This window comes from Aeromonas sp. s12 (genome assembly GCF_040907925.1).
GTDB classification, from domain to species: Bacteria; Pseudomonadota; Gammaproteobacteria; order Enterobacterales; family Aeromonadaceae; genus Aeromonas; species Aeromonas veronii.
On sequence record NZ_JBFOCT010000014.1, the window covers coordinates 170991 to 226761 of the forward strand.

General features: G+C 59.8%; 62 protein-coding genes and 2 tRNA genes (2 of these 64 only partly in view). 29 read left to right on the forward strand and 35 right to left on the reverse strand.

Going from position 1 to position 55771, the window contains the following annotated elements; all coding sequences use genetic code 11:
• The 25 genes from AB5Y67_RS07455 to AB5Y67_RS07575 all read right to left on the reverse strand — a co-directional run.
• Positions 1–33, reverse strand: a tRNA-Thr gene (locus AB5Y67_RS07455); it reaches 43 nt to the left of the window's first position.
• A 77-nt stretch (positions 34–110) separates the two neighbouring features.
• Positions 111–2237 (reverse strand): portal protein, encoded by a 2127-nt coding sequence (locus AB5Y67_RS07460; protein WP_368207614.1) that lies wholly within the window; start codon positions 2235–2237, stop codon positions 111–113.
• Positions 2237–3934, reverse strand: a complete 1698-nt coding sequence (locus AB5Y67_RS07465; protein ID WP_368207615.1) for a terminase — start codon at positions 3932–3934, stop codon at positions 2237–2239. Before AB5Y67_RS07465 ends, AB5Y67_RS07460 begins: the two co-directional genes overlap by 1 nt.
• Before the next feature lie 42 nt (positions 3935–3976).
• Positions 3977–4690, reverse strand: a complete 714-nt coding sequence (locus tag AB5Y67_RS07470; RefSeq protein ID WP_368207616.1) for a hypothetical protein — start codon at positions 4688–4690, stop codon at positions 3977–3979.
• A 32-nt stretch (positions 4691–4722) separates the two neighbouring features.
• Positions 4723–5622 (reverse strand): terminase, encoded by a 900-nt coding sequence (locus AB5Y67_RS07475; protein WP_368207617.1) that lies wholly within the window; start codon positions 5620–5622, stop codon positions 4723–4725.
• Positions 5623–5802, reverse strand: coding sequence for a hypothetical protein (locus tag AB5Y67_RS07480; protein ID WP_368207618.1), 180 nt, complete (start codon positions 5800–5802; stop codon positions 5623–5625).
• Between the two features lie 53 nt (positions 5803–5855).
• Positions 5856–6086: a hypothetical protein gene (locus AB5Y67_RS07485; RefSeq protein WP_368207619.1), complete on the reverse strand. Its 231-nt coding sequence runs from the start codon at positions 6084–6086 to the stop codon at positions 5856–5858.
• A 1-nt stretch (position 6087) separates the two neighbouring features.
• The gene (locus AB5Y67_RS07490; RefSeq protein ID WP_069556117.1) at positions 6088–6312 is read right to left on the reverse strand and encodes a hypothetical protein; all 225 of its coding nucleotides are present in this window, start codon (positions 6310–6312) and stop codon (positions 6088–6090) included.
• Positions 6313–6319: 7 nt separating this feature from the next.
• The gene (locus AB5Y67_RS07495; protein WP_368207620.1) at positions 6320–6868 is read right to left on the reverse strand and encodes a glycoside hydrolase family 108 protein; all 549 of its coding nucleotides are present in this window, start codon (positions 6866–6868) and stop codon (positions 6320–6322) included.
• On the reverse strand, positions 6865–7074 hold the full coding sequence (locus AB5Y67_RS07500) for a hypothetical protein (RefSeq protein WP_368207621.1): 210 nt from the start codon (positions 7072–7074) through the stop codon (positions 6865–6867). The genes AB5Y67_RS07495 and AB5Y67_RS07500 overlap by 4 nt, the downstream gene beginning before the upstream one ends.
• A gap of 135 nt (positions 7075–7209) precedes the next feature.
• Entirely contained in the window at positions 7210–7908 is a 699-nt protein-coding gene (locus tag AB5Y67_RS07505; protein WP_368207622.1) for a TIGR02642 family protein, read from the reverse strand.
• Complete coding sequence (locus AB5Y67_RS07510; protein ID WP_368207623.1) at positions 7905–8330, reverse strand: hypothetical protein; 426 nt, start codon at positions 8328–8330, stop codon at positions 7905–7907. The genes AB5Y67_RS07505 and AB5Y67_RS07510 overlap by 4 nt, the downstream gene beginning before the upstream one ends.
• A gap of 2 nt (positions 8331–8332) precedes the next feature.
• On the reverse strand, positions 8333–8461 hold the full coding sequence (locus AB5Y67_RS07515; protein WP_368207624.1) for a hypothetical protein: 129 nt from the start codon (positions 8459–8461) through the stop codon (positions 8333–8335).
• Entirely contained in the window at positions 8458–8775 is a 318-nt protein-coding gene (locus tag AB5Y67_RS07520; RefSeq protein ID WP_368207625.1) for a Ref family recombination enhancement nuclease, read from the reverse strand. Before AB5Y67_RS07520 ends, AB5Y67_RS07515 begins: the two co-directional genes overlap by 4 nt.
• A complete protein-coding gene (locus AB5Y67_RS07525; protein ID WP_368207626.1) occupies positions 8768–9490 on the reverse strand; it encodes a metallophosphoesterase in 723 nt (240 codons plus the stop codon). Before AB5Y67_RS07525 ends, AB5Y67_RS07520 begins: the two co-directional genes overlap by 8 nt.
• The gene (locus AB5Y67_RS07530) at positions 9487–9930 is read right to left on the reverse strand and encodes a recombination protein NinB (RefSeq protein WP_368207627.1); all 444 of its coding nucleotides are present in this window, start codon (positions 9928–9930) and stop codon (positions 9487–9489) included. The genes AB5Y67_RS07525 and AB5Y67_RS07530 overlap by 4 nt, the downstream gene beginning before the upstream one ends.
• 2 nt (positions 9931–9932) lie before the next feature.
• Positions 9933–10112, reverse strand: a complete 180-nt coding sequence (locus tag AB5Y67_RS07535) for a hypothetical protein (RefSeq protein ID WP_368207628.1) — start codon at positions 10110–10112, stop codon at positions 9933–9935.
• Positions 10109–10405 carry a hypothetical protein gene (locus AB5Y67_RS07540; protein ID WP_368207629.1) on the reverse strand — a complete coding sequence of 99 codons (297 nt, stop codon included), beginning with the start codon at positions 10403–10405 and terminating at the stop codon, positions 10109–10111. Before AB5Y67_RS07540 ends, AB5Y67_RS07535 begins: the two co-directional genes overlap by 4 nt.
• A gap of 75 nt (positions 10406–10480) precedes the next feature.
• Positions 10481–10783, reverse strand: a complete 303-nt coding sequence (locus AB5Y67_RS07545) for a hypothetical protein (RefSeq protein WP_139407323.1) — start codon at positions 10781–10783, stop codon at positions 10481–10483.
• A 2-nt stretch (positions 10784–10785) separates the two neighbouring features.
• Entirely contained in the window at positions 10786–11274 is a 489-nt protein-coding gene (locus tag AB5Y67_RS07550) for a hypothetical protein (protein WP_368207630.1), read from the reverse strand.
• Positions 11252–12412: a hypothetical protein gene (locus tag AB5Y67_RS07555; RefSeq protein ID WP_368207631.1), complete on the reverse strand. Its 1161-nt coding sequence runs from the start codon at positions 12410–12412 to the stop codon at positions 11252–11254. The genes AB5Y67_RS07550 and AB5Y67_RS07555 overlap by 23 nt, the downstream gene beginning before the upstream one ends.
• Before the next feature lie 10 nt (positions 12413–12422).
• Positions 12423–14132, reverse strand: coding sequence for a phosphoadenosine phosphosulfate reductase family protein (locus tag AB5Y67_RS07560; protein WP_368207632.1), 1710 nt, complete (start codon positions 14130–14132; stop codon positions 12423–12425).
• Positions 14133–14332: 200 nt separating this feature from the next.
• The gene (locus tag AB5Y67_RS07565) at positions 14333–14551 is read right to left on the reverse strand and encodes a hypothetical protein (protein WP_139407316.1); all 219 of its coding nucleotides are present in this window, start codon (positions 14549–14551) and stop codon (positions 14333–14335) included.
• A 5-nt stretch (positions 14552–14556) separates the two neighbouring features.
• On the reverse strand, positions 14557–14955 hold the full coding sequence (locus AB5Y67_RS07570; protein ID WP_368207633.1) for a hypothetical protein: 399 nt from the start codon (positions 14953–14955) through the stop codon (positions 14557–14559).
• 41 nt (positions 14956–14996) lie between these two features.
• Entirely contained in the window at positions 14997–15224 is a 228-nt protein-coding gene (locus AB5Y67_RS07575; RefSeq protein ID WP_368207634.1) for a hypothetical protein, read from the reverse strand.
• Between the two features lie 133 nt (positions 15225–15357).
• Here AB5Y67_RS07575 and AB5Y67_RS07580 point away from each other — a divergent pair, with 133 nt between their 5' ends.
• From AB5Y67_RS07580 to AB5Y67_RS07695, 24 genes are all read left to right on the forward strand, one after another.
• Positions 15358–15969 carry a helix-turn-helix domain-containing protein gene (locus AB5Y67_RS07580; RefSeq protein WP_368207635.1) on the forward strand — a complete coding sequence of 204 codons (612 nt, stop codon included), beginning with the start codon at positions 15358–15360 and terminating at the stop codon, positions 15967–15969.
• A gap of 308 nt (positions 15970–16277) precedes the next feature.
• A tRNA-Pro gene (locus AB5Y67_RS07585) sits at positions 16278–16352 on the forward strand.
• Between the two features lie 226 nt (positions 16353–16578).
• Positions 16579–16824 (forward strand): hypothetical protein, encoded by a 246-nt coding sequence (locus AB5Y67_RS07590; RefSeq protein WP_041979967.1) that lies wholly within the window; start codon positions 16579–16581, stop codon positions 16822–16824.
• Between the two features lie 310 nt (positions 16825–17134).
• Positions 17135–17326 (forward strand): PA3496 family putative envelope integrity protein, encoded by a 192-nt coding sequence (locus AB5Y67_RS07595; RefSeq protein ID WP_368207636.1) that lies wholly within the window; start codon positions 17135–17137, stop codon positions 17324–17326.
• A 2-nt stretch (positions 17327–17328) separates the two neighbouring features.
• Complete coding sequence (locus AB5Y67_RS07600; RefSeq protein WP_368207637.1) at positions 17329–17694, forward strand: hypothetical protein; 366 nt, start codon at positions 17329–17331, stop codon at positions 17692–17694.
• Complete coding sequence (locus tag AB5Y67_RS07605) at positions 17691–18023, forward strand: hypothetical protein (RefSeq protein ID WP_368207638.1); 333 nt, start codon at positions 17691–17693, stop codon at positions 18021–18023. The genes AB5Y67_RS07600 and AB5Y67_RS07605 overlap by 4 nt, the downstream gene beginning before the upstream one ends.
• The gene (locus AB5Y67_RS07610) at positions 18020–18862 is read left to right on the forward strand and encodes a PD-(D/E)XK nuclease-like domain-containing protein (RefSeq protein WP_368207640.1); all 843 of its coding nucleotides are present in this window, start codon (positions 18020–18022) and stop codon (positions 18860–18862) included. Before AB5Y67_RS07605 ends, AB5Y67_RS07610 begins: the two co-directional genes overlap by 4 nt.
• Entirely contained in the window at positions 18859–19959 is a 1101-nt protein-coding gene (locus AB5Y67_RS07615; protein WP_368207641.1) for a hypothetical protein, read from the forward strand. The genes AB5Y67_RS07610 and AB5Y67_RS07615 overlap by 4 nt, the downstream gene beginning before the upstream one ends.
• A 72-nt stretch (positions 19960–20031) precedes the next feature.
• On the forward strand, positions 20032–20787 hold the full coding sequence (locus tag AB5Y67_RS07620) for a hypothetical protein (protein ID WP_368207642.1): 756 nt from the start codon (positions 20032–20034) through the stop codon (positions 20785–20787).
• Between the two features lie 54 nt (positions 20788–20841).
• Positions 20842–22065: a hypothetical protein gene (locus AB5Y67_RS07625; RefSeq protein ID WP_368207643.1), complete on the forward strand. Its 1224-nt coding sequence runs from the start codon at positions 20842–20844 to the stop codon at positions 22063–22065.
• Entirely contained in the window at positions 22062–22394 is a 333-nt protein-coding gene (locus AB5Y67_RS07630) for a hypothetical protein (RefSeq protein ID WP_368207644.1), read from the forward strand. The genes AB5Y67_RS07625 and AB5Y67_RS07630 overlap by 4 nt, the downstream gene beginning before the upstream one ends.
• Positions 22378–22980 (forward strand): DNA N-6-adenine-methyltransferase, encoded by a 603-nt coding sequence (locus AB5Y67_RS07635; protein WP_368207645.1) that lies wholly within the window; start codon positions 22378–22380, stop codon positions 22978–22980. The genes AB5Y67_RS07630 and AB5Y67_RS07635 overlap by 17 nt, the downstream gene beginning before the upstream one ends.
• A gap of 58 nt (positions 22981–23038) precedes the next feature.
• On the forward strand, positions 23039–23215 hold the full coding sequence (locus AB5Y67_RS07640) for a hypothetical protein (protein WP_201998260.1): 177 nt from the start codon (positions 23039–23041) through the stop codon (positions 23213–23215).
• Positions 23216–23237: 22 nt separating this feature from the next.
• Positions 23238–24149 (forward strand): recombination-associated protein RdgC, encoded by a 912-nt coding sequence (gene rdgC, locus AB5Y67_RS07645; RefSeq protein ID WP_368207646.1) that lies wholly within the window; start codon positions 23238–23240, stop codon positions 24147–24149.
• The gene (locus AB5Y67_RS07650; protein WP_368207647.1) at positions 24146–24661 is read left to right on the forward strand and encodes a hypothetical protein; all 516 of its coding nucleotides are present in this window, start codon (positions 24146–24148) and stop codon (positions 24659–24661) included. Before rdgC ends, AB5Y67_RS07650 begins: the two co-directional genes overlap by 4 nt.
• Positions 24658–24939, forward strand: a complete 282-nt coding sequence (locus AB5Y67_RS07655; protein WP_270817610.1) for a hypothetical protein — start codon at positions 24658–24660, stop codon at positions 24937–24939. The genes AB5Y67_RS07650 and AB5Y67_RS07655 overlap by 4 nt, the downstream gene beginning before the upstream one ends.
• Positions 24936–25547 (forward strand): hypothetical protein, encoded by a 612-nt coding sequence (locus tag AB5Y67_RS07660; protein ID WP_368207648.1) that lies wholly within the window; start codon positions 24936–24938, stop codon positions 25545–25547. The genes AB5Y67_RS07655 and AB5Y67_RS07660 overlap by 4 nt, the downstream gene beginning before the upstream one ends.
• Positions 25544–26272: a hypothetical protein gene (locus AB5Y67_RS07665; protein ID WP_368207649.1), complete on the forward strand. Its 729-nt coding sequence runs from the start codon at positions 25544–25546 to the stop codon at positions 26270–26272. The genes AB5Y67_RS07660 and AB5Y67_RS07665 overlap by 4 nt, the downstream gene beginning before the upstream one ends.
• Positions 26273–26447: 175 nt before the next feature.
• Positions 26448–26654, forward strand: coding sequence for a hypothetical protein (locus AB5Y67_RS07670; RefSeq protein ID WP_042880869.1), 207 nt, complete (start codon positions 26448–26450; stop codon positions 26652–26654).
• Positions 26655–26658: 4 nt separating this feature from the next.
• A complete protein-coding gene (locus AB5Y67_RS07675) occupies positions 26659–27255 on the forward strand; it encodes a hypothetical protein (RefSeq protein WP_368207650.1) in 597 nt (198 codons plus the stop codon).
• A 100-nt stretch (positions 27256–27355) separates the two neighbouring features.
• Positions 27356–28282, forward strand: a complete 927-nt coding sequence (locus AB5Y67_RS07680; protein ID WP_368207651.1) for a hypothetical protein — start codon at positions 27356–27358, stop codon at positions 28280–28282.
• 68 nt (positions 28283–28350) lie between these two features.
• Positions 28351–28758 (forward strand): hypothetical protein, encoded by a 408-nt coding sequence (locus AB5Y67_RS07685; protein WP_368207652.1) that lies wholly within the window; start codon positions 28351–28353, stop codon positions 28756–28758.
• Positions 28759–28927: 169 nt separating this feature from the next.
• Positions 28928–30175 (forward strand): DUF3596 domain-containing protein, encoded by a 1248-nt coding sequence (locus AB5Y67_RS07690; RefSeq protein WP_368207653.1) that lies wholly within the window; start codon positions 28928–28930, stop codon positions 30173–30175.
• Between the two features lie 51 nt (positions 30176–30226).
• Positions 30227–31165: a hypothetical protein gene (locus AB5Y67_RS07695; protein WP_368207668.1), complete on the forward strand. Its 939-nt coding sequence runs from the start codon at positions 30227–30229 to the stop codon at positions 31163–31165.
• 426 nt (positions 31166–31591) lie between these two features.
• Here AB5Y67_RS07695 and pbpC read toward each other — a convergent pair whose 3' ends face one another.
• The 4 genes from pbpC to AB5Y67_RS07715 form a co-directional block, all read right to left on the reverse strand.
• Positions 31592–34015 carry a penicillin-binding protein 1C gene (pbpC, locus tag AB5Y67_RS07700; protein WP_199427201.1) on the reverse strand — a complete coding sequence of 808 codons (2424 nt, stop codon included), beginning with the start codon at positions 34013–34015 and terminating at the stop codon, positions 31592–31594.
• 10 nt (positions 34016–34025) lie between these two features.
• A complete protein-coding gene (locus tag AB5Y67_RS07705; protein ID WP_234915129.1) occupies positions 34026–38909 on the reverse strand; it encodes an alpha-2-macroglobulin in 4884 nt (1627 codons plus the stop codon).
• Between the two features lie 165 nt (positions 38910–39074).
• Positions 39075–39734, reverse strand: a complete 660-nt coding sequence (locus AB5Y67_RS07710; RefSeq protein WP_199427203.1) for a DedA family protein — start codon at positions 39732–39734, stop codon at positions 39075–39077.
• Between the two features lie 215 nt (positions 39735–39949).
• On the reverse strand, positions 39950–41638 hold the full coding sequence (locus AB5Y67_RS07715; protein ID WP_005344666.1) for an FAD-dependent oxidoreductase: 1689 nt from the start codon (positions 41636–41638) through the stop codon (positions 39950–39952).
• Between the two features lie 135 nt (positions 41639–41773).
• On the opposite strand from AB5Y67_RS07715, the gene AB5Y67_RS07720 reads away from it, so the two are divergent.
• From AB5Y67_RS07720 to AB5Y67_RS07730, 3 genes are all read left to right on the forward strand, one after another.
• Complete coding sequence (locus AB5Y67_RS07720) at positions 41774–44710, forward strand: EAL domain-containing protein (RefSeq protein ID WP_199427204.1); 2937 nt, start codon at positions 41774–41776, stop codon at positions 44708–44710.
• Positions 44711–44775: 65 nt separating this feature from the next.
• Positions 44776–45573, forward strand: coding sequence for a pyruvate formate lyase 1-activating protein (gene pflA / locus AB5Y67_RS07725; protein ID WP_199427205.1), 798 nt, complete (start codon positions 44776–44778; stop codon positions 45571–45573).
• An 88-nt stretch (positions 45574–45661) separates the two neighbouring features.
• Positions 45662–46303: an energy-coupling factor ABC transporter permease gene (locus AB5Y67_RS07730; protein ID WP_106843232.1), complete on the forward strand. Its 642-nt coding sequence runs from the start codon at positions 45662–45664 to the stop codon at positions 46301–46303.
• Positions 46304–46387: 84 nt separating this feature from the next.
• Here AB5Y67_RS07730 and AB5Y67_RS07735 read toward each other — a convergent pair whose 3' ends face one another.
• Together AB5Y67_RS07735 and ycfP are read right to left on the reverse strand one after the other, a co-directional pair.
• Positions 46388–47680: an NAD(P)/FAD-dependent oxidoreductase gene (locus tag AB5Y67_RS07735; protein ID WP_019445491.1), complete on the reverse strand. Its 1293-nt coding sequence runs from the start codon at positions 47678–47680 to the stop codon at positions 46388–46390.
• Between the two features lie 74 nt (positions 47681–47754).
• Positions 47755–48294 carry an alpha/beta hydrolase YcfP gene (gene ycfP, locus AB5Y67_RS07740; protein ID WP_005334000.1) on the reverse strand — a complete coding sequence of 180 codons (540 nt, stop codon included), beginning with the start codon at positions 48292–48294 and terminating at the stop codon, positions 47755–47757.
• A 505-nt stretch (positions 48295–48799) separates the two neighbouring features.
• Between ycfP and AB5Y67_RS07745 the strand changes: the two genes are divergently transcribed.
• Positions 48800–50206 carry a nucleobase:cation symporter-2 family protein gene (locus AB5Y67_RS07745; RefSeq protein WP_368207655.1) on the forward strand — a complete coding sequence of 469 codons (1407 nt, stop codon included), beginning with the start codon at positions 48800–48802 and terminating at the stop codon, positions 50204–50206.
• A gap of 63 nt (positions 50207–50269) precedes the next feature.
• Here AB5Y67_RS07745 and AB5Y67_RS07750 read toward each other — a convergent pair whose 3' ends face one another.
• Together AB5Y67_RS07750 and AB5Y67_RS07755 are read right to left on the reverse strand one after the other, a co-directional pair.
• A complete protein-coding gene (locus AB5Y67_RS07750; RefSeq protein ID WP_199427206.1) occupies positions 50270–52066 on the reverse strand; it encodes a M3 family oligoendopeptidase in 1797 nt (598 codons plus the stop codon).
• A gap of 123 nt (positions 52067–52189) precedes the next feature.
• Positions 52190–53110, reverse strand: coding sequence for a DUF808 domain-containing protein (locus AB5Y67_RS07755; protein WP_199427207.1), 921 nt, complete (start codon positions 53108–53110; stop codon positions 52190–52192).
• Positions 53111–53360: 250 nt separating this feature from the next.
• On the opposite strand from AB5Y67_RS07755, the gene AB5Y67_RS07760 reads away from it, so the two are divergent.
• Positions 53361–53963, forward strand: a complete 603-nt coding sequence (locus tag AB5Y67_RS07760) for a DUF924 family protein (RefSeq protein ID WP_199427208.1) — start codon at positions 53361–53363, stop codon at positions 53961–53963.
• A 67-nt stretch (positions 53964–54030) separates the two neighbouring features.
• Here AB5Y67_RS07760 and AB5Y67_RS07765 read toward each other — a convergent pair whose 3' ends face one another.
• Entirely contained in the window at positions 54031–55650 is a 1620-nt protein-coding gene (locus AB5Y67_RS07765) for a methyl-accepting chemotaxis protein (RefSeq protein WP_199427209.1), read from the reverse strand.
• A 104-nt stretch (positions 55651–55754) separates the two neighbouring features.
• Positions 55755–55771 carry the final stretch of a dicarboxylate/amino acid:cation symporter gene (locus tag AB5Y67_RS07770; protein ID WP_005334018.1) on the reverse strand. It continues 1243 nt past the right edge of the window, so 17 of the gene's 1260 nt are visible here — the last part of the coding sequence; its start codon lies off the right edge, out of view; its stop codon occupies positions 55755–55757.

The following is a 55771-nucleotide window of genomic DNA, read 5'->3' on the forward strand; positions in this document are numbered from 1 at the left end:
AGGCAGCCGCTCTACCTACTGAGCTAAACCAGCCAAAACAAAAGGCCCAATCTCGAAAGACTGGGCCATGATGGAGAAATCCTAACGCTGGGCGATTAGGAAAGCAACTATCAGAGCGCGATCGCGTCTATCTGCTGCTGAATGGTGTCCAACAGCTGGGCCTGCAGGGCTGCCTGCTCGGCCTGCATCGCCTGCTGCTGGGCGGCCAACTGCTCCATCTCCTGCAGGGTCTTGCCGGTCTGGGCCTGCTTGAGGGCGTCCTCGAAGCGGATAGAGTCGGTCAGCTTGGTGATGCGCTGGGCCTCCGCCTGCCACTTGGCGGCCTTGCCCTCCAGCTCTGCCAGCTTGGCCTGCATCTCCTGCATGGCCATCTGCTGCTGCATCTGGGCCAGCTGTGCCTGCTGCTCTGCGGCGGCGCGCTCCTCGTCGCTCATCTCCTCCGGATCCTTCTGGATGTTGAGGGCATTGCGGATCCGCTCCACAAACTCCGCCTTGCGCGGCACATCCATCAGCTCAACCAGCAAATCGAAGCAGGCAGCGGCGGCCTCTGGCGGCAGCTGGGACATGGCTTGCGTCATCCGCTCGGCCAGTTGTTGCTTGTACGCGGCGGTCTGCTGGATGGGTGCCAGGGCAATATGGGCTCGCAGCCGAGTCACATCGTTGGTCAGCTTGCCCCCTTCCTGCTCCACGTTGATCACCACAGCCTTGCGGCGGCGCGGGTCGTCGCGGTTGACGGTCACCTTGTAGTTGCGCTTGCTGGCCATATCCTCAAGCAGATAAGCCAGTGCCAGCTGCCCAACCTGCTGGCAGCCCATCCGGTAGTTGTCGTTGATCTCAGACAGGGTGGTCGCGCCCTGCTCCACCAGGTTGCTGATGGCCACGCCAGATTGTCCGGTCGAGCCCTGCCCCAAGAAGGCGGCATAAACCCCCATGGTATCCTGAATGAGCTTCACCGAGTCCTGCATCACCTGGAACTGCTGGGCCGCCACGTTGAAATCCTGCTCCACCTTGAAGGCGTCGCTCACGCTGGTCTTGTTGGCGCGGTCAGGGTTGAGTTCGATATAGCCATCCGGGCGCTCTACCTGCTCCAGCACCTGATCCCGGCTCATGTTGGTGGCGTCCTTATCCGTGATGACGCGCTTGGCCTGCAGCAAGAAGGTGAGCTTGATGCGGCGCAGGTTCACCTCATCCTGTGCCGGCATGGCGCGGGCAATCAGGCCATAGGGCTCGCCGGTGCGGTCTTTGCGGTACCCCCAGAACGGCACCAGCGGATACATGTTGTGCGGGGCGGTGCAGGGGCGATCGACCAGATGATGGGGGCCGACGAACCAGGATTCGCGGATCACGGCTACCGGACAGCGCTCCAGCCTGGCGCGACCGCTGGCAATGGCGGCGCGGTGCAGCTGGTTGCTCTTGTCAAACTCCAGCGCCCGGCCAGAGTCGAGCATCAACACCTGACGCATGGTGTAGGTGCGGTAGTAGACCACCTGGAGCAGAACGCGATCCCGCTCCCGACTGCACCATTCCACTTCCTTGCCGCTGAACTGGCTCCATTCGTCATAGGCGCTGACAATGTTGGGATCCAGCCCCTCTATGGCGGTCAGGCTGACCATACCGGCCCAATCGTTGACGCCCCACTCCAGTGCCTGAGCCTTGCTCGGGAACATGGTCTTGGCCTCATCCAGATCAACCCAGCGGCGGCGCATCAGCCAACGACAGTCGCTCAAATCGGGCTCACGGCTGTGCCAATCCCAATACACCTCGTCACGGTGGACGCTGCTGAACTTGTAGCGCGGGCCGAACGGGTCACCACGGCGACTGACCTCCACCCAACCCAATCCGGTCTTGATTTGGCCGCCATATGCCTCGCCCCGGGCGCGATCTAGCCCACCAAGGCGGCACATGTCGGAATATTCGGCGTTGACGGCCTCGGCCAGCTGCTCGAGCTCGTCGTCGTGGTCATCAGCGACAACCATCAGATCGGTGCGGCTCTTGGCCTCCATCCCCAACACGCCGTCAATAGTCGGGGCGATCAGGTTATGGATGGTGATGGGCTGGCCCCGCTCCTTGAGCACCTTGACCACCTCGGGCGGCAGCTGGTCGCCGTCGTAGTAGGCACAGGAGCGATTGGCAAGGCTTCGCCAGTCTGGCTGGCCATTGATATCGCTCATCAGCGCGAGCAGCTTCTGCGTATCGAGGCCGCCCTTCTCGGGGGCTTTGGGTTGTGAGTTGATCATCAGTTGGCCATCCAATGCTTGGGTTTACGGGTGGATTCGGGTTTGACGATGCGGGCAGGCATGCGGGCGCGCATCTCTTGGGCAATCATGTAGCTCATCAGTTGGTCGTCGTAGCAGCCTTCCTGAGCGTTCATGCTGCCGCTCTTGTCGTAGACGTAGGTGGTTGCTTCGGAAATGGTGCCTATCCAGCGGATCCCGGCCTGACCGGCACGCAGCAGGGCCTTGAGACCATCCACCACGATCGGCTTGGATTGGCGTGTGGTCAGCCAGCCGAGGCGCTGGGTCTCATCATCCCGATCCCGGTCGATATACTCCTGGGTGTAGATGCGGCGGGTAGGGTAGAGCTCGCGCAGCTTGAGCAGGACGGCGTGACCGTGGTTGTTACGCTCCGGGCCGATATAGGCGGGGCCATGCTCTGCGGTGCCGTAGAACTTGCCGACATGGGCCAGCAGTTGGGCAAAGAGACCTGGATCCAGATGACCGAACCAGTGGGCCACCTGACGCCCGTCACTCTTGGCGATCACATCAAAGCTGGAGCGGTCGCCGTGCTCGAGACCTTCCGCCACATCGGCGCCAATGGCGTAATCCTCATCGGGATCGGGCAACTCCCACACCAACAGCATGTTTTCGAGGGAGCGCTGGCCCTGCTCGTCCAGTTTGTCCGGCTTGCGGGCCTTCTCGCGCTTGCCGGTAACGGGATCCATGTCATAGACGATGAGAGGCGGCATGCAGTCGCCCTCTGCCTCCATTGTTGCGATGGGGTCGAATACCCTACGGCCAGAGGTCAGGAACGCTTCCAGCGGCGTGCTGGGGAACTCCTGCTTCATCTCTGCGCCCAAGGTGGACTCTTTCAGCACGTACCACTGACGCTGCTCGTCGCTGATGGTGCAGTTCATCGCCTTCTCAACCGCGGCGAAGTAGTCAAGCTGAGCCTTGCTTGCCACCACGCCAGACGCCGGAACGTCGGCGCGATACTTGGGATCTTGCCACCAGGCGAAGAAGTGGAACTTCCAATCCAGCTTGCTGAGCTCACCGGATGCCCGGGCCAGTTCGAGAGACTTCATGCTCATGGCGTGGAAGTCGCCGCCCACACCTTCGGCGGTGGACTCAATAAAAGCCACGGCGCCAGGGTGAATGGCCTGCAGGGTACCGGTACGCACCTCCTTGGCCTTCTCCGGGTACTTGGCGCAGATCTTGCCGTGCTCTGACACATGCAGGCGCTGGACGGTACCAGAGCGGAAAGAGGTGGCCACTTGAATGCTGGAGCCATGCCGGAACAGGATATGACCGCCATTGGCCCCGCCGCGCCGAGTAACCACCTTGAACTGGGCCTTGAGCCAGCCGGGCAGGTTATCGAACGGGACTTCAATCTTGGTGCGGTAGATTTCCCCTGCTGCCGTCAGATCCTGGGCGATGATCCCGCACTTGATGTTCTTGTTGAACAGCGCCTCATCCAGCAGATAGATATCAATAGCCGTGGAGAACCCGAGTTGACGCGCCTTGAGGATGATGTTCAGCCACCACATGGTCTTGAACAGCAGCTCCTGCGCCGGACGCAGCCGAAAGCGCACCAGCTGGCCCTGCTCGTTCTCGATCATGTAGAGGTTGTTCATCCGCCACCACTTATCGCTGAGCTTTTCGCGGATGCAGGCAATCTGCTCCTGCTCAGTCATGGTGGAGATGTCGAGTTCGGTCATTGGTGGGTCTCAGGCAAATAAAAAACCCGCCGAAGCGGGTTGTTATGAAGGTAGTATTAACTGAACTAGTTGAGCATCAGTTTCCAACCATTTAAGCATCAATTCTCTCTTGTGTTTATCATTTGGATACATCACATGGAGCACAGGCATCCTGTAGCAACCTTCTGGCTCAAGCTCCAATTTGAATCGGTCTTGTAGCTCAACTATTCGTCTTAAAGTGAAGCTAAGGTAACACAAGCTATCAAACGCAGCCTTCATGTTATCATCAAAATGCAACCCATTTCGCCCAATCTTGAGGTTTTCATTAATTCTATCAATGTTTGCCTGAAGATTTAGATTTATCACATTTACTGCATTCTCAACATTTATTAGTGCTTTTTTCTGCTGCTGACTCAGTTGTAGTTGTTGATTAAGTCTCGAAATAGAAAGTGACTCATTTCCATGTACAACCGGACCTACAGCATCGCTAAAGCTAAAAGATCGCTTCGTTGCACAATTAACAATAGACACTCCCAGCGCCTCATAGCGCTTAGCGATGAACTCCATGTCATCATAAAACCCTCTAAGCAAAGAGTTTCTGCTTTCAGCCTCAATTCTCTTGGGGAGAAAAACTGATACTGCAAGAGCAATCAAGAATCCACTAACCAGCGGGTGTGAAATAAAACTATTAAATTCATTACTATACAAGGCCAGGAAAAATAATAAAAAAGCAACAGCAACAACCCCTGCCCACAGGCTTTTGTCTTCAATTTTCATATGTACGCTAATTCCAGTTGTCTTTTTATAGATTATCCACACTTGCTCATCAGCCCGCCAGTCCCCATGTCGTGCAACTCCGAGAGCATCTCACTCACTGGGGTGGTATCGCTGCCGCCATCCTTCTCCAGCCGATCGGCTTCGGCCGTCAGCTTGCGGGTGGCCGCCTTGATGCGCTTGGTGTCAGCCTCAATCTTGGGGCCGGTTACCTCATCGATGCGAATGGCGCTCAGGGTGCGCTCTATGGACTCAATCCGCTGAATGTTGCGGTCAAGGGCCTGCTCAGCTTTCAGGATCTTGTCATAGAGCCCAATCCGGTCGGTCATCTCGGTGGCATCTAGCAGATCCTGATGCAGGTTCTTCAAGGTCTTGGTGACAGAGATAACGCGAGCCCGGGTGAATATCAGCTCGTCCCGCAGCCTCAACTCCTCGGCCTGGTCGAACAACTCAGGCGAATCGAGGAACTGGGCGTAACCGCCGTGGGTCAGCGCGGGCCGATCGCCCGGCTTCCACTTTGCGACAGGGCTCGGGTTGCCGGGGTTGCCGACGGACTCACGATTGCCCACGCCAAAGCGGCCATCTGGCTGGCGCCCCGATTTTCTTTTCGGGTTTTGGCCTGAGTCGTCAGGGGTTTGTGTGGATGAGGAGGACTTTTCCCCTCTTCCCTCTCCCCTCTTGGTCTTGCCTTCATTCCCCTTGGGTTGCGCACTTTGCGCAGATTGCGCAGTTTTGCGCACTTCGGATTGCGCAGATTGCGCAGCTACGCGAGATTTTTCAGGTTGTGCAGGGGATTGCCCCCGAGATTTCAAATAGCGACGCGCCGAGTTGTAGTTCAGGCCGCGGCTGTCACACCAGTCTTTTGCACTGATGCCGGTCGCTTCGTGCTCCTGCAGGAATTCTGCATTGAGCTGTGCCCAGTCGGTCTTTGCCATTTAGAGAGATAGCTCGCCTTCGACAACGGTGTCGCCGGGTACGGGCTGATGGGTTGCCGGTACCACTACGGAAACGCCGGTATTGAGAACAACCAGGGCATGACTGCCGTCATGCTCCTTCACATGAGTGATAACCCCGGTCACGGTAACGCCATTAACCACCGCATCGCTCCAGTGCATCGAGATAGTCCAGTAGGTCGGCCGTTGATTCCCCAGAAAGACAAACCCCGCCGTTATTGGCGGGGCTCCATGTCAGCCTGGGAGTGGGTGGCGGGCAGTTTGCCGGCTGGCTTGGTGTTGTCTGGCAGCTGGCCAGAAGCAGCACCGAAGCGAGCAGCAAAGCGCCCTTGTGGGTCACTATGGTTTTGGTCATAGCTTTCCTGCACCTCCCTTGCCCGTTCCTGCTTAAGCCAACGGCCCAGAAGGGCCGTTAGAATGTCGAGCAGTTGGAGCAAGCTGTTCATGTTATTGCTTCCGGGCTTTATCAGCCGGCAGGTTCAGGGCCAGCTTATCCAGCACCTTGATGAGACCGACCAGGAAGGCGTCTACCTTCCCGATAATCTCATCATCCCGGGTGGATGGGGTGACGGCCGCAATCTTGGCCAGCCCCTGCACCACGAGGGACGCGCCCCCTACCACGGCCATCAGGATGACAATCCAGTTGATGACCACCTCAACGATGTGCTCCATATCTACCTCACAGGTTACAAACCCGGCTCAGCCAGCCGTAGGCATTGGCCTCCTGCGACTCCTGACGCTCAGCCAGTGTGATGCAGTGGGCAATTCGAAGGGAGTTCACAGCTTCGGCCAGCAGGCGCTTGCCACCGGCACCGCGCGCTTTTACGTAACTCTCCAGTGCAGAAAGAGAACGAGGCCCTATGGCCCCGTCTGCTTTCACGTCCTGATAGAGCTTTTGCCGGTCGTTCAACACATTAAGCAGACGCTGGAGGTCTTTTGCCGCCCGCCCGGGACCGGAGTTGACCCCATAGTCAAACAGGTAGGTGGCCAGATCGGTATCAATCACCTCAATGGATGAGAGGCGCATCTGGTTCCAGTAAGAGGTGTAGACCTTTACCGCCTCAGCCTTTGGGTAGTCGCGCATATGGCCGGTATAGCCGAACTGGCGAGCAGTAGCTTGAGTCACCCCCCAGCGAGTCGGGCCGCCGCGGTCCTCTGCGCGATCAGTGAACTTGTCACCCCCCTCACGCTGGATTACCTCGTCAATAACCTGTGGGCGAATACTCAAGATGCACCCCCTTTGCGCTGCTTGATGATGTTCGACCAGATAAACCACCCCATCTGGACAGCGATCCACACCAAGGTGGCAGCCAGAACCCAGTCATTCAGTGAGTAACCGGCCAGGGTCATTCCAGATACGACGACGGGCGGAGCTGATTTGGCCACCCCAGTCACCCCAGCAGCCGCTGTGGCTAGCTCTTCCTCTTTACCCATGCTTCCTCCAGAAACGACAAAGCCCGCACGATGGCGGGCCGGAAAATGAAAAGGCCAGAGTCCCGGGGGAATCTGGCCATCTTTGATAGATACTAACGCTGGGACGGTGGGGATTCAAGCAATCAGAGGGTAAGACTACGCCGCCCTCATCTGGCGCACCTGACGGTCCATAATCTTGGATAGGTCGGACGCCTGGTGGATCACCTCATCAACCAGCTGCTCTACGCGCTGGCGCATCTCCTGCCCGAATCGGCGCGCCACCATATCGGCATGGGGCACCACTCGCCCGGTGCCGTGGCACTTAGGGCACTCGTCACCCTTGCGGGGGCGGATACCGGTCCCCTTGCAGTGCGGGCAGCGGCCGGATTGCAGCATCTCAGCGACACAGTGGTCGTGGGCGAGAGACAAGATCCCGTTGCGCTCAGCCAGCAGGCGCTGATATTCGTGGTCATTTCCGGCACGGTGGGCGCGTTTTGCCTTCTCCATCACCACTGCGGCGCGGCGGCGCTCCTTGTCGTAATGGGGGTGGGATGACACCAGGTTATCCAGCTGCTCAGGCAGCGGGCGGCGCAACAGGATAGCCAGCGCCATGCCACCGGCCTCGGCATTACCTGTCGCCCCCTGAAAGTGCGCTGCCAGCTCAGAGATGGCGGCGGCATCGAGCTGGTGATCGGCCATCAGGAACTGGAGCCCCTGCGGGTTGTTTTTGGCGGCCACCTGCAGGGCACCGATAAAGTCGTCACGCCCCAGGGCGTTGAAGTTGCTGGAGGTTGGCTCATGTAGCGCCCCCTTTGGTGAGAACAGGCGCAGTGCCATTTCCAGTGAATTGCTCATGGGTTGGTCCTCGTTTGGTCTTGGTCCTGATTGAAAGCGGTGAGCAGCCAGGCGCGCAGCTGGCCGGATTTGACGTGTTCCGGGGTAACTTCCAGCACGGTCCACCCCAGCAAGCGAGCCTCATTCATCTTGGCGCGGTCCTCCACGAACCCCTTGCCGCGGGTGTGACGGCCACCGGAGTGGATGCCGCCGTGGATCTCGACGGCGATCATGCGGGTGGGCCAGGCGTAGTCCAGTCGCCACTTGCGCTTTGGGTGGAACACCAGCTCGGTGGCTGGGTCAGGGAAGCCGGCCAGCTGGGCCAGCACCTTGCCGTGCAGCTCATCCACCTGCTTGGATTTCTTGACTTGGTTCGCTACCGCCTTGGCTTTCGGGTGTTTATCCAGCAGGCGGGCTGCGTCGATGGCAGAGAGGTGGATCACAGCTATGCGCTCCATTTCGCTAACGCTGCGATGATCACCAGATCAGTTATCACCGGCAAAACCAGGCTCCAGTATGACCATTCGGCGCCAAACTGAAATTTCATCATCCAGTAAACGATCGCAGTAATCATGCCGCCCTCCCGATGGTGTTCTTGCGCAGCTCGGCCACTTCCCGGACTACCTGTTCCAGCAGCTCATCCTCGCTGCCGTGCCCCTGTTGCCAGGTGCGCGGTGCAGCGTGGAATCCGGTGGGGTAGCAAGCGCGGTGGTGTCGTGGGCACAGTGGCAGCACTCTGGTGTGCTCGGCGCGCTGGGCCATACCAGACCCAGAGCGCACATGATGGATTTCCGCTGGCGTGGCGCCATACCCGGCATTGCGGCAGGCGATACAGCCGAGCGAGCTCACATCGTTCAGCCAATCCCTGTCAGCCTTGGTCTTACTCATCGCGCGCCCCTTTCATCGTGTGAGTCTGCAGCGATTGCAGGTTCAGCAAGGTGAATGCCCCGCCTTTTTGCGGGCACCAGCCGGCCGTATCGATATGGATCACGTTACCAAGCGCTACCGGGTTGCTCATGGGGGTGTGACCAACAACCAGGGCATGCACATCAGACACACCGCTCTCATCACCAAGCTCCACACGCCGACGCGACCACATGCAGGCGTTCTTAATGGAGCGCAGCAATCCAGGGTTTCCCTCTGCGCCACCCTCAAGCTTTTCAATCAGGTAGCTCCAGGACGGGAATGGGCAATCAGCATGGATCAAGCCAATCAACCCACTCGGCGTATCCACCTCGATGGCGATAGGCAGCTCGCGGAACTGGGCTGCGTACTCGCCGCGCTCCACATCGAGCAGGGACATGAACCAAGCCCCACCGTTCTGCAACCAGTTTCCTGTGTCACAGGTGTCGTGACGGCACACATAGTCGTCGTGGTTGCCGCGCACCGGGTGGAACCATGGCTTGGCCAGCCACTCCAGCACCAATTCGCATTCAGGGCCACGATCAACCAAGTCTCCAACGGAGAACAGGCGATCACAGGCGGGGTCAAAGCCAACCTTATCGAGAGCCTGCTGCAGCAGGGTGAAGTGGCCGTGAATATCGCCTACCGCGAAGTCTCGCCCAGCGGTATTCGCTGAAAATTTCTTAACCAGTGAGCTCATGCTGCCGCCCTCCCGTATGCCGCCACCCAGTCGAAGCCGCGGCGGGATTCATCTCCGAACTTCACGCCCTGCTGGGCGCCGAAGGATTGGGCCAACTCGATGAGATCGCGCATCTCGCGCACGGTCATCTTGGAGGTGGACTTGCCCAGCACCACGAACCCGTTGCCGTCTATGTTCGGAACTACGTCCTGCTGGTACAGGGCGGCGGAGAGGACGTGTTTCCAGTCCTCCTTGGAGAGCTTGCGGCCATGCCAGTTCACTTGCTCGGCGATGTCGGTCATGACAGCCCAAAACAGGGCGTTCTGGGCCAGGCTGCGGGTCATCTCCTTGATTTCGAGGACCAGCGGCTTGTTCTGGTCAATCGGCAGGCTTGCTACCAGCTGGCAGGCGCGGGCGCGGATTTCAGGGCTGCGCAGGAAGTGCTTTGGATATTGGCTCATCCTCACCCCCGCTTGGCTTTGTTGCGGCGCTTGGCGGCGGCACGCTGGCGTTTGGCGGCCCTGTCATTGCGCGGGTTGGGGATGCAGAATGGGCTTGCTGTGGTGAAATCCTGCAAACGCATCCACGGTGCTTGAGCTGACGTGGCGGCGATCACACATGCGATGGCGAGTGAAATTCTCATGCTGCCACCGCCTTAGCCGCAACGGCTTCCGCGGTGGGGAACGGCGAGAGGCGGTAATGCCAAACCTGCTTGCCGTTGATGTTCTGGTTGTCGGAGTGTTTTACCCAGCCATGGCAGCACACTTCGCGCAGGCGGGCGCTGATGGCGGCTTGGGTATCGGCTTGGCCGTAGCGGCTCCAGCACTCGCGCTCGATGTCGCGCAGAGTGCGGGCCTTGCCGTCGCTCATGATGGCGATGACGCGGCCCAGTTGGGTCGCAACGGATAGATCTCGGGTATTCGATTTTGCGGTCATGGTCGGGTCCTTTTGGTCAACGGCCGGGTGGTCTAGGTCCGGCCTGAAACATGTTACGGCGCGATATACCGATTGTCACGGGTTGGCAAGCGCCTCCTTTCCAGAGTTATCCACAGCTCCATTTGCAACACCACCTCTCAACACCAGCACTGGCGCGCCTCTCAGCCGTTTGACCTCCTCCGCCACTTGCTCAGGCGTCGTATCGAGTACCAGCCAATGCCCTGCCCCGCGCTGGCAATCGGTGTGCCCCAGCACGGCGATTTCGTCTGCCACCTCGAGCAGCACACGCTCACCGCTCTCACCTCGAACAGCTGGGTATAGCACCACCCGGCAAAACTTCGCGGCCTTGACCGCGGCGATCACGTCTTGGTTGAACATCCCTAAATCCTCCCTGTGATGGTAAAGCCGCGCTGGCGGCGTTCGGTGAGTATCCTGTCCAGCTCAACCTGCACCGCCTCGCTCGTCACGTCGCCGTCACGCTGCAACACGATCACGGTCGCCTCCATCTCGCATGCCCTGATGGAGATCTCCAGCCGTGTAGCCCGGGCTGGCGCATCCGTGGCTGGCTGCCGGCGCAGTATCTCTGCCCGCACTTCTGCCGGGCGCGGAGCGAACTGGCGATCCACATCGGCCGCCATGTCCTGCACCACCTCCCGGATCTGGGCTGGGGTGAACCCGCGTAGCACGCCACCCCAGGCCAGCGCCACGCCGCGGGCATTGGCATCCAGCTGGTTGGCACTGGCAGGCCAGCTCCCGGCCATCAGCGGCAGCAGCTCCTCAGCGATGAATGCGGCCATGCGAGCGCTCATGGCGGGACCATCCTGGTTGGCTGGCAGTGCGGTCACGTTAGAGGGGAGTGTCGTCGTCATAGCTGACAGCTCCCGATTCGATGAGACTGCGCGCCTGTTGCTGGGCGGCGGCAATGTTGGACAATGGGCGCTTGCTGGTCGGCGGCGCAGCGTTGCGCTTGGCCTGCAGCTTGTCCCACTGCTTGCGCAGGGTCTTGGGGCACAGCACGTTGGCAGACCAGAACTGGTCTAGGTTGGCCCATTTGAACAGCGAGCAGATATCGTGATGGGTGTACCCAAGCTGGGTTCGCATCAGGCGGATATCGTTCGCCCACTGCGCCCAGTTGGGGTCCTTGGCCGTGGGGTTCACTACCAGCACCCTGCTGTGGATGTATTCAGCGCAGGTCAGGTCATCCTGAGTACCCCAGAATTTCCCGCTCGGGGTCTGGATGGCAGCCTCTGGCCGAATCTTCTCGACAGCAGCAGAAACCGATTCAACAGCGCCGGCGTCGGGGAGCGCGTCAGCGTTCTTCGACGAAGAGATCTTTGTATTTTCTTTTAATGTATTTATTTCTTGTTCTGTTGTCGTACCGGTCGAAACACCGATCGGTACACCGGGTGGCGTATCATCAATACCGCTCAAGCCCATATCTGGTGCGGCTTTTAGTGTTTCGGTGTGCGTGTCGGTCAGCGTACCGGTCGGTGTACCGATCGAAACGCAACTCGATTGAGTCTCTTTTTGCTCAATTGGGGCTGGTTTTTCTGGTGCTGGCTCGGCAGTATCCACGGCCATAACGGCGGCCTGGTAGTCGTCGTAGTTGTTGACAGTGATCACAGAGCCCCATGGAGTACCCTGAATACTCACCATCCCCTCACGCTCAAACCACCCCAGCAGCCGATCGGTAGCCTGCTTGGACAGAGCGCGCCCACGCTCATCACGCAGCAGCGTGCCAAGCTCGGTAGTGCTGATAACAAGCTGGCCGCGCATCAGCGTCCACTCGCGCCCCTTGTAGCTCACTGCGCACTCTTCATAGGCGGCAAGGCTGATAAGGCGCATCCACCCTGCAAACTTCACTGCGCTCTTTGCCCAGTCGGCGGCCATCAGTGACCGCCAGCAGATCACATACCCGCTGCGCCGGTTGGTGCTCACGTTGCTACCTCTGCTGATAGGTTTGGAAATGGGGGCGCCTGCCCCCGGGAATCTGATAACGGTGTTCATGCTGCCTCCATCACCCACACAGGCCGTATTTGCTGCTGCACACCTCGACGTCGATCGCCTTGGTTACCAGGTCATAGGTCTTGCCACCGCGGCCGGTGCGGGACCATTCAACGGCATCATGGACTGACCCGCCGATCACATTGCCACGCGGGCCGAGCATGCAGGTGCCGCTGTATGCCTCGACATCCACCACGAACGAGCGATGCAGGAGCCTGGCGTTGACTCCCAACTTGAACGGCGTTTTTCTTGTCACCTTGCTGACCACGCCATTGACAACATCCTGGTGTGACCAAGCAAGACCAGCCTTCTTGCGGCGAGCCGCCATTGCGCTGTTAACGTCAAAAGGCGAGACGCAAAGCTCTGTCGTTACTGGCTTGAACTGACGGCGGTCAATGTGGCCAACCATCATCCAGTGGATCCAGCGCGACACCATGGCAACCTGCCGTTCCCACTTGGCCACTCGCTCGATCTCTTCCGGCCAACGTGCGGCTATCTCTGCCAGCTCTGGCTTGGCCACCAGAATGCAGGGCATGCACCCCACTCGCTCCATACCTTGCGAATAGAGCGGGTTCGGCTTAACGCCAAAATAGCGATAGAGGGCGAACACATCGGCGGCAGTCCATTGATGGATCGGCAGGAAGTTGAACAGGTGGCCGCCGCTGTCGCGCTTGTCCTCAGAGAACCGGTCGTAGGTTGCCCGTTTTTCTGACTCATCTGCCCGAACGCCAGACCACTGAACAACATCCGTCCCAGCGTCCAGCAGGGGGGAAAGCACCTTGTCAAACACCACCTGAATTTTCAGCTCATCGGTGCAGAAGCGTTGACGGCCAAGGGGGAAACCACCGTGGATCAGCGCCATATCCAGAAATGGGTTGCCGGAGCGTTGCAAGGCAGACAGAGCCGCATCAAGCGGGGTGTCAAACTCACCCCAGCCCAGCGCCTTGGCACGATTGCGCCAGAGCTCAGCAAACGCCGTATCAGCTCTGGCCAGCGATGGCATGACGATGCCGCGATAGGCTCCCGCCATCACTGTCTGTTTGCGCTGCCACGCCTTTGTGATCGCCTCCCGGCGCTTGTCGAACATCACTTGCGGATAGTCGGCAGAGACGATTTCGACAGGCTTACCGCCCCGTTGTAGGTGCAGGGTTTGCAGGTGCTCCAGAGTGATCGGGTGCTCGTTGCCTGTATCGGCGGCAACGGAGCGATAGTTGTCGCCGAAGATGGCGCGAGCCAGCAACTCGGTGGCGCCGGAGTCTTTGCCACCTGAGTTGTTGACGATGATCTGATGGTCATCATCAATGAGGTGCTGATCGAGGTAACCGCGGTATGCCTTCTCGACTTCTGCTATCTTTGTGCCCATATCGCTGATATTGAGCGCGACAGCAACAACAGGCTTTACCTTTTTCTCTGTCGCTATCCGTTCAGCGCAAGGCTCAGGATGCAGCAGACGATCTACCATTCCACTAGCCAGGCCCCGGATAGTTTCCTCATCGGCCCCACTTTCAATTAAGTTTTTCACATATGCAGCGAGAAGATTGGTATTGCTAGGTGTTAGCGCCTCAACGTCATCAGCCTGATAGAGCCAGGCTTTTACTTCTGGATGGTTGCGCCAGTCGGCCAGCGGCTCTATATCTGCCAGCGGGTTAACCGGTGCGCTGGTGACCTCTGCGACTTTGGCGCTGGTGTCGCTGATGTGAAGGGCTGGGATTAATGCGTTCATGCCACTACCTCCCGCTCCGTATACTCGCAGCCTGGGCACTCACAGGCGTGGTCATCAGTACCGGTGCGCAGCTCGCTGCCGCAAATGGGGCAGTGATCCAGATCAGCACAAAGGAGAGCGGCCCCATGGGCCTTGGGTTCAATGGTCATTTTTGAGGTCCTAATTAAGCCCGGTGGTGAGGCGGGCTTTATTGGTAATGGTTATGCGCAGGCTTGCTGGTCGGCGCGCTCAATCTTGCGGGCCATCAACTCCCGGGAGAGTCGAACGGCCGTCTTGTCGGTGCCGGCCGCGTGCGCAGTCGGGATCAGCGAGGTGTCCAGCTCGAGCGACAGCTCATGAATGACGGATTTCAGAATGATGTTGTCACGCTCACTGACGTGCTGGGCGGCTGGGCGTGGCGGTCTGGCGTTGATAGTCATTGCAGTTATCTCCCTAAAACGAAATTGATCAGGCCGATGAGCTTTTGCACCGGCTTCTTGGGGCGCTCTTCGTTATATGCTGCCTCATCCTCTGGCGAGAAGGTCAGCAGGCCGCGCTCTGGCAGGCCATCGCCCTTTAAAATCTCCTCGACAGTGACCGGCGGATAGCCTTGCTCGATCAGGCTCCGATTGGCCCGTTTGACGGCTCTCGCCAGGATCTGCGGCTCGTGCTGAGATATGGAGTTAAGGAGCATCAGCAGCGAGGTGCGGGCAAATGCGGTTTCGGTCATGCCGACTTCGGCACCGACTTCCTGCCACACTTGTCGGTGGCCTACAGTGCCGCGCACCCGCAAGGGTGACAGGGTGTCCATTTTTTCGTGATCAGACAGTGCTGGTCGTCCCATGGTCAGGGTCCTCTGGTGGTTGGGGTAAAGCTGGCCGCTGGTCAGGCGGCCTGCTGGGTTTCCGTTTGCCCCTGCATGTCCTGCAGGTAATCCTCCCAGCGCATATCCAGCTGGTGACCACTTGCGATAACAAAGCTGACAGCGTGGTTGGCTGGAACAATTCCATTGTTCCGCTTCTTCCACTTGCTGAAGTTGGAGTGGCTGGTGTTGATGGCATCGCACGCCTTGGCGGCATTACCAAAAAACTTGGTTACATCGTCTATATGCATGGTTGGTCCTCTTGCTTTTGTGTTTTACCGATAAAGTATCTTTCCTATTGGCAATTTTTGCAAGAGGGAGCATCACCCCTTTGGCAAGGTTTTGTTTGTTAAACTCACACCACCGAATTTGCTAGGTGAAAAGATGATGAATTTTTCGCAACGCCTTGAGGCAAGGATGAAAGAGCTTCATGTCAGCGCTGCCGAACTAAGCAGGAGGACTGGGATCTCCCCGGCAGTTGTCAGCAGAATCCTCTCTGAGCCTGGCAGGGAGATAAGAGCGAGCAGCCTAATGAGCATCGCCAAGCAACTGCGGGTTGATCCAGTCTGGTTGTATCTTGGCCGCTCATCTAGCAGCCTGATCAGGGATATTGAGGAGGGGCCTGGAATGGTGCCAATCTGGACCATGCAAGGGCTGCAAAGGGATCAGACCATTGATGCGTGGCCGCACGCAGACACAGGAAGGCGGCTGGCCACGGAGAGAGAGGGTCACCTGATAGCTGTAGAGGCCGACAGTGATCAGCTTGCTGATGCTGGGATAACGCCCGGCGCCATATGCTTGGTCGATCTCAACGACAGCAAGCCAGAGCACAATAGAATTATGCTGGCGAAGGTTGATAACACCTTTATGCTCCTGAGGGCAATTCAAGGCCTGCCAGAGTGGAGATACAGCGTAGATGATCCGCGAGCCGGTTCGCTGACAGACAAGCAACTCATGCTTGTTGGCAAGGTAATAGAGATAAGACTCCCCTCCTGAGCCCACAATACCTGCACAAAACAGCCCACCATCTGGTGGGCTTTTTTTATGCCAAAACAAAAAAACAAAATTTCTTTTTGTCATCGTATTGACGAAAGATTTCCTTTAGGCAAGAATTAGCTCATTCCAGAACAGCAACGAAAGTTGCTGAATGGAAATAAGGCGGGTTAACAAGCCACGCCGGAAGTAAGAACAACCAAGACCGATAACAGCAAGGGGCAGCGTGGAAGGCGGCCAATCGTGGTGAAGGTCTTGGGTAATGCCACACGAACGGTGAGAGCCCGGGCCGGAGACGTAACCGGCAACATCGGAGATTAGGCAAGCGGTATGCCACCTCATTTGGGATGAGGGCTTCACAGGTTCGATCCCTGTATCTCCGACCAACTTAGACACTCGGCAATCAGGACCCCGCCCCTAACCAGGGCAGAAGTGAAAAGCGCCTGACCAGCGCGTAAGAACGACAAAGCCCGCACAGGGCGGGCTTTGAAGGACTAGGGTACCACCCCCAGTCAGAGAAAGCCGAGGGACCAACCCCGGCAATCAGGACCCCAACCAGTTGACCCGGTGGGAATTAGCGAGGACCAACTCGCCAACAGGAGTAAATGTACCATGACCAAGAGCATTTTTTCCAGAGCCGCGCATCACGCAGACCAGATCCTCTTTGCCATAGCTGACAAGTTCAATGGCAATGCCGCCCGCCGCCGAACCATCAAGCAGCGCTTGACCGTTGCCATGATGCAGACCGAGCGACACCGAATTGTGGCAGCTCGCGCAGCCCAGCGCCGCACCACAGGCTTTACCAAGCACAGCGCCCTCCTCCACTGGCGCGCCGAGTTCCACCGCAACGCCATCTGATTTACCGGGTCTGGCGCTTCCCTCATAGCGCCGTAGCCAAAGCCTCTTTTTCAAGCACCTCAAGGATGCTTTGGCTTCTTGCAACCTGAATTCAGTGTTGCACCGCTCTTTAACAACTCGGAACCGGCTCACAACCACGAATCCCGATGCCGGTAGGGATGCGCCGATAACCCGTCAATTCGGAAAGCGGTGCGTGAACGTGAACGGATCCCGGCTTGCGAGCCGGTATCCCAAGGCGGCTCCGGTGGAGCTGGCAACAACATAGCGTCGAAGCTGTGGCCGCCTTCGGATAACCAAGAGGACCCCGACCATGAAAAACCTGACCGAAGCCCAGGTGATTGGCTTTCGCGGCTCCATGCCGCCCCGCACTGAACACCGCTACAGCGTGAGCGTCGAACCCAGCGCAGCAGAACGCCGCAGCTCCCACGAACGCACCGCCACCCGCCGCGCCATCGAGGAGTATCACGAGAAGCGCGCCCTGCAGCGTGAATTGGAGTTATAGCCATGACCAGAGAATCCGCTCTGCTGGCTCTGCTCGAAAGCCGCGAAGCCGAGGCAAACGCCAAAGTCGAGTGGATCGCCGAGTGGGTAGCCACCAACCGACCGCTCCTGATGACAGGCATGCTGAGCACCGACCCGGCCACCCTGCTGTGTGAGCTCAATCCCGACCAGCACCGCCAGTACAACCAAGCCATCTGGATGCTGATGAACGACGGCGACCACTCCCATCTGGTGCAGTTCGTCCAGCAGGTGGTGGATGCCGGCCTTTCCGACCTTGCCCATGACGCATGGAGCAACCACCTCGCCGACCTGCAAACCGCCATGAGCGAGGAGCAATGGCAACAGTACCAGCACAGGAGCGCAGCATGATGGAAAAAATTGAAGTTAAGTGGATTTCGGTGCTGGAGGCGCTTCCGCCAAAAGGTGTCGATGTTTTCGTGCTGCGCCGCTGGACTCCTCGCGGTGGCGAAAACCCCGGTAAGTCGCACCAGGAGTGCATTGTTGCAAAGCGAACTTCCGAGCGCGAACTGACGCTTAATTCAGATGTCTCGGCGGATTGTTGGTGGTATGGAGAGCGCTGTAATTTCAGCGATGCAACAGTCCACTCATGGGCTTACATGCCAAAGCCGAAAGATATATTGGTGCCAACTGTGGCTGAGATTATCTATTCATCCAGCTACGAGGAGGATGTCACATGAACGCCGCCGTCGATACCAGCTTGGCCCTGCCGCATGGTCTGGTGCTTGGCCTCTCAAACGAGGAGTACCACTCCGGCCCCGGCATCAGCAAATCCCAGCTCGACGACATCGCCGAGAGCCCAGCCACCTACATTTGGCGCAAGAGCGCGCCGGTCGATGAGGAAAAGCTCAAGGCGCTGGATATGGGTACCGCCCTGCACTGCCTGCTGCTGGAGCCGGAAGAGTTCGAGGCGCGATTTATCATCGCGCCCGAGTTCAACCGCCGCACCAACGCTGGCAAGGACGAAGAGAAGGAGTTTCTGGCCAACTGCGCCGAGCTGGGCAAGACCATCATGACCGCAGAGGATGGGCGCAAGCTGCAGCTGATGCGAGAAAGCGTGTTCGCCCACCCGGATGCCCGCTGGCTACTGGAGCAGGACGGACTATGCGAGGGGTCGCTCTACTGGACTGACCGCGAGACAGAAGAGCTCTGCCGCTGCCGGCCAGACAAGAAGTTCAATAACTACCCCATCCTTGCTGACGTCAAGAAGGTTGACGACATGTCCCGCTTCGAGCGCCACGTCGAGGAGTTCCGCTACCACGTTCAAGACGCCATGTACTCAGACGGCTTTCGCGAGATTTACGACGAGATCCCGGACTTCATCTTTATCGCGGTCAGCTCATCAATTGAGTGCGGCCGTTACCCGGTGCGGGTTCGCCCGCTGGAGCAGGAGTGGAAAGAGGCTGGCAAAGACCTCTACCGCCGCGACCTGCGCAAATTCCACGAGTGCCGCGTCAACAACGACTGGCACGACCTGATACCACTTACCCGCCCGGCATGGGCAAGGAGAGCAGCGTGAACCAAGTAGTTTCAAACCCATTCGGCGCGGCCAGCCAGCGCCAAGAGCAAGGATTGGTGGCTGTTGAGCAGCAGCGGGCCATTCAGGAAGTGCAGGCAGCCATGGTGATTGCCAAGAAGTTCCCGCGCAACCCTGTTGAGGCCACAGATCGCATCCTGCAAGCCTGCTCCCGCCCAACTTTGGCAGAGGGTGCGTTGTACAGCTACAACCGCGGCGGCGCTGATGTGACAGGCCCAAGCATCAGGCTGGCGGAGGCGCTGGCTCAGGCGTGGGGGAATATGCAGTTCGGCATCCGCGAGCTGGAGCAGCGCAAAGGCGAATCCATCGTTGAGGCTTTTGCCTGGGACGTTGAAACCAACACCAAGCAGCTAAAGATCTTCACTGTGCCTCACATTCGTCACACAAGAAACGGGCAAAAGCGACTGGAGGACCCGCGCGATATCTACGAGCTAGTGGCAAACAACGGTGCCCGCCGCCTTCGCGCCTGCATTCTTGGCGTGATCCCTGGCGATGTTATCGAGGCCGCGCAACGCCAGTGCGAGGTAACCCTCAACACCCATGCCGACACCAGCCCAGAGTCGATCAAGCGCATGCTCGATACGTTCAGCGCTGAGTTTGGGGTGACAACAGAGCAGGTGCAGGCGTATCTCGGCAGACGCGCTGACGCAATGCTGCCAGCTCAATATGTTCAGATGCGCAAGATTTATGCCTCTCTACGAGATGGCATGAGTAAGCCTGGCGACTGGTTCAAATCGAAAGAGGAAGAGGTTAAGCCGGAAAAAAGCCGCGCACTCAGCGCAATGCGGCAAGAGGCCGCGCCAACCAAGGTGGTGGAGGAAAACCAAGCAACCGAATCCACTCCCAAACCGGAACAAACTGCGCAGCAGCAGACTGATGCTGGCGAGCAAGTAGATCATTCCGGCGCATACGCCGACCACTGCGCGGCTATAGAAGGTTCTTCCTCCAAGGATGAATGGCACAAAGCCTACACATCAGCTTGGGAATGGGCCAATGAGACTGGCGATCAGAGCATCATCGCCGGGATCAAGCAAATAGCCGGCGAGTGCAAGCGTAAATTCGACCAGCCGCAAGCGTAACCAACCACTTCAACCCATCCAGCCCGCCAACCAGCGGGCTTTTTTATGGCCTAGCGCCACAAGGACCCCAACATGACCGAACAAGCCAAGACCGACACCACCGATTTCGCCCCGACCATCGACCCCAGCAATACCACCGTTCAAGCCATGTTCGGAGCGGTCCTGCAGCAGAAAATTCAAAGCGGCGCTCTGGAGCAAGCTCTCAGCAAGTACGCCGACAAGCTGATTGATGACTGCGCCCAGGATGTCCTGCGCAGCTACAGCGATGTTGGCAAAGCAGTAAAGGATGCACTGACAAATGCAATCATGCCGCAAATCGACAGCATCGCCGACTTCCCCAGTTACCACGACTTCGTGACCAAGCGCCTGCGCATGGCCGCACAAGATTTCTATGACCAGCGTCTGGCAGAAGTGTTGGATAAGGAAATTCAGGAAATTATGAGCGAGCTTCCCGAAGAAATTACCTTGTCATGGGTGCTCGATGCAGTTCGCAAGTCGATCACCGGTTACGGAGATGGTGATCACGTTGATGAGGAGATGACGCTCATCATCGAAGACGCCTCATTCGGATATCGCCATATCTACATCGGCAAAGAAGCGGGCATGGACAAATACCGCTGCGAATACCAGATCGACATCGACAAAGAGGGTTGTATTTACTCCATGAAAATCGATGATGATGACGTTAAACGCAAGAAGTGCGTTGGCCCGTTCTACGGAGCTGAGCGCAAGTTGATGGCCGCCTACGCCATGAAATCAAAGGTGAAGCTGGATCAAGGTGAATACCCTCACAACTACGACCTTGTCATTGAGCGCTACGACGACTAACCAACCAAAGCCCGGCGCTTGCTGGGCTTTCTCTTTCCCAACAGGACCCGAACCATGACCACCGAACTGAACCCCAGCGAGGCTACCAGCCTTGCCCTGAACACCCTCACCAGCCAGATCCGCAACATCATGCTGATGCCTGACGGCCCGGCCAAGGCCGCCATCGGCAGCTTTGAAACCCTGCTCACCGCCAACATGACCATGATCAGCGAGTCGGCCAACGCCCATATCGACGAGTTCAACGGGCTCATCGACCAGTTGGAAGCCCGGGATGGTGAGCTGAATGAGCAGATCGCACTGGTCAGCCAGCTGCGCCAGCAGGTAGCCGAAGCTGAGCAGCGCATCGCAGACGCACGGGAAGAGGCCAGCGCCAAAGCTGAGCAGGCTGAAAATGCCGTCTACGCCGCAAACCGCAAGGCAGACGGAGCTCAGGCAGACCTCAACGCTGCCAACGTCCAGATCCGCGAGCTGGAACGCACCATCAAAGCCTATAAGGCGATGGATCCGGAAGGCTTGAAGCGCAAGGTGGCTGAGCAGCGCAAGAAGCTGGAAGAGCGCCTAAACGCCATCAACGCCAGCAAGAACGAAATCAGCGGGTACCGCCGCGACAACACCCGGCTTTCCCGCAGCGTGACCGAGCTGACAGCCATCATCAACCAGCAGCAGGCCGATCTGGACGAGCGCCAGCAGGTCATCAACGACATGGCCCAATTCAAGGAGATCAGCCTGCTGTGGGGCAAGCACCTGCGCAATCACTACCCTGACGGCAATGGCATCCGCTGGAATGTCTACCTGGTAGAGGGTGGCATCCAGTCTGATAAGAGCTACCTGCTGAACGATCTGGACTGGAAGCTCCACGCCATGCGCTCAGACGCCACCGGTTGCACCGTGATGCTGAGCGAGTGGATGAGCCCGATATTTCCGAGCGTCATCGCCAGAGATATCCCGATGGAGGCGATCCGCGACATCCACGCCTTCATGCTCGATGCGCTGGCCATCACCCACCCTCACCTGCAACCCCGCGCCGAGTGGGCGCAGACAGTCCACATCAGCGAAATTGGCCTCAACGCCAAGGTGCAGGGGCTGCTGGAGGGTGCTGGCATCACCGACCTGTGGAAGTTGATGGTTAACCAGAGCGACAAGCTGCTGGCAATCAAGGGGATTGGCGCCAAGCTTGCCGATCAGATCATCAGCGCCGGTCAAGCCGCGGTTCGCCAGTGGGAGAAAGAGCAGGCCGAGGCCAGCCAGCAACCGGAACAGCACAAGGAGGCGGCATGAAACAGGAGATCCTGCTTTACCTGCTGGAGACTATCGCCAGCACTGAGGCTGATGACATTGATGGCGACGGCTTCGATATGGTGTGGGAAGACGAGCTTGGCCGCGAGGGGTGGAGCACTGAATCCATCACAGAAACAGCTGAGCGCGCTGCGGTTGCCATCAAAAATCTTTCCAGTGCCTACGAATTCCTAGCAACAGAGTTCGGCAAGGTGATGTATCAGGCCGGATTCAGTGAAAGCGCCGAGGCAGCCAAGCAAGATGCCATGAGCTGGCTCAACCAGCGCCCTGCAGTTGACGAGGAGGAACAAGTCGATGGCAATTCTGATTGATAGCGGCACCCCGGCCAGCGATAAGAACTTCTGGGCCACCACCTGGGAGTGTTTAGCCGATGCGCAGGCGCTCTACGGTCGCAACTTCGAGTGCGATGTAGCCGCCGAGCCGCTTACCGCCAAGTGCAGCCGCTACTTCACCAGTCACCTGCTGCTGGAGCGGTTGCTGGACTACCGCACCAGTGATGATGTTCGCGCCCAGATGCGCGAGGCTGAGATGGCTGGCACTGTCTGCGTGGGTATCGACAGTCTCAACCTTGACTGGCCTGAGCACTGGTGGTGCAACCCGCCGTTCGACCTGAAACCCGAGTTCATCACGCAGGCCCGTCGGCAGCAAGCCAATGGCAGGCCGGGGATGATGCTGCTCCCATACGAGCCGCTAACTATCTGGTGGCGCAGCTTGCTGGCCGAGGATGTGATCATCTACGAGCCTGATGGCCGCTACCAGTTCTACGAGCGCGACGGCGTGACCAAAAAGAGCGGGGCCAACTTCGGTTGTGCCCTGATTGCCTTCCCCACCATGAAGGTTGGCGCATCACCCCGCATCCCCTTTGTACGCGGCATCGGCGCAAGAAAAGCAGCCTGATACCCACCAGTTACTAACCGCCTCCATCACAGTTTCTGTTGATAAGTCGAGGAACCCCATGAAAGACACGGAACACCCCTACTGCGGCGCGGTAGTCATCGGGTTGGGCGTCGTCATGCCCCACCCCAAGCTGCGCGGCAAGTTTGTACTGCCTGGCGGGACCATCTGCAACCGGTCACAAGCCGAGGCAGCCGCCAAGAAAATCCACGACCTGCTGGCAAAAGCCCGCACCTAACCAACCAAAAGGACCCCTGACCATGTGGTTTAAAAACCTTCAAGTGTACCGCTTCACCCGCCCGTTCGAGTTGACATCCGAACAGCTGGAAACTCAGCTCGAAGCCTGCGCCTTCACCCCCTGCGGCAGCCAGGATATGTCCCGCTTCGGCTGGACTCGCCCGCTCGGCAAGTTCGGCAGCACCCTGACCCACTCCGCCAATGGCCAGATCCTCATCTGTGCTCGCAAGGAGGAGAAGATGTTGCCATCCACCGTTGTCAAAGAGCAGCTGGCCGAGAAAGTAGAGGCGATCGAGTTCGAGCAGGGGCGCGCCCTCAAGAAGAAAGAGAAAGAGGCGCTGAAAGAGGAGCTGCTGCACACCCTGCTGCCCCGCGCATTCAGCCGCACCGCCAACACCTACGCATGGATCAACCCGGCAGACGGCCTGCTGATGGTCGATGCCCCATCAGCCAAGAAGGCCGAGGACGTGCTGGCCCTGCTGCGCAAGTCCATCGGCAGCCTGCCGGTGGTGCCGGTGTCGCTCAAGAACCCGCCAGAAATCACCATGACCGAGTGGCTGCAAGAGGGCAACCTGCCGGCAGCTTTCACCCTTGAGGATGAGTCCGAGCTGCGCAGCGCCATGGAACACGGCGGGATCGCCCGCTTCAAGCAGCAGGATCTGATGACCGATGAGGTCAAAAACCACCTCGCCAACGACAAGCTGGTCACCAAGCTGGCCCTCTGCTGGGGTGAAAGCATCAGCTTCGTGCTGGGTGATGACCTCTCCATCAAGCGCCTCAAGTTCAGCGAGGAGCTGCGCGAGCAGAACGACGACATCACCAGTGAGGATCCGGTTGCCCGCATGGACGCCGACTTTGCACTGGTGACCGGCGAGCTGTCCCAGTTTATCCAGGCCCTGTTTGCCGCCTTGGGTGGCGAGGAGGCTCCGCTATGACCAGCTTCTACAAAACCACCGATGCCAGCGTGCTGGCAGCCCACGCTGCCTTTGAAGCTGCAAGGAGCGCTCTGATTGAGAAGGCCAACATTCTGGGCAAGGAGTTTGATGGCAAGCCTAAGTTCAGCAGCGATGTAAACCGCTTCAAGTGTGCCCATCTGGTGCTGAACAACTACTACCAGCGCGAAGATAAAGACCTCTGGACCAAGCCTGACCAGCACTACCTGTCAGCTCCGCGCCGGGGCAAGGTGAAGGGCAAGGCCAAAGAACAAAAGGAGCTGCAGGATCGCTACTGGGACATGTTCCCAGAATCGGTGGATGCCAATCCGCTTTACGAGTCCATGGGTCTGAACTGGGGTGAGTTGCTGTTTGGTGGCGGCTTCACCATGTTCGCCCATGATGGGGCGATTTACCTGCGTACCGGAGCCAAGGTCGGACCGATGATGACCGAGATCTTGGGTAGCGAGTTCAGCGCTGCTGAGCAAAGCCTTGGACAGGAGAAGGCGGCATGAGCAAATCACCAGCACGTATTCAGCTCGGCTTCTCTCCATTGAGCAAGACCATTCAGCTGGCAAAGATGCGAGACGTGGAAGGTGGTCGCCTGCGCGTTGGTAACGACCCCGGGCGCGACGTCACCAACGAGGCTGCCCAGATGGTATGGCAACTCGTCATGGCTGAAGGTGGCGAAATCGCTTGGGATCTGGATGACGGGAGCAAGATGGTGATGACGGCTGAGAAGGTTGAGTCGAAAGCAGAGAGCGCAACTGAGTCACAAGGTGGTGCAGCATGACCGAACACACCAAGGGCCTTCTGGCCCTTTTTCGTAACGGCCAGTCGGTCGGATCAATCGATGGCTATGGCGTCTGTGAACTCTGGCCCCGCAGTGATGAAGGCTTTCCCAACTGCGAAGGCAAGGAAAATGGCCGCCGCATCGTCGCCTGCTGGAACCTGCTGGACGGCTACCCCACCAAGGATCTGGAGGGCGTGACGCTGGCCGAGTTCGTGGCCAAGCAGGCATTCATCAGCCAGTTTGACGCCAATGACGGGGTCAACCTCAGTATCTCAGGCGTCGCGGTGCAACTGCTAGCCGCCTCGTTCGCTGGCCAGTTCAAGGCCAGTGGCGCCACTAACTACCTTGAGATGAGCGGCAACCACCCTGAAACGGGTCCATTCACCATCACCATGCAGCGCAAGCATGGGCTCACCCCGGCAGAGAAGCTGGAGGCCATGACCAAGCAGCGGGATGTGCTGCTCGATGCGATGTATGCGGTGCAGAGCGTGATGAACAGCAGTGAAGGCGTGGCTGGTTGGCACAAGAACGGCGATATCGCCAGCTGGGACAAGGTGCTGCCGGAAGTGGCTGACGCCATCGAATTTGTGGAAGGAGAGCAATCGTGAAGCGATACAACTGCACATCGAGCGACAAGCGCGGCGCGTTTGGGCTCTGCATGGAAGAGCACAAGGAGGGGGCTTTCGTCCCCTTTTCCGAAATTAGCGGGCTGGCCGAGCAGCTTGCAGACGCCACCCGCCAGTGCGGGGTGATGGCGGGACTGCTGCGGGAGGCAATCGGCGAAGTTCCGCAAACGCAGTCATTCCCATCACGGTGTGACGCGGCGCTGGCTGGCAAAATGCCAGACCGACAAGACGCCGAGTGGACTGATGCCACCACCTCACCGGTCGCCGCTGACTACCGCGAGCTGCAGGAGCAGCACGACCAGCTTCAGAGCCGACTCAAGGGGGCGCTGGATACGCTCAAGCTCGCACTCCCCTATGTGGAGGATGCTATCGAGTGCGCGCCGAGCCAGCAGATTTCCGAGGGGCACAAGATTTTTGCAGCCCATATCAAGGCAGCCCTGACAGGCGATTGCGAAGAGCTGTTCGCCATGATGCAGGAGCAGAATCCGGCTGACGCGCTGGTGCTGATGTCTGACATTGCATCCCTCCAGCGCTACACCCTTGGCGGGCACTGCGATTCCTTCGGTCAGGACTGCGGCGCAGAAATGGAGCAAGACGACGAGGGTGAATACATCCTGCTTGCCGAGGCCCTGACATTGCCTGCCGCAGCAATACCATCAGGAGGTGATCCGTGCGCTATAGAGCCCCGATCATCCAGCCCGGCCTGACCCGGGAAGAGGCCGCCGACGCCAGGGAGCGATATCTCCGCATCAACCCCGGCGCCAAAGTCACCATCGACAGCCAGCCAGATAACCCACAGCTTAAGACCCTGATAGCCCACCTTCCAGTCCTGCCGTTCCGGCACGTCATGGAGCCCGGCTTTATCGGTTATCGGGGGTGGCGATGCTGACTGACCCCAACAAGCAGGCGGCTCTCGAGCGCGCCCTGCACCAGATAGCCCAACTACAGGCCAGCCAACCCGCTGGCCTTTCTATTTCCACCGAGTCCCGCTTTCGCTGCAAGAGCATCGAGCGCGAGCACGGCCGCGATGTGTACCGCGCCCAGTGCCCCTACGTCGGGATCTCGATCAGCATGAAGGATGTGAAATAGCCACATGAAACCACGCATCGAGAAGAAGCTGAGCAAGAAGATCCATGCCATCCTTGGCAATCTGCTGGGCGAGGTCTGGATCGACAACGAGCTGGAGCTGCACCAGCGTCACTATCGCCACCACAATCGCGACAATAGCCCTCTCACCGGCAAGCAGAAGCGCGAGAACTGGCAGATGCGAGTGAGCGTTAACCACATGCCCAGTATCGGCGGAGGGCTGGACTACTGGGGTGAAGGGCAAGACTGGCATAGCGTCCTCCGCGGTGCTAAAGATGCGTTGCCTTGGTGCTTTGGGAAAAAGACAGACCCCGATGGCCCGCACGGTGGCTGGCCTCTACTGAAAGCCAAGATGACCGGCATATGGGTGATCAAGCACGCCAAGCTCTACACCATGCAGGAACAGGCCAAGGCTGCCAAAGAGGCATACAACAAAGCCCGGATCGCACAGCTAAAGGAAGGCGGATATATCCAGTTTCAACGTGGCGAAGGCTGGATTGGCAAGTGCATCTGCTGCGAACGGCTCACCCCAATCTACTGCAACGTCGCCGAGTTCGACCAGAATAGCCACTACTGCGGCGGCTCGCCGAGCTGCTGCCCATAGGAGCTGTAATGACCAAACAAAAGGCGGCCGGGATCGCAATCCTGGCCATTAACATTCTGGCCGTCATCGTGGCGGCCGACCTGTTTGTGAAGGGGTGAGTATGGAAGATGATTTGACGTGGCTGGCACGGACTGAACACCGCTGGCCAAAAGATGCAGTCTACGTGTCAAGGCACGAAAACGCTGTAGAGTGGCATTATGTTGAACTTTCTTTTATAGGTTACGGCTACTTTACACGAGACCAATGGCTAGCCCGCCGCGCAGAGCTGCAGAACAAGCCGCGCTGGAAGGATGCGCCTGAGTGGGCTGAATTCTTAATCCAGACGCTGGCTGGCGTGTGGATCTGGATTAGCCATGAGCCCAATGGCATGGATGACAATGGCGACATGTATTTTCATCCTGACGCAGAATCCGAAAAAGCTAGAGATGGAGAAGTCATCGGCGACTGGCGCGACACGCTGGAACGGCGACCCGTTGACCTATCCGAGCCAGCTGGCGGCGTGAAAGAGCGCGGTACTGATGGCGCCGAAGAGGTCAACGCAATGGCCCAGCGCCTGCTGGTTGCACTCAAGAGCGAGCCGCGCAGCTTCGATACCGACGCCCTGGCCGAGATGGTTGAACTGGCCGACGCCGAGATCGTCAAGCGCGACGCCAAGGTGTGCGGTGGCGAGGGGTATCTCAATAACCACTGGTTCGAGCGCGGGGAGTTGCCACCGGTTGGAGTGGAGTGTGAGTTCCATGGCGGGGCTCGCGTTGGGCGTGAATGGCCTGACTCATTAAAGGACGGGGCGAAGGTAAAAGTTCTTTGCCACTACACGCCGTGCATGAGGCCGGTCGCTGTTTTCTCGTTCGATATACCTGGCGGAAAACTGACATCGCAAGCGTCAGAGGCTTGCTTCCGCCCCATCCGCACCGAGCGCGATCTGGCCGTCGATGAGATGATGAAAGACGCTGGCGCGCTTCAGTGGGAAACGCCAAAGTCAATCATGCTGAGCCTCTACGATGCCGGATATCGCAAGCAGAGCTAGCCAGCCGATTAACGGCCCTTCCTTCAATCCCATTGGCGCCCCATCCTTAAGGACAGGAGGGCCACGCCATGCAACAGCTACAACTCATCGACCAGAGCAGCCAACTGCTGGACGATCTGGTTAATACCGTACTCTCCCCCACCCTGTCCCAATCGGCCAAGCTCGCCGAGATCGGCCGCATCCTGGCTCACTTCGACCTGCCTATCGAAGCGCCAAGGGTAACTGGCCAGCTCTGGAGCGCAACCGATCTGGGAAAGGAGCTGGGGGTGAGCGCCAAAGCCATCGGCAGGCTGGCCAACCAGCACAACCTGAAAACCACCGAACTGGGGGAATACCGCCTTGACCAGGCGGCCAACTCCCGCAAGCAAGTTCAAACCTTTTACTACAACCAGCTCGGGCGTCACCGGCTCGAGTCTCTTTTAACCGCGAGGACCAAACCATGCAGCAATTTGTCTACCCCTGCGCCAAGTGGGTAAGGCCAAAGCTTTTCGCTGCCCTAACCGGCATGTCAGAGAAGGCAGCCGAAGGGCGCCGCTTGAAAGGAGAGTGGCCAGAGGGCCTGGTGTGGCGCCGCGCCCCTGACAACCAAATTCGTTACAACGTTGCGGAGTATGACAAGTGGGTAGAGTCAAGCATGATGATCTAGTGGCTGGCGTCACCGGATTGGAAGTTCATGGCAAAAAACTGCGCATCAACTTCACCTATAAAGGCGTCAGGTGCCGGGAGGTCTTGGACCTCCCCATCACAAAAGCGAACGTGAAATTCGCCGCCAACAAGCTGGCCACAATAAAGCATGAGATCGCCATCAACACCTTCAACTACGCCTCCCATTTTCCAAACAGCGGAACGGCGGAAAAGTTCGGCCCGGTAAGAAAGCGCCATCAGCTGGGGAGTGCCTGCGCCGAGTTCTGGAAACTGCTGGAGCCAACTCTCAAGCCGACCACCAGAAAGATTTACCCCTGCGGGTTCAAGTCCTGTCTTGCTATTCTCGGCCCTGAGAGGGACATGGCAAGCTTGAAGCCAAAGGATCTCGAGCGGCTGCGCAACGAACTGATGGCGCAACTGCGGCCTGCCACGGTGAACACCTATCTGAAACGCTTCTGCCAGTTTCTGCTCTGGTGCGAGCGAAACGATATCATGAAAGATGCCGGCAAGATGTTGGCTGGATTCAAGCTGGTATCCTCCAGCAACGGATCACCTGCCGACCCGCTCGAATATTCAGAGTACCTGCTGGCGCTGGATGCCTGCACTCACGTTCAGCACCAGCGCATGATCACCGTCTCTGTTTATACCGGCCTGCGCCCCGGTGAGCTTCGCGCTCTGGCGTGGGAAGATATCGACTTCGAAAAGCGGACGATCACAGTAAGGCGCAGCGTCGGCCCGAGTGGCGACTACTTCAAGTTGCCAAAGACCGGCTTGGTCAGGGTAGTGGACATGCAGCCCCCGGTAATAGATGCGCTATCTGGTCAGCGTGAACTCACTTACTCTAGAAAGCCGGTAGTGATCAGCGTTGACCAGGAGGTTGGCAAGGAAACCATCTCCGTTAGGCCGGTGTTCTCTCCAAAGCTGACCTCGACGTTTGAACACAACTCGGGAGACTGGTTCACCCAGTCTGGATTTGTGACCATGTGGGTTCGGGTGGTCGAGCGATCCGGGATCCGCTATCGCCGTCTTTACCAACTGCGGCATACTTTCGCCAGCTGGAATTTGACATCGCACGGAAACCTCGCTTATATCGCCGACCAGATGGGTCACGCAGATCTGGAAATGCTTCAGTCCGTTTACGGGAAGTGGATCGCGTCAGCCAGCAAATCGGAGGCTGCGCGGATCTGGGAACTGATGACGTCAAAAGGCCATTTTGCCCCAACCACGCCCCAAGAAAACGGCGAATAACTATAAGGCATTGTTTTTAAAGTGGTAAAAACTTACATCTACTACCCCGGCATGGAGGTACGCGACGAGCTCTGGCTCAAATTTGCCTTGCTCTATCTGGAGCGGCTTGCCTTTGTCTTCACCGTCAGCGAAAAGAGCGGCCTCACCGCCCTGCTCGATACCCTTCAACAGCAGACCGATCTGCTGGCCGAGCGGCCCGATGCAACCTTTTTTGCCGCCATTACCCCGCAATTGGAGAGCCAGATAAGCGGCCTGGTGGCCCCCGATTTCGTCCGCCACAAGGTGTTTGGCAACAAGGAGCTGATTGGTCGCTGGCGTCAGGAGGCCAACCACGACTGCTTCTGCCCGGATCAGGTGGGGCTGGAGCGGCTGCACGGCTTTTGCCTCAACCATGGTTTTGCCAGTCGGGATCAGGGGGGGATCAGAATGGCACGGCGCTTTGCCAATCTGCTCTCCATGCGTCTCGCCCGTGAGTGGGCACTCGCCAATGACGGGGCGCTCATTACCGATCACGACTATCTCGACCGCCTGCTCCATCTGCTCGAATCCCGCTACCACAATCGCGGCGGTCAGGATTGCTTCCACCTCGAAATCCCTTTGCAAGTGCCCACTCACCTGGCCGACATTCCGTTTGCAGAGCTGATTGCCCTGCGCGGGTGCAGCGGCTTTCGCCAGCAGTTGGCCGAATTTCATCTGGCCCTCGACAACCTGCTCACCATGCTGGGTAGCGGCTATGCCGACCCGGCGGCCTTGACCCGCTTTGAGCAGGCTCAGCAAGGGCTCAATCAACTGCTGGGGCCCGAGACCCTCAGCATGCCACTCACCACCCTGGTCAGCAGCAGCCTGCCCGCCGTAGCCATGCTCCACCAGTTAAAGGCGAGCCACCCCGAAAGCACCCTCATCTTCCATCCCATCAAGAAGAGCCACTTTCACCAACGCAAGAGCCAGCACTTCTTCACCCGGCTCGGTCATCTGCGCCAACAGGGCTGAATTGGCGGAATGAAAAAGGGGTTGGCATCTGCCAACCCCTCTCGTTTTCTGCTGCCTACCAATCATCACCCCGGTGATTGGCCCGCTCTTGCGCCTGCCTGCGCGCCTCCATCGCCCTGTCACGGCGGATATTGGCAGGGGTACAGGCAAACTGTTTCTGATAGCAACGCGCAAAACTCTCGGAAGCAGGTTCGAAAGGTGAATAGAACCCGGTACGTTCAGGAGAAACATGGTGATCACCATGATTGGTTGTGGCACAACCCGAACTCATCAGCACCAGCAAGGGACACAGAACACGCAGCAAAAGAGAACTCCCGATTGGATTTGAATGAATTCGTAATTATTCACAAATTAATTCATCCAATCAAATATTGATGCATTTCAAATAGTTAATTACATTCACCTCAATGGCTGTCGGCAAAACGATCAACGGGTGATGGTGCTGGCATCACTGTCAGGATGCACCACGCGAAACTCGATACGATCGCTGTTGCCCGCTTCATCCACCACCACCAGCTGATAACGACCCGCCACACTCAGCACCTGATCCCCGTCCCAGCGCAGTCGCTGGCCGTTGAGAAACCAGGCCGACTTGCCGACACCGCCAAGCACCTTGGGCTGCAACCGATAGCGCTGGCTGCGGATAAGGTTGCCCTCCCCCAGCGCCACAATGCGAATAGGGGCCTGCAGCTCGGCACTCTGCCCTTCCCCAGCACAACCACTTGCAAGCAGCGCCTGTCGTCGCTCGCCGGGCGTTCGCCACGGCTCCAGTGACAATGGCCAGAGCGCCCGAAAACCGGATTGTGCCGCATCGGGGCAACGGGTCAGCGTCGGCTTGCCTTCGGCAGTGAGTGCAACTTGCCGCAGCGGCGAGGGCCAGTCCATGGGATCCGGCAAGGTGGGAGGATCGCGCCCTTCCAGCAACCAGGCGCTCTGGCGCTGCAAACAGGCTTCAGGCAGGGTCGCGTTCGCCTTGCGCCCCAGCGGCCAGCAAATCTCGCCCTCGCTCACCGTGTTGGGCTGTGCCGGCAGAGGGCTGTTGTCAGCCAGTCGCGAGTAGACCGAAAGCAGCAGTGGCACCGCCGCGCTCTGGCCGTAAAAACCGGGCATAGGGGTACCGTCGGGGCGCCCCAGCCAGACGCCGATGGTCCAGCGACCGGAGACCCCCATCGCCCAGCTGTCGCGATAGCCATAGCTGGTGCCGGTCTTCCAGGCCAGTCGGTTGACCCGGCCGGTCGCCTCGCTGGCAAAGGGCTGATCCGCGCGCCCCTGCGCGCTCAATATTTGCCAGATGATCCAGGCTGCCCCCGGGCTCAGCAAGGGGCGCGACACCACCTGCTGCCCCGCCAACCAGACCGGCATCGCCACCTGCCCCTGCCGGGTCAGCGCGCTGTAGAGCGCCACCAGCTGCTCGAGTCGAATGCCCGCCGCCCCCAGCGCGATGGCTGGGTTGGGCTTGTCGGAGAGCGCCAGCCGCACTCCGGCGTTGTCGAGGCGACTGACCAGTTTGTCCGGCCCAAGCGCCTCCAGCACTTGCACCGCCGGCACGTTGAGGGATTGCTGCAGCGCCTGCGCAAGGGTCACCGGCCCCTGAAAGGCGCCGGAGAAATTGGCGGGGCGATAATCAGACCCCAGTCTCGGCGCATCGGAGAGCAGGGAGGCCGAATGCACCAACCCTTCATCCATGGCCAGACCGTAGATAAAGGGCTTGAGGGTGGAGCCGGGAGAGCGGATCGCCTGCACCATGTCGAGGTAACCGTGGCGGCGCAAATTGCCATACTCGGCGCTGCCCACGTAGGCGCGCACCGCCATGGTTTTGTTATCTACCAAGAGCAACGCCGCTGAGGTCTGCTCGGGGAAGCGACGGATGTAGCTCGCCACCCGCCCCTCCAACCAACGCTGCAGATCACCGTCGATGGTGGTGTGCACTAGCGCCCCGGCCTGATTGTCAGCGGCAAGGCGGGCAAAGAGCGGCGCCTCCATCGGCGTGAAGTGACCTCGGGCCAGCACCGGCTCGATACGTCCCTCCAACCACACCTGTTCGGGCCAGACACCCTGAGCCACCAGCCGCTGCATTACCTTGTCACGGGCGGCGCGGGCCCGCTCGGGATGCCGGTCCGGCCGGTTGCGGCTAGGGGCCTGCGGCAGCACCGCCAGCAGCGCCGCTTCGGCATGGGTCAGCTTGGCGGCGCTCTTACCGAGATAGGCAAAACTTGCCGCCTGCACCCCCTCCAGATTACCGCCAAACGGCGCCCGGTTGAGGTAGACGGTGAGCAGGGTGCGCTTGTCGTAGTGCCACTCCAGCTGCAGCGCACGCACCATCTGGCGCAGCTTGCCGGGCACGCTCCTGTGGTAGGGCTCGATAAGACGCGCCACCTGCATGGTGAGAGTCGAGCCGCCTGACACGGCGCGCCCGTAGCGCAGCCACTGCCAGACCCCGCGCACCATGGCCACCGGATTGACCCCGGGATGACGCCAGAAGTAGCGATCCTCGTAGCCGAGCAGCGCCTCGATATAGCGGGGGGAGACCTGCGCCAGGGTCACGGGGTAACGCCACACGCCGCTGGTATCGGCAAAGGCGCGCAGCGGTCGCCCCTTCATGTCGAGCACCACCCGTGCGTAGGCAGGGTCGAGTGGCGGCGGCGGGAAGAGTCGATCCAGCGCCAGCAATGACAGGAGCAGTGCTACAACGCCCAGCACCGAGCAACGCAGCCAGCGTGGCAGACGGCCCAGCCAACGCCGACAGGCGCGGCCACTGCGGCGAAGCCTCAGCCAACCGCGCTGCCATAAAGTGAGCTGGTGGCCCCGCTCGAGGGAGGGGGCGTTGCTCAGCGGTCGTCTGCGACCCATCAAGCGCCAGCTACTCAGAGATAACGACCTCGTGAATATCCTCCCCCACGGCCCGCAGCTCGGGTCGGTACATATCCTCCACCTGGGTCGGCGGCACCTGATAGCGACCCGGCGTCACCGCCCGCATCAGGTAGACCAGTTGCTGGTTGCTCCCCTCGCTCAAATCCAGCGCCGCCGTGTAGCGGTCATCGCGAAACTCCTGATGCTTGAGATAGTCGTTCCACTCGCTCTGCCACGCCGGTTTCCCCTCAATGGAGAGCTCTTCCAGCTTGATGCTGTTGCCAAGGGCCGGGTTCTCCAGCTCGAAGCCGGCGGGCACCATCTCTACCAGCAGGGCATCGGGCACCGCCGATTCACTGCTGACGTTGAGCCGCACCACCACCAGATCGCCCACCTTCACCTTGGCGGGATCAAACGGCTGACCGTCGCTATTGAACCAGCTGCGGGTCACGCTTATCCCCTGACTCAACCGGGTAGGAGCCTGCTCGGGATAGCCGATGAGGGTGCGCTGCACATAGAGGGAGCCCTTGCCCTCGTTGGTGACGGCGCTCGCCGCCAGCGCCTCGGGGGCACCCTGCTGCAGCGGAGCCGAACCGCTCAGGGATCCACTGCCAAGAGAGGAAGTTACCCTGGCCTGCCAGTCGACGGCCGGATCGAAGCGGGCGAGTCGCAACAAGGCGAGCCGCTCTTGGGTGCTGAGCCACTGACGGTGAGCCAGGGTATCGGCCACCTTGGCGCTGAGATCAGGCCAGCGTTCCGCAGCCAGCTTGTGCTGACGCAGCAAGGAGAGCTCAAGGGCTTCATCGCGCAGCGGTGAGCCGTAATCACCCAGATAGTCATCCCCGCGCTCGGTCGCCAATGCCCGGCTGAGGGCCTTGGCGGCGTTCTGCTCATCCCCCATGGCCGAGAGCGCCAGCGAGAGGTGCAAGAGCGGCAAACCTGAGCGGGCGTGATCGGCCTGCTGCTCCCAGATAAGGCGCAGGGTAGCGAGTGGCGCCTTGCCCACCCGGGCCAGCACATAGGCGCTGTAAGCCTGATAGGCCAACCGGCTGTGCTCGGGGGCACTGCTCCAGCGCTCGCCGTACTGGCTGTCGGTGAGATAGCTTTGCAGCCGGTTCAAAGCCTGATTGAGCATCGCCTCCGGCACTGCGTCGCCCGCCTCCTTGCGCGCCAGCAGGTAGTCGGCAGCATAGGCGGTGAGCCATTGTTCCTCATCGGAGCGACCATCCCACAGGCCAAAGCCGCCGCTTGGCAGTTGCAACCGCTGCAGTCGTTGCAGCAGGGCGCGCTGCACATCCGCCTCACTCGCCGCTTTCTTGCCCTCTACGGGTTTGCTCCAGGCGGCCCGCTCATCGGCCGTGGTCAGCAAGTAAGGCCAGGCACGGGACAAGGTCTGCTCCAGACAGGCGTAGGGGTAGTCGGCCAGCGCCTGCCACTGGGCAGCCGGATCCCAGGGAGGGGTGCCGGAGAGGCTGAGCAGCCCCTGCAGGTTGGCACGATCCAGCCCGGCCAGCTCAGCTGGCGCAAAGCTCATCTGCTGACCGGAGGCCAGCATCTGGTAGCGCTGGCGAGTCTCGGCCGGCCAGGGGGAGCGCAGCGGCAAAGTCCAGTCGCGGCTGATGGCAAAATCCTTGCCGCTGGCCGCCAACTGCAGGCTCGCCACGCCGCTCGCCCCGGTCACGGTGAGCGGCAGGGTCAGCCACTGCTCCTCGCCGTTTTTAAGGGAAAGGGTGCCGGGCAGCTCGCCGTTTGCCTTGAGCCCACCGTTGAGGGTCCAGACAAGGGAGAGGGTCTGATCTTCGCCGCTCATGTTGCGCAACTGCACCAATGCCCGGGTCTCATCGCCTCTGGCGCCAAAGCGCGGCCAGCCGATCTCGGCCACCAAGGGCGCCACCACCTTGACGGCGCGCTCGGCCTCGCCGACTTGCTGTTCGTTCCAGGCCAGCGCCATCAGCGCCAGTTCGCCGTTGAAGTTGGGCAAGTCGAGCGGGATCACCGCTTTACCCTGCTGGTCAAAACTCACCTCGCCGCTCCACAGTGCGGCTATCTCGACCCGGCTCTCCAGCGCGCCACCCTTTTTCAGCGGCGCCCGATCGCCCCCGTAGTTGAGGCGGGCCAGCTTGCCATCCTGCGGCGGGATCACCTGGCCGTAGTTGTCGAACAGATCTTGCGCGAAGCGCTTGCGACCAAAGAAGACCTCGAACGGATCGAGCGGCTGATAATCGCTGATATTGAGCACGCCCCGATCCACCGCCGCCAGTACCACACGGCCTTGGCTATTGGGGGTGGAGGTCGCGGTCACTTCCAGCCGGGTAAGGGGCACCGCTTTATCAGGTGCGCTCAGGGTGAGCGGCAGACGGCGCGCTTCCCGGTCCAGGGTGAGCGGCACCAGTCCGACTGAGCGCAGGCTCTGCCCCTGCTGGCTGCTGACCGGTTTGGAGGCGCTGTCTGACGCGGCGATCTGGGCCGAAATGTGCAGATCATGACGCTGCCACTCGGGGCTGACCGGGATCTCGAACTCGCCGCGGGCATCCTTGGCATCGCCACCGGCCCTCTTGAGCTCGATACGCTGCCACCAGCGCAGGCCGTCGCCATCTTCCACCAGCAGCAACCCCTTGCCGGGGCGCGGGGCCACCAGCGTCACTTTGGCCTTGTCGCCCGCCTGATAGGCGCGCTTGTCGAGGGTGATGGCAATCTTGTCAGGCCGCGCCTGCTCGCCACCGCCGCCCCAGGCGTAACTGCCGATCTCCACCCGTAGGCTCGATTGATGGCCCTGACTGTTCTCCACCTCCAACCGATACCAGCCCGCCGCCAGTTGCAGCGTGAGCGGAGTCGGCCCCTTGCCGTCCAGCTGCAGGGTCTGCTGCTGCTCCAGATAGGGCTGGCTGTTGAACTCGTACTTCCACCCCTCGCCATCGGCGTAGTGCCAGTAGTAATCGCGGTACTCGTTGATAAGGCGCACTTTCACCGCCCCCGCCACCGGTTGGCCTTGCTCATCGAGGTTGAGGATCTGAAAGGGGAGCGGCTTACCTCCCTCTACTCGATCAGCCACGAAGTCGGCCTTGAGCGCCGGCCACTGGCTGCCCGCAGGCCAGCCATACTGGGTGCGGCTGCGATTGACGGCGCGACCGCCGGGCTCGGAAAGGGAGACCCGATAGGCCACCTCCAGCGGCCCGAGGGCGCGCACCCCATTGAGCTCATCAGTAAGCGAAAAAGTTCCCTGCCCCTGCGCATCGAGGGTGAGACTGAGGGGCTCGAGATCCTTGGCCTGCTCGGCGAGCAGTACGTCACCCAGCGTGAACTCCTGCCACTGGGTAAAGGGCATGGTGGCGCGGCTGATCTTCACCTCTGCCTTGGCCTTGGTGGCGCTCGCCGGTGCACCGTAGAGATAGTCCCCTTGCAGCGGCAGGCTGAGGGCGGCGCCCAGATCCGTCACTTCACCATCCGGCCCCTTGCCAAGCTGCAGTTTGAGCCGCTCCGGCAAAAACTCCTCCACCAAAAAGGGCCACTCGAAACGACTACCAGCGGCGGTCTTGAGGTTAATGGTCCAGCGCCCGAGCGGCGCATCGTCCGGCAGGCGCAGACCGTAGTGGGCCGCGCCAAGATTGTCCGGTAGCAGCCGCTTTTGTTCGAGCAGCTGACCATCCGGCTGTTTCACCTCCAGCTCCACTGCCATACCGGGCAACAGCTTGCCATCTTGGCCCTTGAGCAGGATCTCGCTGTCGAGCCGCTCGCCGGGACGATAGAGATCGCGCCCGCTGAACAGATAGAGCTGCTGGGCCTGCCAGGGCTGGGTGCCGAGATCGAAGGTGGAGAGATCGAGCGCAGCCCCATCGAGGCGCAGCACCGCCAGATGGTTGCCCTGTTCGGCCAGCAGCAAGCGAGCCCCCTGCACCTGATCAAAGCGGCGATGGCCCTGCGGATCAGTGGTTTGCACCTGCAGCCGGTTGCCCTTCTCGTCGAGCAGGGAGAGCTGCACATCCTTGAGCGGGTCGGCGCTGGCCAGGGAGCTCACGAACACCTCCAGCTGATCGCGGTAACGACGGGCACTGAGCCCCATGTCGCTCACCGCAAAATAGGTGGTCTCCTTGCGCCAGTCGTAATTGCCAAGGGGGGACATCACCGCAAAGTAGACGCCAGCCTCAGCCAGCTGCGGCTCCTTCACATTAATGAGGCGGGTCTCGCGCCGGTTGGCATCGAGCTCCAGCGCATAGCGGCCGCTGAATACCCGCTTGGCCCGCTGGGTGATCTGCTCAAGCTCCCAGTTCCCCATGCCGGCACCGGGGCGATATTCCGCCAGAAAACGGGGCAGATATTCCGCATCGACCCGAAAGAAATCGATATTGACCTCGTCCACGTTGACCGCGCTGATGGGCAGGCGCAGCTCGTCGCGCAGCGGCAATACCATGCCGCTGGCGGTAAACGAAGCCCCCGCCTCCAGCGGCCGGGTTTTGAGGGTCCAGCTCTGAGGGGATGGGCCCAGCCCCGCCTTGAGGCTCACTTCATAGCTCTTGTCGGGCTGGACGTTCGGGAAATAGAGGGTGCGACCATCGTCGGCGAGGATCCACTCCCCCTGCACCTGCTTGCCCCCCTCACTGACCCCGAGCCAGCTCTGCCAATTGGCCTTGGGCGACAGGGGGCCGGAGAAGACCAGCGCCAGCGCCGGGGCATCGCGATATTGGCGGGCATTGGCCTGCACTACAGAAGTTGGCGCCCCGGCCTCCTGCTGGGCTGTGGATTCTGTGGTCGATATTTGGCTGGCGGGCTTGTCAGGGCCGCAACCAGACAGCAAACCGACCACTCCGCAAAGCAGCAGGGCCGAGCAGCGGCGGCGCAGAGTGCCGGTTCCGGCGGTAGAGCGGTGAGAAGCAGAGGGAGAGTCGAAGAGGCGCATAGGTTCCATCCCGAGTTGGAGCGCTGCAAACGCAGCGTGGCTGGAAACAGGATAAGGCATCCTGCTCACCCGACACAAAGCTCATTACCCGAATGGGCACAATTCCGCGCCCCTGCAGCACGAGAACCCCCTTGCCCACTGATCCAGTGCGGCAAGGGTTGTCATCTAGTCGTGGCTGGTCTCGTTTTTTGCTCCGCCTTTGAACCAGCGAAACAGGATGGCCATGACGGCCGCCAGAAACAGCACCAGCGAGGTAATCAGCAGGGCCCGGGTCAACAGTTCGCTGTGGTGGAGGAAGAAGGGGGTATTCATCGCCAGCTTGCCCACCAAACTGAGGCAGAGCGCCCACATAAAGGCACTGGCAAAGCTGGCCACGCACATCCGCAGCACGCTCAGGCGGCCAATCCCCATCAGCATGGGAGTCAGCACCCGCACGAACGGGATAAAACGGGAGGAGAACATCGCCAGAAAACCGTACTTTTTAAGCAGCCGGGTCGCCTTGGGCAGGCTGTCGGGAGGCAACATCCGTTCGATATGATCCATAAAGCGGGTGCGCTGCAGGGCCCGTCCCTGCCAGTAGGCGAGCACAGAACCTATGCCAGCAGCCAACGGCAGATAAATAAGTGTTACTTCAGGGCCAAACACCCCCATGCCCACCAACCCGCCGGCCAGCAGTACCAGGCTGTCCCCCGGCAGGGGCAGGAAGACGAATGCGGACTCCAGCAGCAGTACCAGCATCAGGCAACTGATCAGCAGGGATACCGCCTGCATCTGAACCAGGGCGTCAAAATCCTGATGCCAAATGGCCATCAGCATATCCAGCATGTCACTCTCCCTACTACACGGTTCATCATGAACGAGGCAGGGGTTATAGCACCCATCCCCTGAACAAAACGTTAATTTTGTCCGGCACAGGAAATAAAGTGTGTCGAAATATTGCAGTAACCAGGGGAATGCAAGAAGGGCGAAAAGCAGAAACAAAAAGCCCCTCATCTTGCACGCACAAGGGAGAGGGGCAAACAGGCACAGAAATAAAACGGTTACTCGGCGGTGGCCATCTGCCAGGTTTTGAAGCCGCCGGAGAGATTCTTCACTTTAAAGCCGTGCTGGCTCAGCAAGCGGCAGGCGACATGGCCGCGCAGCCCGACCTGACAGCTGATCAGCAGCTCTTTCTCTTTGGGCAACTCATGGAGGCGACCACGCAACTCGTCGAGGGGGATATGCAGCGCCCCCGGAATGCGGCCCAGCTTGTCGAGCTCCGGGCCATTGCGCACATCCACCACCAGCTGATGGGGGTTACGAGCCTGCACCTCGGCCACGTGGCAGAGCAGGGTGTCCCCCTTCAGGTGGTTGCTTGCCACAAAGCCGGCCATGTTGATCACATCCTTGGCCGAGCCGAACGGCGGCGCATAGGTGAGCTCCAGATCCTGCAGGTCAAACACGGTGAGACCGGCGCGCTGGGCCACCGCCAGCACGTCGATGCGCTTGTCGATGCCATCCTTGCCGATGGCCTGGGCGCCATAAATCTTGCCATCCGGGGCAAACAGCAGCTTGAGGCTGACCGGATGGGCGCCCGGGTAGTAACCGGCGTGGCTGCCCGGATGGACATAAACCTTCTCGAACGGCAATCCCAGTTGCACCAGTCGCTTCTCGTTGAGGCCGGTGCTGGCCACCGCCAGATCGAACAGCTTGCAGATGGCGGTCCCTTGCGTCTTCTTGTAGGTTTCGCTTCGGCCCAGCATATTGTCGGCGGCGATGCGCCCCTGCCGGTTGGCGGGGCCCGCCAGCGGGATCAGCACAGATTCGCCGGTGACGAAGTCAATCTCTTCCACCGCATCCCCCACCGCATAGATGAAGGGATCCGAGGTACGCATCCCGGCATCCACCTTGATGCCGCCCCGCGGGCCCAGCTCCAGCCCCGCTTTGGCGGCGAGCAGAGTTTCCGGCTTGACGCCGATGGCGAGGATCAAGAGACCGGTATCAAGATGGGAGCCGTCATTGAGGGTCAGGCGCAGGCCACCACTTTTGGCGGTCGGTACGGCGGAAGTCTTCTCGGCTGGCAGATCCAGACTCTCGATGGCGGTAAGGCCGGTGCGCAGGCGCAGGTCGATCCCCTCTTCCCGGATGCGGGCATGGAGCATGTTGGCCATCTCCTTGTCCACCGGCGCCATCACCTGATCGGCCAGCTCCAGCAGGGTGACATCCAGCTTGCGCTGATGCAGCGCCTCCATCATCTCCAGCCCGATAAAACCGCCACCCACCACGGTAACGTGGCGCGGCTGATCGTGATGCAGGGCCGCCAGAATGCGATCCATGTCCGGGATGTTGCGCAGGGTATAGACATGGGGGCTGTCGATACCGGGGAAGGGAGGACGGATCGGCGCCGCCCCCGGGCTCAGCAGCAGCACATCGTAATGCTCGCGCTGCTCTTCACCGGTTTGCAGGTTGCGCACCAGCAAGGTCTTGCCCGCCTTGTCGATCTCAATCACATCGTGGAAGACCCGCACATCGACGTTGAAACGGCGCTTGAAACTCTGGGGAGTCTGCAGCAGCAAGGCATCCCGGTCGGGGATATCGCCCCCGATGTGATAGGGCAGACCGCAGTTGGCGAAGCTGACAAACTCGCCCCGCTCGAACATCACGATCTCTGCCTCTTCACTCAAACGACGAGCACGAGCCGCCGCCGATGCGCCCCCCGCGACACCACCGATAATCAGGATCCGTTTCATCTGCAAGACTCCTCATACATGATAATGGGCAATAAATTAGACTTTTCTAATTTAGAATTCAATGAAATTTTGTTTCACACCATTTTGCAGTATTCTTGCAACCCCGACGGTTGCTTAACAGGATGTTGTTTGTTCATGTCGTCTACCGCACTCAGTCATCTACCTCCTGCCCTCCAGACGCCGCTCTTTTTCCGTCTGGATCTGCGCAGTCAACGGCTGGTCGCCCTGACCGACGTGATGCAAACCCCGCTCTACTGGCTCGACGAACCGCGTGCCTCCTGGCCTGCCCAGCTACCCGATGCCCTGCGCCTGCCCATCGAACAACTGCTTGCCAACGGCCATGGCGGCAAGATCACCGTGCGCTTTGCCAGCCAGTTGTGGCATATCGCCCTCGCTCACGAGCAGGATGGCTTCTGGCTCATCTGTCTGCAGAACCTTCGCCAGGAGCCCATCGCCGACCTGGCATTGCAACTGCCGCGCCTCAGCCAGATGGCGAGCCAGCAACAGTATGCGCCCCTGCTCGAGGCCCTTAAAGAGAGTTTGGGGGCCGATCGGCTCATCCTCTGGCACTATCAGGCCAACGGCGATCTCGGCAGCGAACAACTCACCCCGGTGTTCACCCTGGGGGTGGAGGCGCTCTACCCCATTCGTGGTGACAGCCGCTATATCCGCGCCCTGCGTACCCGCAAATCGTTGAGTTTCTCGGAAGCGGCCCACCAGCCGATGCTGAGCAATCACCTCTATCTGACCAGTGCCGGTGTGCGCTCACGCCTCGATGGTGCCCTGCTGGAGCAGGACAAGCTGTTCGGGGTGCTGAGTCTGGAGTATCTCGATCCCACCCCGCTTAGCGAGGAGATGTTGCAGCTGGTGCGCAGCAGCGCCCAGCTGCTCGGCCACTGGCAACCGCAACCGGAAGAGCACCGCGCCGAGCTGGCCCTCCCGCCCGAGCTGCACCAGCAGACCGGCATCGACTACTGCAAGACGCTGGTAAGCTGGGCCATGAGCGCCAGCGGTGCCCGGGTGGGCTGGATCGGCGAGTTCCAGCCCCGCGGTCAGGAGCTCTGGATCATCCCCCGCTGCGTCATCAACGAGGAGATCTGCTCCACCCTCAAGCCCATCCAGCTCGACCCTGGCCCCGCTCAGGAGCTGTTCCAGCACGGTCAGGCCATCTATGTGGAAGATCTGCCCGTGCGCTATCCCAAGGCGACCCGGCTGCTCGCCCTCAATGCCAGCGCCTACATCGGCATTCCGCTCCATGGTCAAAGCGGCGCCCCCATTGGCCAGATCACCCTGCTGCTCGATACCCCTCTTGAGGAGCCCGAGCAGCTGCTGGATCTATTGAGCAGCCAGCACGAGCGGGCCGCCATCGAACTCAAGCGCCTCGCCACCGACGATGCCCTGCGGCTGGCGGAAGTGGCCTTCAATACCCACGATGGGCTGATCGTGATGGATCACAACGGCATCATCCTCAAGGTCAACCACTCCTTCAGCCGGATCACCGGATTTGGCGAGGTAGAGGTGATCGGTCACTCCATTCGCAAGCTGCGTCCCACCTACTACGGGGATCATCTCAAGGAGGATGTCAGCCGCACCGTCAACGAGCAGGAGTTCTGGCTTGGGGAAGAGCGCTGCCTGCACAAGGATGGTCACCTCTTTCCGGTGCGCTTGATGGTGAACGGCGTCAAGGATGAGCAGGGGGAGCTCAGCCACTTTATCTGCAGCTTCTACGACATCACCCAGGAAAAAGAGGCGGCCAGACATATCGAGCAGCTCGCCTACTACGACGATCTCTGCGGTCTGCACAACCGGCGCAGCCTCAACCATATTTTGCAGCAGACCCTGAGCGCCTCCAACGGCCAGTGGGGCGCCCTGCTGCTAGTCGATCTCGACAACTTCAAGTCGATCAACGACTCCCTCGGTCACGCCTGCGGCGATCTGCTGCTGCAAGCCGTGGTGCAGCGTTTCAGGGAGCTGCCCCAGGACAATCTGGTGCAGGCGCGCATCTCGGGGGATGAGTTTGCCCTGCTCTTTACCCAGCTGGGACAAGGGGAAGTCACCGCCAAAATTCTGGCAGAGCACTTCGCCCGCGAGCTGATGGGGCTGTTTCGCACCCCGTTCGACATCGGCGATCACAAGCTGCACTGCAGCGCCTCGGTGGGGATCAGCCTCTTCTCCGGCAACGAGACGGATCATCTGGTCCTGATGCAACAGGCCGACACCGCAACCCACATGGCCAAGCGCGCCGGTCAGGGCCACTACGTCTTCTTTACCGAGGCGATGGCCCAGCACGAGAAGAACCGGCTGACCCTCACCAATGAGCTGCGCGATGCCCTGCGTCATCACGAGCTGCAGCTCCACTATCAACCGCAATACCGGGTCGACAATGGCTCGCTGTCGGGTATCGAGGCGCTGCTGCGCTGGCAGCGCAGCGACGGCACCATGGTGCCACCCGGGGAGTTTATCCCCATCGCCGAAGAGACCAGCCTGATCCTCGAAATCGGCTACTGGGTGATGAAGACCGCCTGCGCCCAATACAGCTTCTGGCTCAACCGTGGCCTGCAGATCCCCCATCTGTCGGTCAACGTCAGTGCCCGCCAGTTCCACACCCAGGGCTTCGTACAACAGGTGGAGTACATCTTGCGCGACACCGGTGTGCCCCCCTCCCGCCTGCTGCTGGAGGTGACCGAATCGGTAGTCTTGGAGAATCGGCAGGAGAGTATTGCCAGAATGCGCCAGCTCAAGGAGCTCGGCATCCTCATCTCCATCGATGACTTCGGTACCGGCTACTCGTCTCTGGCCTATCTGCGGGATCTGCCCGCCGATGAGGTGAAGCTGGACAGAAGCTTCATTCAGACCCTGGTACACAGCGAACAGGACAGAGCCATCGTCAAGGCGATACTCGATCTGGCCCAGGTCTTTCGTTTTACCGTCACCGCCGAAGGGGTGGAAGAGGAGGCGCAGCTGGCCATCCTCAAAGCGCTGGGATGCCAGCATTATCAAGGGTTTCTCACCAGTCGGCCGCTCACCGTCAAGGGACTGGAGCAGCTGCTTGGCAGCCGGGCGCCGGACTAAAGGTGTAGGATCAATAGGGGTTTATGTAATAAAATAACGGCCTGCTCGAATCGTTGGAGTTGTTTATGTCTGTCATTAATCGGATCCCTGCCGTTGAAATCAGCCAGTCAGCCGGAGCTCACGGCACCGTTGGCCGGATCCATTCCGTCGAAACCTGCGGCACTGTCGATGGCCCGGGAATACGCTTTATCGTATTCATGCAAGGCTGCCTGATGCGCTGCAAGTACTGCCACAACCGCGATACCTGGGATACCGAAGGTGGCCGCGAAGTGACCGTACCGGAGTTGATGAGTGACATCACCAGCTATCGCCACTTCATGAATGCCTCCGGCGGTGGTGTGACAGCGTCCGGCGGTGAAGCCATGCTGCAACCGGCTTTCATTACCGAACTCTTTACCGCCTGCAAAGAGAAAGGGATCCACACCTGTCTCGACACCAACGGCTTCGTCCGTCATCTCGACGAACAGGTGGACAAGCTGCTCGACCAGACCGATCTGGTGCTGCTCGACATCAAACAGATCAATGACGAGAAACACATTCCACTGACCCACGTCAGCAACAGATACACCCTGGAGTTTGCCCGCTATCTGGCAGCCAAAGGCAAGACCATGTGGATCCGCTACGTGGTGGTACCGACCTGGAGCGACGACGACGAGAGCGCCGAAGGGCTGGGCCAGTTTATCGCCAAGCTGGGCGATAGCGTGGAGAAGGTGGAGCTGCTCCCCTACCATGAGCTCGGCAAACACAAGTGGGACGTACTGGGCGACCCGTACGAGCTGAGCGGGATCAAGCCCCCCAGCAAGGAGACCATGGAACGGGTCAAGGGCATCCTCGGCAAGTACCACAACAACGTCAAATATTGATGGTAAAAGCAGGCTGATTCGTCAGCCTGCTCTGCTATGGGGCGGTCGGGAAGGCCGCCCGGACTCTACTGCATGAATGGACGACAAGATGAGTGAAGGACAACTCGCCGCCCTCCTGATCTGGCTGGTACTGCTGGCCTTCAGCCTGCGCCGCTCTCTGTGGCAAACCCTCCATGACAACCCCCTCTATCAGCATCTGTTGCTGGGTAGCGCCATCGCGCTTGTGCCGCTCTGGTATCTAAGGGCCGGTCTGCATGAGGGGCTGGAGGTCCATTTTCTCGGGCTCACCTCCCTCACCCTGCTGCTGGGCTGGCGGCTGGCGCTGCTCGCCCCCTGTCTAACCCTGCTGGTGCTCGGTTACTTCGGCGTCACCAATCTGGCCGATTTTGGCTGGCAGGCACTGGTTGGCATCGCCCTGCCGGTAGCCACCAGCTGGCTGCTGTTTCTGGCCAGCTGGGCCTGGCTGCCGCGCCATCTCTTTGTCTATATCTTCGTGGCCGCCTTTCTCGGCGGCGCCATCACCATCTCGGTCAAGGTGGCCGCCAGTGCGTTGCTGATGGGGCTAAGTGACCGCTACCCCTGGCACACCATCACGGCGGATTACCTCTCCATCTGGCCACTGCTGCTGTTCCCCGAAGCCCTGCTCAACGGCATGGCGATGACGGTGCTGGCCATCTACCGCCCCCACTGGGTCAATACCTTCTTCGACCGTACCTATCTGGGCAAGTAACGCTCTCTTTCCTGATCTGCGCCCATAAAAAAGGAGAGGCCATCGCCTCTCCTTTTGGTATTCCGAATTCTGTCAAACCTTGGATTAGTGCAGCTTCAGGGTCGGGCGCAGTACCCGGTTGATGCGACCCACCAGCATGATGAGGCCGGTCTTGACGTAGCCGTGCAGGGCGATCTGGTGCATCCGGTAGAGGGAGATGTAAACCAGACGGGCAATGTAGCCCTCCACCATCATGGAGCCGCGCATCAGGTTGCCCATCAGGCTGCCCACGGTGGAGAAGCGGCTGAGGGAGACCAGCGAACCGTGGTCGTGGTAGAGGTAGGGCTTCATCTCGCCGCCGTTCATCTTGGCCAGAATGTTCTTGAATGCCTGGCTGGCCATCTGGTGGGCAGACTGGGCGCGCGGCGGCACGAACTTGCCATCCGGCTGCGGGCAGGCTGCGCAGTCACCGATAACGAAGATGTTCTCGTCACGGGTAGTCTGCAGGGTCTCTTTCACCACCAGCTGGTTGATGCGATTGGTCTCAAGACCAGCGATATCCTTCATGAAATCCGGAGCCTTGATACCGGCCGCCCACACCATCAGGTCAGCTTCAATCAGCTCGCCATCCTTGGTGTGCAGACCGTCGCTGGTCGCTTCGGTGATCATGGTGGCGGTACGCACGTCCACACCCAGCTTGACCAGCTCCTGATGGGCGGCACCGCTGATGCGCTCCGGCAGAGCCGGCAGAATGCGCGGGCCCGCTTCCACCAGGGTCACCTTCAGGCTGTCGGTGGTGAGGTTCTTGAAGCCGTAGGCGTAGAGCTGCTCGACCGCGTTGTAGAGCTCGGCAGAGAGCTCGACGCCGGTGGCACCGCCGCCGACGATGGCAATCTTCACCTTGTCACCCGGCTTATATTCGGTGGCGAACTGCAGGAAGCGGTTCATCATGCTGTTGTGGAAACGGTGCGCCTGGGAGGGGCTATCGAGGAAGATACAGTGATCCTTGATGCCCTTGGTGTTGAAGTCGTTGGAGACAGAACCGATGGCCATCACCAGATAGTCGTAGGGCAGTTCGCGCTCGTTGACCACGATGTCGCCATTGTCGTCGTGGATCGGGGCCAGCACGATGCGTTTATCGTCACGCTTGATGTCGGTCAGGGTGCCGAGCTGGAAGTCGAAACCGTGGTTCTTGGCGTGAGACTGGTAGCTCAGGGCATCGATGCCAGCATCCATGGAGCCGGTGGCCACTTCGTGCAGCAGGGGTTTCCACAGGTGGGTGCGGTTGCGATCGACCAGAGTGATCTTGGCCTTGTTCTTCTTGCCAAGCTTGCGACCCAGACTGGTGGCCAGCTCCAGGCCACCGGCGCCGCCGCCTACAACGACAATATTCATCATGATGATTTTCCTCGGTTCCTCAAAACGAAAGGGAGCCATTGGCTCCCTAAAACGAAATCGGTCGACGTGATGGATCAGGCTTCTTTGAAGGCCTTCATCCGCTGCAGATGATGCGAGATATTTTTGAACTTATGAGTCTCGCGCTCATCCCACACGATGTCGTAATAGTTCTTCAATTCACGTTCAGTGTCCCGATTATCGCGCACTTCATCCTGAACGGAAAGGATACACAGGCAGTTTCCTGAATTTTTCTTACGAAATTCAGTTACACACTTGGTACCGATATCGTCATATTCTTCCGGCCGGTCGATCTTGCCCTGCATGTTCTCTTCCGGATGGAGGTTGGGGTTGAAGATCACCTGGCGAATGCCGCACAGAAAGCCGATCCGCTCGCTCCAGTAGCCACCAAGACCCACGCCGCAGATCAGCGGTTTGGGATCGGTACTCATATCGAGCTGTTTTTTCACTTCCTTGAGCAGATGGCTCATATCATGACGGGGGTGAACCGTGCTGTAGTGCACGAAACGCACATCATCATCAATAAACTGCAACTGCAGCACTTTCTCGTGATTGCCTGGGCTGGTGGCATCAAAGCCATGCAGATAGATGATCATGGATAAGACCTCAGGATCTGTGTCGGTTTTATCGAAACTACCCCAGCGGCGGCCCCGTGCGCCACCAAAACATCCAACTTTCTTGCTTTGGATCACGCCCCCGCCCCCGATTGCGCCCTGCGGCCCGCGAGCGCCGTCACATGCAGAGGGGCGCATTGCGAGCAACGTTATGGTGCCCGGCTATCAAAGTGAGATCGCCAGACCGATAATGATAAACCCCTTACCAATCTGAGATACCCCCACCTCCTTCCCCTGCCAGCAGCCGGACACTTATCTGGCCGGTATGTGACTCATCCCGCAAAAACAAGGCGTTATCGCCAAACGTTTTCGCTCATGAGCGGCATTGTGCATGTTTTGTGCACTGACCCGTGCTGCCCCGGATCCCTCTCACTACTGCCGAGGGATCTGGCTCATCTGTCAATACACGAGATCAATGACCGGGAAAGCTGCGGCTTTCACTATCTTGCCTGTAGCAGTTGCGCGGGCTTCAAGGAGTGATCTGTTCATGAACGAGACCAATCCCCCCTCCCCCCGACCGGGTGCGCGCAAGCGCCCGGTGGATGAAGTGGAGCGCATGCTCCCCATGGGCCAACTATTTACCCTGGGCCTGCAACATGTGCTGGTGATGTACGCCGGCGCCGTGGCGGTGCCATTGGTGATTGGCGGCAGTCTGGGGCTGCCCAAGGATCAAATCTCCTACCTCATCAGTTCGGATCTCTTCTGCTGCGGCATCGTCACCCTGCTGCAATGTGTCGGGATTGGCCGCTTTGCCGGGATCCGGCTGCCGGTCATCATGTCGGTCACCTTTGCCGCCGTGATGCCGATGCTGGCCATCGGAGCCAACCCGGATCTGGGGCTGACGGGCATCTTCGGTGCCACCATCGCCGCCGGTATCATCTCGACCCTGATGGTGCCGCTGATAGGTAGGCTGATGCCACTCTTCCCCACCGTCGTCACCGGGGTGGTTATCACCTCCATCGGCATCAGCATCATGCAGGTGGGGATCGACTGGATGGCGGGGGGCAAGGGCAATCCGGAATATGGCAGCCTGCGCTATATCGGCACCAGCTTTCTGGTGCTCGTCTTTATCCTGCTGGTGACCCGCTTCACCAAGGGCTTTTTCAGCAATATCTCGGTGCTGCTCGGGATCATCTTCGGTTTCGTGGTGGCCATCGCCATGGGCGAAGTGAGCCTCGATGGCCTCGGCGAAGCAGCCTGGTTTGCCCCCATAGTGCCCTTCGCCTTCGGCTGGCCCACCTTCGATCCCATCTCCATCGCCACCCTGACGGTGATCATGCTGATCACCTTTATCGAATCCATGGGGATGTTTCTGGCCCTTGGCGACATCGTCGGCCATCCGGCCAGGCGCGGTGATATCGTGCGCGGGCTGCGGGTGGATGGCATCGGCACCATTATTGGTGGGATATTCAACAGCTTCCCCCACACCTCCTTCTCCCAGAATATCGGTCTGGTGAGCGTGACCGGAGTATCTAGTCGCTGGGTCTGCGTGATGTCGGGGGGGATCCTGCTCGCCTTTGGCCTCATCCCCAAGATGTCGGTGCTGGTCGCCTCCATACCGCCCTTCGTACTGGGGGGCGCCGGTATCGTCATGTTCGGTATGGTGCTGGCCACCGGTATTCGCATCCTGGCGCGCACCGATTACAACAGCAACCGTCACAACCTCTATATCGTCGCCATCAGTCTCGGAATTGGCATGATCCCGACGGTCTCCGGGAATTTTTTCCAGCAGCTTCCGGCGCAGCTACAACCGCTTTTTCATAGCGGTATCCTGCTGACCACCATCAGCTCGGTGCTGCTCAACCTCTTCTTCAACGGCTATCAGCCGGATCTGACTCACCAGACCCGTCCTTTGTTCGTTGGTCCCATCAAACCGCAGCAAGAGCAGGCATAACAAACAGGCCCCCGGACAGCGAGACTGTCCGGGGGCCTGTCGTACATATCACCGCTGACCCAATCAGGCAGGCAACTGCGCGAAGCGCTCTACCGCCTGCGCTACGTGTGCCAGACTCCCCTGCCAGAAGGCGGCCTCACGGATATCCTGCCCCAGATGCTTGGCCACCAGCTCTTCGGCGCTCATTCGGCCGGTATCACGCAGCAAGGCGCGATACGCCTCAGCAACTCCCGCTTCCCCCGCCGCCTTGCGGCTCATCAACTGCTGATAAACCCCGAGGCTGAACAGATAACCGAACAGATAGGGGTAGTTGTAAAAGCCCAGCCCGGCGATGGAGAAGTGCGCCTTGGCCGCCCAGAACATGGGATGATAGCGGGTCAGGCTCCCCTCATACCAGCGCCCCCACGCTTCGTCGGTCAGCGCCTTGAGTCGCTCTGCGGATACATAACCCTGCGCCCGCTCGGCCACCAGCGCCCGCTCGAAATCGAAGCGGGCCGGGATATTGACCAGGAAGGTGGCAGCGCCGTCGGCCTCGGCCCAGGCGATGGCCAGCTGCTCTTCCGGGCTTTGCGCCTGCTCGAGCAGGGCGCTGCGCACCAGAGTTTCGGCGAAGATGGAGGCCGTTTCCGCCAACGTCATGGGATAGCTGCGCTGACTCATCGGCAGATCGCGGATCACCCAGTTGTGCCAGGCGTGGCCCAGCTCATGGGCCAGGGTAATGACGTTGTCCATGGTGCCAGCATAGGTGACGAAGACCCGCGGTTCTACCGGTTCGGCAAACTTGGTGCAGTAGGCGCCGGTGCGGCGATTTGGCGTGGGCGCCGCATCAATCCACCCCTTCTCGGCCATCATACGGGCAAACGCCCCCATCTCGGGATCGAAACGACTAAAGGCATCGGCAATCAACTCGATCGCCTCATCAAAAGGAATGTCGCGGCTGCTGGAAGCCGGAGGCGGCGCAAAGAGATCCTCCGGCCCCAGATCGTCGAGACCAAGGCGCTCGGCCATCAGCTCCAGCGCCCGCTGGCCCAACCCACGGGTTCGCCAGGTTTCGCTCATCAGGGCATCGAGGGTGGCACGCTCGATATGGCTCTGGTGGCAGGAGAGATCCAGCGCATCGAGCACACGGGTTTTGCCACGCTGACGGGCCAGCTCCAGCCGCCAGCCGTTGAGGGCATTGAGGATAGCGGCAACCGTCTCCTGCTCACCTTCCCAACCGGCGCTGATGGCATCGAACGCCTCAAGGCGCAGGGCACGCACCGGACTGGAGAGCAGATTGCTCGCCTCGGCCAGCCCCATCTCGCGGCCATCAATGGTCAAGCGGATCTTGCCCACCAGATCGTTGTAGAGGTTGCCCCAGGCGTGCAGGCCATCGGTACCCAGACCGATCACCAGTTGCTCCGCCTCCACCGGCAAGCGCTGATCCTGCAAACGACGCTCGTGGCGCAGGCGGTACGCCTCTTCACCGAGCATCGGATCCCTCATCAGCGCGGCGAATTCCTCCTCCGGCAACGCCAGCATCAGATCTTCCACCGGCGCGAGCGTCTTGAACAGATCGGCATTAAGGGCGCGGGCACGGGACGCCAGCTGTTTGGCCTGCGGATCCCGCGCATCCTGACTACCGCGGCACGCCGCCAGAATGGCGACGTTCCAGCCGACATGGCGGATATCGCGGGCGCGCAGCCGCACTTCCCGCAAGAAATCCTGCAGCGCTGCGTCATCGCCGCGCACCCCGTCCAGACCTGCCATATAGCTGGCCAGCTCTTCCAGCGCGTGGCGGGCAGCGTTCATGTCCGCTTCCAGCTCGGGGCTGTCGAGGCCCGGGTAGATATGGTCGTTATTCCACTGTTGTTGATACATAGCTTCTCGCAAAGGCCTTTATCGGGAGGCGCAACAGACCTGCGGGCAGCAAGTCCGAAACCGGGCAACCCGACGGCCAAAAAATGAAGGGAGGAAAAAAGAGAACATGGCCCGCAAGCTCGCTTATCCCTTGGCCGGGGCAAGACGGCTCACCAGCGTCATCACGGCAACCAGCAGCAGACCCGCCACCACACCGGCCACGGCGTTGAGCAGGGTCGGCGTCACCGCCGCCAGTACGGCCCCTACAGTGGGCAGGGTGGCAACGACAGCGGCTGCGCCTTCAATCAGGTGATGGGCAAAAGGCCAGCCATGCACCAGAATGCCGCCGCCCACCATAAACATGGCGATGGTGCCGACCAGTGCCAGCAGGTGCATCAGACGGGGCGCCGTCACCAGCAGACCCTGCCCCACAGCGCGGCGCAGGGCGCTGCCATCGTGCTTTTGCAGCAGATGCAGACCGATGTCATCGAGCTTGACGATCAGCCCCACCAACCCGTAGACCCCGATGGTCATCAGCAGGGCGATGCCCGCCACTACCGAGAGCTGCAGCGTGAGGCTTGCTCCCTGTACCGTGCCAAGGGCGATGACGATGATCTCGGCAGAGAGAATAAAATCGGTGCGGATCGCTCCCTTCACCTTCTGCTGCTCAAACGCCACCAGATCATCGGGAATAGGAGCAGTGTGTGCCTCACCCTCACTCGCCTCATGGGGCTGGAACTTGTGGGCCAGCTTCTCGGCCCCCTCAAAGCAGAGGTAAGCGCCTCCCAGCATCAAGAGAGGCGTGATAAGCCAGGGCACCAGGGCACTGATGGCGATGGCGGCGGGCACCAGAATCAGCTTGTTGCGAAATGACCCCTTGGCCACCGCCCACACCACCGGCAACTCCCGCTCGGCGCGCACCCCGGAAACCTGCTCCGCGTTGAGGGCCAGATCATCCCCCAACACCCCGGCAGTCTTCTTCGCCGCCATCTTGGTCATCAGCGCCACGTCATCAAGCACGCTGGCGATATCGTCGAGCAGGGCCAACAAACTGGTTCCGGCCATATCAGAGATTCCTTATATCAGTGAGAACAACACCGCGAGAGAGGTGTACGTCCCGATAACCACCAGGGTCAACAGGACCACCTCATGGCGATCGCAGGCCATCATCGGCCGAGCCAAAAATCCGGCGCTCGCCATCGGGGGTTACGTCTTGCGGGCAAAAGATGGCACAGTGTAACGAGAAGCCGCCGTTTCGGCAGCACCCCTGAGCCATTTGTTCCTGGTTCCCTCTGAATCACCTCAAGGAGTTCCCATGCAACCCTGGCAACCTCTGCTCGATTTCTGGTTTGGCGACGAAGCCGATGATGTCCTGCGGGCCACACGGCAAGCCCCGCTCTGGTGGGGAAAAAGCAGCGAAACGGATGCCCTGCTGGCCAAGCAATTTGGCGCGCAAGCAGAGGCGGCCGCCAACGGGGAGCTGGCCGACTGGGCCGATCTGCACCACGGCAGGCTAGCGCTGATCCTGCTGCTCGACCAGCTGCCGCGCAATATCCATCGCGGCACGCCTGCGGCCTTTGCCCAGGATCCGCTGGCCAGGGATCTCTGCCTGAAAGGGCTATCCATCGGGGCGGACAAATCCCTCTCGCCACTGGAGCGGGTCTTCTTCTATCTGCCGCTGGAGCATGCCGAATCCCGCGAACAACAGGCCAGAAGTGTGGCGCTGTTCGAGGCACTGGCTGCCGAGCAGGCTGGCACACCGGCGCAGGCGACCTTTGCCGGATTTGCCGACTTTGCCCGCCGCCATCAGGTGATCATCGAACGCTTTGGCCACTTCCCCCACCGCAACGACATACTCGGTCGCACCAGCACACCGGAAGAGGCGGCATTTTTGCAGCAACCGGGCTCAGGCTTCTAAGCAGGTCATATAAAAAATCCCCGCCAGCTGGCTGGCGGGGATAGCGGATGGATAACAACCGTCAGCATTACTGAATGCGGTAACGGGATATCTGCTGGTGGATGCTCTCGGTGGTGACATTGAGCTCCTCGGCCGCAGCCGAGGTTTCCTCCGCTGTGCTGCTGGTCTGCTGCACGACCTGAGCAATCTGCTCCACCTGATGGGCAATCGACTCGGCGGCCGAACTCTGCTCGCGGATGGCATTGGTGATCTCGCCCACCTGCTCCATCACCCGGTGCGACGCACTGCGGATTTCGGCAATAATGGCGCCACTCTCGGTCGCCATGGTGACCCCCTGGCTCACCTTCTCCTCCACCAGATGCATGCGGGAGACCGTATTGTTCGACTCCTGCTGGATCGCCTCTACAGTGGCGGAGATCTCCTGGGTGGATTGCGCCGTCCGCTCTGCCAGTTTGCGCACCTCATCCGCCACCACCGCAAAGCCACGGCCGGACTCCCCGGCCCTCGCTGCTTCAATGGCCGCGTTCAAGGCCAGCAAGTTGGTCTGCCCTGCCACATCACGGATCACGTTGACCACACCGCCAATGCGCGAAATGCCCTCACCCAGCGCAATGACCTCGGCCGAGGCCTGCCGAATGGAGTCGGCGATCTCGTTGATGGCATGAACGGTGCGCTCGATGGTCCGGCCCCCCTCGGTCGCCAGCTGCCCCGATTCGTTGGTGATACGGCTCGTCTCCTGAGTGCGCTGGGAGATATCGGTGATGCTGACTGTCATCTCTTCCACACCGGCGGCGATCAGACTGGTGGCATCATTGGCCTGATTAGCCGAGCTGGCAAGGTGCTGCGCTGCCTGAGAGAGGGATTCAGCAGTGCTCTTGATCTGCAAGCTGCCGACGGAAAATTCGGTAAATGTCTGTTGCAGCGTATCGAGCAGCCGGTTGACCGCATTGAGGGTCAGGCCAATCTCATCCTGCTGTTTCACATCTGCTCTCAGGGTAAAGTTGAGGTCACGCTGGATCCGGGTCAGGGTATCCATGGCGGTGCGAAGGGGATTGGCCACCTGATTGAACAACCAGACAAACAGCCCCATCGTCAGTACGGTGGCACCACCGGCGATAAACAACAGGGTTTGCAGGCTGCTGTCGTAGTTCTCCTGACCCTGCTTCTTGAGCGCCAGTCCCAAATCCATATTGAAGTTGACGTGAAGCTCGATGGCCTTGGCAAACTGCTTGAACAGTGCGTATGCCTCTCCCGCCAGCATGTCTCTGGCTTCATCGTTTTTGTTTTGGCGGGAGAGCTGCAGAACCTTGTCTATCTCCTGATAATATTGCGCGACTATGCGCTGATCATCGTCGGTCAGGCGCCGATCTTCGTCATTGGAGAGCATCTCTGCCTTATATTTGTCGAGCAGCGAATTGATTTGTCCCCGTATCTCGGTGATACCCGTTTCAATCTGCTGCATCTTGCTTGAGTCGGTATTGAGCACATGTGTTTGCACCAGCGAGTGCAATTCATAGAAATCGGCCTGTACTTCCTTAATCAGCGAAATACTGGGCACCGTATTGTCCGTCACATAGCTCAAATCACGGTTGCCTGCCCCAAGGCGATTGATACTGAACCAACTGAGAAAAGTGAGCGTCAGCATCACCAGCAGCGCTATCAGTTGCAGTCGACGAGCAATATTCATAACCGTACACTCCAGATGGAAACTATCTAGCAGTGTAGACGAGCCATAAACAACAACGGCCCGCATTGGCGGGCCGTTGTTGTTTATTTTTCATGGCGTTGTGATCAGGCTTTGGCTGGCT

Coding starts and splice junctions, on each gene's coding strand:
- rdgC (WP_368207646.1), top strand. CDS start 23,238: ATGTGGTTTAAAAACCTTCAAGTGTACCGCTTCACCCGCCCGTTCGAG.
- AB5Y67_RS07475 (WP_368207617.1), bottom strand. CDS start 5,622: ATGGCAAAGACCGACTGGGCACAGCTCAATGCAGAATTCCTGCAGGAG.
- AB5Y67_RS07625 (WP_368207643.1), top strand. CDS start 20,842: ATGACCACCGAACTGAACCCCAGCGAGGCTACCAGCCTTGCCCTGAAC.
- AB5Y67_RS07460 (WP_368207614.1), bottom strand. CDS start 2,237: ATGATCAACTCACAACCCAAAGCCCCCGAGAAGGGCGGCCTCGATACG.
- AB5Y67_RS07720 (WP_199427204.1), top strand. CDS start 41,774: ATGTCGTCTACCGCACTCAGTCATCTACCTCCTGCCCTCCAGACGCCG.
- AB5Y67_RS07685 (WP_368207652.1), top strand. CDS start 28,351: ATGCAACAGCTACAACTCATCGACCAGAGCAGCCAACTGCTGGACGAT.
- AB5Y67_RS07545 (WP_139407323.1), bottom strand. CDS start 10,783: ATGTTCAACCAAGACGTGATCGCCGCGGTCAAGGCCGCGAAGTTTTGC.
- AB5Y67_RS07550 (WP_368207630.1), bottom strand. CDS start 11,274: ATGACGACGACACTCCCCTCTAACGTGACCGCACTGCCAGCCAACCAG.
- AB5Y67_RS07490 (WP_069556117.1), bottom strand. CDS start 6,312: ATGGAGCACATCGTTGAGGTGGTCATCAACTGGATTGTCATCCTGATG.
- AB5Y67_RS07680 (WP_368207651.1), top strand. CDS start 27,356: ATGGAAGATGATTTGACGTGGCTGGCACGGACTGAACACCGCTGGCCA.
- AB5Y67_RS07515 (WP_368207624.1), bottom strand. CDS start 8,461: ATGATTACTGCGATCGTTTACTGGATGATGAAATTTCAGTTTGGCGCC.
- AB5Y67_RS07505 (WP_368207622.1), bottom strand. CDS start 7,908: ATGAGCAATTCACTGGAAATGGCACTGCGCCTGTTCTCACCAAAGGGG.
- AB5Y67_RS07525 (WP_368207626.1), bottom strand. CDS start 9,490: ATGAGCTCACTGGTTAAGAAATTTTCAGCGAATACCGCTGGGCGAGAC.
- AB5Y67_RS07620 (WP_368207642.1), top strand. CDS start 20,032: ATGACCGAACAAGCCAAGACCGACACCACCGATTTCGCCCCGACCATC.
- AB5Y67_RS07465 (WP_368207615.1), bottom strand. CDS start 3,934: ATGACCGAACTCGACATCTCCACCATGACTGAGCAGGAGCAGATTGCC.
- AB5Y67_RS07540 (WP_368207629.1), bottom strand. CDS start 10,405: ATGACCGCAAAATCGAATACCCGAGATCTATCCGTTGCGACCCAACTG.
- AB5Y67_RS07480 (WP_368207618.1), bottom strand. CDS start 5,802: ATGCACTGGAGCGATGCGGTGGTTAATGGCGTTACCGTGACCGGGGTT.
- AB5Y67_RS07630 (WP_368207644.1), top strand. CDS start 22,062: ATGAAACAGGAGATCCTGCTTTACCTGCTGGAGACTATCGCCAGCACT.
- AB5Y67_RS07530 (WP_368207627.1), bottom strand. CDS start 9,930: ATGAGCCAATATCCAAAGCACTTCCTGCGCAGCCCTGAAATCCGCGCC.
- pflA (WP_199427205.1), top strand. CDS start 44,776: ATGTCTGTCATTAATCGGATCCCTGCCGTTGAAATCAGCCAGTCAGCC.
- AB5Y67_RS07520 (WP_368207625.1), bottom strand. CDS start 8,775: ATGAGTAAGACCAAGGCTGACAGGGATTGGCTGAACGATGTGAGCTCG.
- AB5Y67_RS07650 (WP_368207647.1), top strand. CDS start 24,146: ATGACCAGCTTCTACAAAACCACCGATGCCAGCGTGCTGGCAGCCCAC.
- ycfP (WP_005334000.1), bottom strand. CDS start 48,294: ATGATCATCTATCTGCATGGCTTTGATGCCACCAGCCCAGGCAATCAC.
- AB5Y67_RS07590 (WP_041979967.1), top strand. CDS start 16,579: ATGACCAAGAGCATTTTTTCCAGAGCCGCGCATCACGCAGACCAGATC.
- AB5Y67_RS07670 (WP_042880869.1), top strand. CDS start 26,448: ATGCTGACTGACCCCAACAAGCAGGCGGCTCTCGAGCGCGCCCTGCAC.
- AB5Y67_RS07705 (WP_234915129.1), bottom strand. CDS start 38,909: ATGCGCCTCTTCGACTCTCCCTCTGCTTCTCACCGCTCTACCGCCGGA.
- AB5Y67_RS07575 (WP_368207634.1), bottom strand. CDS start 15,224: ATGCATATAGACGATGTAACCAAGTTTTTTGGTAATGCCGCCAAGGCG.
- AB5Y67_RS07655 (WP_270817610.1), top strand. CDS start 24,658: ATGAGCAAATCACCAGCACGTATTCAGCTCGGCTTCTCTCCATTGAGC.
- AB5Y67_RS07535 (WP_368207628.1), bottom strand. CDS start 10,112: ATGAGAATTTCACTCGCCATCGCATGTGTGATCGCCGCCACGTCAGCT.
- AB5Y67_RS07710 (WP_199427203.1), bottom strand. CDS start 39,734: ATGCTGGATATGCTGATGGCCATTTGGCATCAGGATTTTGACGCCCTG.
- AB5Y67_RS07675 (WP_368207650.1), top strand. CDS start 26,659: ATGAAACCACGCATCGAGAAGAAGCTGAGCAAGAAGATCCATGCCATC.
- AB5Y67_RS07600 (WP_368207637.1), top strand. CDS start 17,329: ATGACCAGAGAATCCGCTCTGCTGGCTCTGCTCGAAAGCCGCGAAGCC.
- AB5Y67_RS07715 (WP_005344666.1), bottom strand. CDS start 41,638: ATGAAACGGATCCTGATTATCGGTGGTGTCGCGGGGGGCGCATCGGCG.
- AB5Y67_RS07765 (WP_199427209.1), bottom strand. CDS start 55,650: ATGAATATTGCTCGTCGACTGCAACTGATAGCGCTGCTGGTGATGCTG.
- AB5Y67_RS07485 (WP_368207619.1), bottom strand. CDS start 6,086: ATGAACAGCTTGCTCCAACTGCTCGACATTCTAACGGCCCTTCTGGGC.
- AB5Y67_RS07580 (WP_368207635.1), top strand. CDS start 15,358: ATGATGAATTTTTCGCAACGCCTTGAGGCAAGGATGAAAGAGCTTCAT.
- AB5Y67_RS07750 (WP_199427206.1), bottom strand. CDS start 52,066: ATGTATCAACAACAGTGGAATAACGACCATATCTACCCGGGCCTCGAC.
- AB5Y67_RS07595 (WP_368207636.1), top strand. CDS start 17,135: ATGAAAAACCTGACCGAAGCCCAGGTGATTGGCTTTCGCGGCTCCATG.
- AB5Y67_RS07660 (WP_368207648.1), top strand. CDS start 24,936: ATGACCGAACACACCAAGGGCCTTCTGGCCCTTTTTCGTAACGGCCAG.
- AB5Y67_RS07560 (WP_368207632.1), bottom strand. CDS start 14,132: ATGAACGCATTAATCCCAGCCCTTCACATCAGCGACACCAGCGCCAAA.
- AB5Y67_RS07610 (WP_368207640.1), top strand. CDS start 18,020: ATGAACGCCGCCGTCGATACCAGCTTGGCCCTGCCGCATGGTCTGGTG.
- AB5Y67_RS07570 (WP_368207633.1), bottom strand. CDS start 14,955: ATGGGACGACCAGCACTGTCTGATCACGAAAAAATGGACACCCTGTCA.
- AB5Y67_RS07605 (WP_368207638.1), top strand. CDS start 17,691: ATGATGGAAAAAATTGAAGTTAAGTGGATTTCGGTGCTGGAGGCGCTT.
- AB5Y67_RS07635 (WP_368207645.1), top strand. CDS start 22,378: ATGGCAATTCTGATTGATAGCGGCACCCCGGCCAGCGATAAGAACTTC.
- pbpC (WP_199427201.1), bottom strand. CDS start 34,015: ATGGGTCGCAGACGACCGCTGAGCAACGCCCCCTCCCTCGAGCGGGGC.
- AB5Y67_RS07555 (WP_368207631.1), bottom strand. CDS start 12,412: ATGAACACCGTTATCAGATTCCCGGGGGCAGGCGCCCCCATTTCCAAA.
- AB5Y67_RS07730 (WP_106843232.1), top strand. CDS start 45,662: ATGAGTGAAGGACAACTCGCCGCCCTCCTGATCTGGCTGGTACTGCTG.
- AB5Y67_RS07565 (WP_139407316.1), bottom strand. CDS start 14,551: ATGACTATCAACGCCAGACCGCCACGCCCAGCCGCCCAGCACGTCAGT.
- AB5Y67_RS07695 (WP_368207668.1), top strand. CDS start 30,227: ATGGAGGTACGCGACGAGCTCTGGCTCAAATTTGCCTTGCTCTATCTG.
- AB5Y67_RS07735 (WP_019445491.1), bottom strand. CDS start 47,680: ATGATGAATATTGTCGTTGTAGGCGGCGGCGCCGGTGGCCTGGAGCTG.
- AB5Y67_RS07500 (WP_368207621.1), bottom strand. CDS start 7,074: ATGGGTAAAGAGGAAGAGCTAGCCACAGCGGCTGCTGGGGTGACTGGG.
- AB5Y67_RS07760 (WP_199427208.1), top strand. CDS start 53,361: ATGCAACCCTGGCAACCTCTGCTCGATTTCTGGTTTGGCGACGAAGCC.
- AB5Y67_RS07470 (WP_368207616.1), bottom strand. CDS start 4,690: ATGAAAATTGAAGACAAAAGCCTGTGGGCAGGGGTTGTTGCTGTTGCT.
- AB5Y67_RS07755 (WP_199427207.1), bottom strand. CDS start 53,110: ATGGCCGGAACCAGTTTGTTGGCCCTGCTCGACGATATCGCCAGCGTG.
- AB5Y67_RS07745 (WP_368207655.1), top strand. CDS start 48,800: ATGAACGAGACCAATCCCCCCTCCCCCCGACCGGGTGCGCGCAAGCGC.
- AB5Y67_RS07640 (WP_201998260.1), top strand. CDS start 23,039: ATGAAAGACACGGAACACCCCTACTGCGGCGCGGTAGTCATCGGGTTG.